45 protein-coding genes and 1 rRNA gene are annotated in these 44,453 nt (G+C 38.5%); 25 read left to right on the forward strand and 21 right to left on the reverse strand.

The features are described 5' to 3' along the window. The 8 genes from ACH63V_RS12750 to tviB form a co-directional block, all read right to left on the reverse strand. On the reverse strand, window positions 1–381 hold a 381-nt coding region (locus ACH63V_RS12750; protein ID WP_396463704.1), incomplete at its 3' end, for a glycosyltransferase family 2 protein. A gap of 77 nt (window positions 382–458) precedes the next feature. Then, the gene (locus ACH63V_RS12755; protein WP_396463705.1) at window positions 459–1,370 is read right to left on the reverse strand and encodes a glycosyltransferase family 2 protein; all 912 of its coding nucleotides are present in this window, start codon (window positions 1,368–1,370) and stop codon (window positions 459–461) included. 3 nt (window positions 1,371–1,373) lie between these two features. Continuing rightward, window positions 1,374–2,627 carry an O-antigen translocase gene (locus ACH63V_RS12760; RefSeq protein WP_396463706.1) on the reverse strand — a complete coding sequence of 418 codons (1,254 nt, stop codon included), beginning with the start codon at window positions 2,625–2,627 and terminating at the stop codon, window positions 1,374–1,376. Between the two features lies 1 nt (window position 2,628). Then, on the reverse strand, window positions 2,629–3,744 hold the full coding sequence (locus tag ACH63V_RS12765) for a DegT/DnrJ/EryC1/StrS family aminotransferase (protein WP_396463707.1): 1,116 nt from the start codon (window positions 3,742–3,744) through the stop codon (window positions 2,629–2,631). Then, window positions 3,744–4,598, reverse strand: coding sequence for a WxcM-like domain-containing protein (locus tag ACH63V_RS12770; protein WP_396463708.1), 855 nt, complete (start codon window positions 4,596–4,598; stop codon window positions 3,744–3,746). The genes ACH63V_RS12765 and ACH63V_RS12770 overlap by 1 nt, the downstream gene beginning before the upstream one ends. 1 nt (window position 4,599) lies before the next feature. Further along, window positions 4,600–5,472, reverse strand: coding sequence for a glucose-1-phosphate thymidylyltransferase RfbA (gene rfbA / locus ACH63V_RS12775; RefSeq protein WP_396463709.1), 873 nt, complete (start codon window positions 5,470–5,472; stop codon window positions 4,600–4,602). After that, a complete protein-coding gene (rfbB, locus tag ACH63V_RS12780; RefSeq protein WP_396463710.1) occupies window positions 5,472–6,530 on the reverse strand; it encodes a dTDP-glucose 4,6-dehydratase in 1,059 nt (352 codons plus the stop codon). Before rfbB ends, rfbA begins: the two co-directional genes overlap by 1 nt. A gap of 29 nt (window positions 6,531–6,559) precedes the next feature. Then, window positions 6,560–7,837, reverse strand: coding sequence for a Vi polysaccharide biosynthesis UDP-N-acetylglucosamine C-6 dehydrogenase TviB (tviB, locus tag ACH63V_RS12785; protein ID WP_396463711.1), 1,278 nt, complete (start codon window positions 7,835–7,837; stop codon window positions 6,560–6,562). A gap of 162 nt (window positions 7,838–7,999) precedes the next feature. Between tviB and ACH63V_RS12790 the strand changes: the two genes are divergently transcribed. From ACH63V_RS12790 to ACH63V_RS12810, 5 genes are all read left to right on the forward strand, one after another. Then, window positions 8,000–9,142 (forward strand): polysaccharide biosynthesis/export family protein, encoded by a 1,143-nt coding sequence (locus ACH63V_RS12790; RefSeq protein WP_396463712.1) that lies wholly within the window; start codon window positions 8,000–8,002, stop codon window positions 9,140–9,142. 1 nt (window position 9,143) lies between these two features. Continuing rightward, window positions 9,144–9,572: a low molecular weight protein-tyrosine-phosphatase gene (locus ACH63V_RS12795; RefSeq protein ID WP_396463713.1), complete on the forward strand. Its 429-nt coding sequence runs from the start codon at window positions 9,144–9,146 to the stop codon at window positions 9,570–9,572. A gap of 21 nt (window positions 9,573–9,593) precedes the next feature. Beyond that, window positions 9,594–11,789 (forward strand): polysaccharide biosynthesis tyrosine autokinase, encoded by a 2,196-nt coding sequence (locus tag ACH63V_RS12800; RefSeq protein ID WP_396463714.1) that lies wholly within the window; start codon window positions 9,594–9,596, stop codon window positions 11,787–11,789. Between the two features lie 195 nt (window positions 11,790–11,984). Then, window positions 11,985–12,707, forward strand: coding sequence for an FKBP-type peptidyl-prolyl cis-trans isomerase (locus ACH63V_RS12805; RefSeq protein ID WP_396463715.1), 723 nt, complete (start codon window positions 11,985–11,987; stop codon window positions 12,705–12,707). Between the two features lie 51 nt (window positions 12,708–12,758). Continuing rightward, complete coding sequence (locus ACH63V_RS12810; protein WP_396463716.1) at window positions 12,759–13,454, forward strand: FKBP-type peptidyl-prolyl cis-trans isomerase; 696 nt, start codon at window positions 12,759–12,761, stop codon at window positions 13,452–13,454. A gap of 48 nt (window positions 13,455–13,502) precedes the next feature. On the opposite strand, the gene murJ is transcribed toward ACH63V_RS12810, so the two are convergent. Then, window positions 13,503–15,053: a murein biosynthesis integral membrane protein MurJ gene (gene murJ, locus ACH63V_RS12815; protein WP_396463717.1), complete on the reverse strand. Its 1,551-nt coding sequence runs from the start codon at window positions 15,051–15,053 to the stop codon at window positions 13,503–13,505. A 72-nt stretch (window positions 15,054–15,125) separates the two neighbouring features. Further along, window positions 15,126–15,695 carry a 1,6-anhydro-N-acetylmuramyl-L-alanine amidase AmpD gene (gene ampD, locus ACH63V_RS12820; protein ID WP_216984338.1) on the reverse strand — a complete coding sequence of 190 codons (570 nt, stop codon included), beginning with the start codon at window positions 15,693–15,695 and terminating at the stop codon, window positions 15,126–15,128. Window positions 15,696–15,866: 171 nt separating this feature from the next. Here ampD and nadC point away from each other — a divergent pair, with 171 nt between their 5' ends. Continuing rightward, the gene (nadC, locus tag ACH63V_RS12825) at window positions 15,867–16,712 is read left to right on the forward strand and encodes a carboxylating nicotinate-nucleotide diphosphorylase (protein WP_000026927.1); all 846 of its coding nucleotides are present in this window, start codon (window positions 15,867–15,869) and stop codon (window positions 16,710–16,712) included. On the opposite strand, the gene ACH63V_RS12830 is transcribed toward nadC, so the two are convergent. The 6 genes from ACH63V_RS12830 to ACH63V_RS12855 all read right to left on the reverse strand — a co-directional run bounded on the left by ACH63V_RS12830 (window position 16,709) and on the right by ACH63V_RS12855 (window position 22,830). Then, window positions 16,709–16,876, reverse strand: coding sequence for a hypothetical protein (locus tag ACH63V_RS12830; protein WP_000938939.1), 168 nt, complete (start codon window positions 16,874–16,876; stop codon window positions 16,709–16,711). The genes nadC and ACH63V_RS12830 overlap by 4 nt on opposite strands. A gap of 423 nt (window positions 16,877–17,299) precedes the next feature. Further along, window positions 17,300–19,468 carry a phosphocholine-specific phospholipase C gene (locus ACH63V_RS12835; protein ID WP_396463718.1) on the reverse strand — a complete coding sequence of 723 codons (2,169 nt, stop codon included), beginning with the start codon at window positions 19,466–19,468 and terminating at the stop codon, window positions 17,300–17,302. Window positions 19,469–19,488: 20 nt separating this feature from the next. Further along, a complete protein-coding gene (locus ACH63V_RS12840; protein WP_264653691.1) occupies window positions 19,489–19,623 on the reverse strand; it encodes a hypothetical protein in 135 nt (44 codons plus the stop codon). A gap of 132 nt (window positions 19,624–19,755) precedes the next feature. After that, window positions 19,756–20,472, reverse strand: a complete 717-nt coding sequence (rph, locus tag ACH63V_RS12845) for a ribonuclease PH (protein WP_004706096.1) — start codon at window positions 20,470–20,472, stop codon at window positions 19,756–19,758. Window positions 20,473–20,631: 159 nt separating this feature from the next. Then, the gene (locus ACH63V_RS12850) at window positions 20,632–21,774 is read right to left on the reverse strand and encodes a fatty acid desaturase family protein (protein WP_396463731.1); all 1,143 of its coding nucleotides are present in this window, start codon (window positions 21,772–21,774) and stop codon (window positions 20,632–20,634) included. Window positions 21,775–21,804: 30 nt separating this feature from the next. After that, a complete protein-coding gene (locus ACH63V_RS12855) occupies window positions 21,805–22,830 on the reverse strand; it encodes a ferredoxin reductase (protein ID WP_396463719.1) in 1,026 nt (341 codons plus the stop codon). Window positions 22,831–23,003: 173 nt separating this feature from the next. Here ACH63V_RS12855 and ACH63V_RS12860 point away from each other — a divergent pair, with 173 nt between their 5' ends. Both ACH63V_RS12860 and ACH63V_RS12865 read left to right on the forward strand, forming a co-directional pair. Further along, the gene (locus ACH63V_RS12860; RefSeq protein WP_000027529.1) at window positions 23,004–23,642 is read left to right on the forward strand and encodes a TetR family transcriptional regulator; all 639 of its coding nucleotides are present in this window, start codon (window positions 23,004–23,006) and stop codon (window positions 23,640–23,642) included. A gap of 136 nt (window positions 23,643–23,778) precedes the next feature. Further along, on the forward strand, window positions 23,779–24,426 hold the full coding sequence (locus ACH63V_RS12865; protein WP_209834843.1) for a TetR/AcrR family transcriptional regulator: 648 nt from the start codon (window positions 23,779–23,781) through the stop codon (window positions 24,424–24,426). Window positions 24,427–24,507: 81 nt separating this feature from the next. Here ACH63V_RS12865 and ACH63V_RS12870 read toward each other — a convergent pair whose 3' ends face one another. Then, window positions 24,508–25,125: a thiol:disulfide interchange protein DsbA/DsbL gene (locus ACH63V_RS12870; RefSeq protein WP_396463720.1), complete on the reverse strand. Its 618-nt coding sequence runs from the start codon at window positions 25,123–25,125 to the stop codon at window positions 24,508–24,510. Window positions 25,126–25,304: 179 nt separating this feature from the next. Here ACH63V_RS12870 and ubiG point away from each other — a divergent pair, with 179 nt between their 5' ends. From ubiG to ACH63V_RS12930, 12 genes are all read left to right on the forward strand, one after another. Continuing rightward, a complete protein-coding gene (gene ubiG / locus ACH63V_RS12875) occupies window positions 25,305–26,018 on the forward strand; it encodes a bifunctional 2-polyprenyl-6-hydroxyphenol methylase/3-demethylubiquinol 3-O-methyltransferase UbiG (protein ID WP_263612644.1) in 714 nt (237 codons plus the stop codon). Beyond that, window positions 26,015–26,716 carry an HAD family hydrolase gene (locus ACH63V_RS12880; protein WP_396463721.1) on the forward strand — a complete coding sequence of 234 codons (702 nt, stop codon included), beginning with the start codon at window positions 26,015–26,017 and terminating at the stop codon, window positions 26,714–26,716. The genes ubiG and ACH63V_RS12880 overlap by 4 nt, the downstream gene beginning before the upstream one ends. A 65-nt stretch (window positions 26,717–26,781) precedes the next feature. Continuing rightward, window positions 26,782–27,528: a YciK family oxidoreductase gene (locus ACH63V_RS12885; RefSeq protein ID WP_396463722.1), complete on the forward strand. Its 747-nt coding sequence runs from the start codon at window positions 26,782–26,784 to the stop codon at window positions 27,526–27,528. A 216-nt stretch (window positions 27,529–27,744) separates the two neighbouring features. Further along, window positions 27,745–28,155 carry an RcnB family protein gene (locus tag ACH63V_RS12890; RefSeq protein ID WP_263612641.1) on the forward strand — a complete coding sequence of 137 codons (411 nt, stop codon included), beginning with the start codon at window positions 27,745–27,747 and terminating at the stop codon, window positions 28,153–28,155. A 223-nt stretch (window positions 28,156–28,378) separates the two neighbouring features. Next, a complete protein-coding gene (locus tag ACH63V_RS12895; protein WP_396463732.1) occupies window positions 28,379–28,708 on the forward strand; it encodes an RcnB family protein in 330 nt (109 codons plus the stop codon). Between the two features lie 120 nt (window positions 28,709–28,828). Continuing rightward, complete coding sequence (gene argA, locus ACH63V_RS12900; protein WP_396463723.1) at window positions 28,829–30,184, forward strand: amino-acid N-acetyltransferase; 1,356 nt, start codon at window positions 28,829–28,831, stop codon at window positions 30,182–30,184. A 333-nt stretch (window positions 30,185–30,517) separates the two neighbouring features. Further along, a complete protein-coding gene (locus ACH63V_RS12905) occupies window positions 30,518–31,486 on the forward strand; it encodes a sulfonate ABC transporter substrate-binding protein (protein ID WP_396463724.1) in 969 nt (322 codons plus the stop codon). Between the two features lie 71 nt (window positions 31,487–31,557). Continuing rightward, window positions 31,558–32,541: a sulfonate ABC transporter substrate-binding protein gene (locus ACH63V_RS12910; RefSeq protein WP_396463725.1), complete on the forward strand. Its 984-nt coding sequence runs from the start codon at window positions 31,558–31,560 to the stop codon at window positions 32,539–32,541. Window positions 32,542–32,567: 26 nt separating this feature from the next. Next, complete coding sequence (gene ssuD / locus ACH63V_RS12915) at window positions 32,568–33,743, forward strand: FMNH2-dependent alkanesulfonate monooxygenase (protein WP_000689549.1); 1,176 nt, start codon at window positions 32,568–32,570, stop codon at window positions 33,741–33,743. Then, entirely contained in the window at window positions 33,740–34,537 is a 798-nt protein-coding gene (ssuC, locus tag ACH63V_RS12920; RefSeq protein WP_343569893.1) for an aliphatic sulfonate ABC transporter permease SsuC, read from the forward strand. Before ssuD ends, ssuC begins: the two co-directional genes overlap by 4 nt. A 13-nt stretch (window positions 34,538–34,550) precedes the next feature. Beyond that, the gene (locus tag ACH63V_RS12925) at window positions 34,551–35,351 is read left to right on the forward strand and encodes an ABC transporter ATP-binding protein (protein WP_000183286.1); all 801 of its coding nucleotides are present in this window, start codon (window positions 34,551–34,553) and stop codon (window positions 35,349–35,351) included. A gap of 260 nt (window positions 35,352–35,611) precedes the next feature. Then, window positions 35,612–36,232 carry a TetR/AcrR family transcriptional regulator gene (locus tag ACH63V_RS12930; RefSeq protein ID WP_002050490.1) on the forward strand — a complete coding sequence of 207 codons (621 nt, stop codon included), beginning with the start codon at window positions 35,612–35,614 and terminating at the stop codon, window positions 36,230–36,232. 35 nt (window positions 36,233–36,267) lie between these two features. Here the strand turns inward: ACH63V_RS12930 and ACH63V_RS12935 are convergent, their stop codons facing one another. Continuing rightward, window positions 36,268–36,834: a 5'-nucleosidase gene (locus tag ACH63V_RS12935; protein ID WP_396463726.1), complete on the reverse strand. Its 567-nt coding sequence runs from the start codon at window positions 36,832–36,834 to the stop codon at window positions 36,268–36,270. A gap of 80 nt (window positions 36,835–36,914) precedes the next feature. After that, window positions 36,915–38,048 carry a TDT family transporter gene (locus ACH63V_RS12940; RefSeq protein WP_396463727.1) on the reverse strand — a complete coding sequence of 378 codons (1,134 nt, stop codon included), beginning with the start codon at window positions 38,046–38,048 and terminating at the stop codon, window positions 36,915–36,917. 208 nt (window positions 38,049–38,256) lie between these two features. On the opposite strand from ACH63V_RS12940, the gene ribF reads away from it, so the two are divergent. From ribF to ACH63V_RS12965, 5 genes are all read left to right on the forward strand, one after another. After that, window positions 38,257–39,258 (forward strand): bifunctional riboflavin kinase/FAD synthetase, encoded by a 1,002-nt coding sequence (gene ribF / locus ACH63V_RS12945; RefSeq protein WP_396463728.1) that lies wholly within the window; start codon window positions 38,257–38,259, stop codon window positions 39,256–39,258. Window positions 39,259–39,319: 61 nt separating this feature from the next. Continuing rightward, complete coding sequence (ileS, locus tag ACH63V_RS12950) at window positions 39,320–42,157, forward strand: isoleucine--tRNA ligase (protein ID WP_396463730.1); 2,838 nt, start codon at window positions 39,320–39,322, stop codon at window positions 42,155–42,157. Beyond that, window positions 42,150–42,680, forward strand: coding sequence for a signal peptidase II (lspA, locus tag ACH63V_RS12955; protein WP_001133879.1), 531 nt, complete (start codon window positions 42,150–42,152; stop codon window positions 42,678–42,680). Before ileS ends, lspA begins: the two co-directional genes overlap by 8 nt. Before the next feature lies 1 nt (window position 42,681). Continuing rightward, window positions 42,682–43,164, forward strand: coding sequence for a peptidylprolyl isomerase (locus ACH63V_RS12960; protein ID WP_004884037.1), 483 nt, complete (start codon window positions 42,682–42,684; stop codon window positions 43,162–43,164). Between the two features lie 132 nt (window positions 43,165–43,296). After that, window positions 43,297–43,839, forward strand: coding sequence for an NAD(P)H-dependent oxidoreductase (locus tag ACH63V_RS12965; protein ID WP_311069970.1), 543 nt, complete (start codon window positions 43,297–43,299; stop codon window positions 43,837–43,839). Window positions 43,840–43,885: 46 nt separating this feature from the next. Here the strand turns inward: ACH63V_RS12965 and ACH63V_RS12970 are convergent, their stop codons facing one another. Beyond that, window positions 43,886–44,197 (reverse strand): ankyrin repeat domain-containing protein, encoded by a 312-nt coding sequence (locus ACH63V_RS12970; protein ID WP_311086666.1) that lies wholly within the window; start codon window positions 44,195–44,197, stop codon window positions 43,886–43,888. A gap of 153 nt (window positions 44,198–44,350) precedes the next feature. Beyond that, window positions 44,351–44,453 (reverse strand): 5S ribosomal RNA (rrf, locus tag ACH63V_RS12975); the annotation flags it as partial.

The raw sequence follows: 44,453 nt of genomic DNA on the forward strand, positions 1-44,453 counted from the left end.
AATATCGCGAATGCCTAATCCTAGAAAATCAATTCCCAATTCATTATCTAGGGTTTTAAAGATTTTTTTTAAGCACCCTGGCTCCATTAAATCATCTGCATCAAAAAACCAAATATATTTCCCTGATGCTTTTCTAATACCAAAATTCCTTGTATTACTTAACCCCCCATTTTTCTTATAAAAATAACTTATATTGATTTCTTTATTTAAATCAATATAAGTTAATATTAAATTTTCTGATAAATCAGTAGATCCATCATTAATTAATATAATTTCATATTTATTTCTATCAATTAATTGATTTTTTATTGAGTCTAAAGTTTTTAAAATAAACTTCTCTGCATTATAAACAGGAATAATTATTGAAATATCACAGTTCATTAAAAACCTCTTTACTCAAAAACCCAATTTAAATGCCAGTAATTTTTATCGCACAACATGATGAAAAACGAATAATTCTATGAAGAAAACCATTTTTTCAGACCTTTAAAACAGTAATATATAAAGCGCAATATATTTCTAGAAAAAATTTCCGTTGGATAATTTCTAACAATTCTGCAAGCTCCACTAATAGCAAGTACAGTGTTAACATTTAAATCATCTGTAACTTTATGCCCTTCAATATTTTTAACTGCACGTAAATAGTCTTTATTATCTTTAAATAAATTCAGTAGTTTAAAGCTTTCATCATACATAAATTGAAGATTTTTTGAAGAATTTGTAGGATGACTTCGGTAATAGCATAAGACTTCAGGTATATAAATTAGTTTTCTACCTTTTTCTGTTAATTTTAACCACATATACCAATCTTCAATTTTTATATTAGGATCATATCCACCTACATCTTTAACTTTACAAAGCCTTAATAATGCAGTAGGTGCCGGCAATTCAAATTGATGCATAATAATTTGGGTATTATTAAATTCCCTATATTCACCAACAACTTGAGTTAATATTTTATTGGAGTTATCAATTAAATAATAACCTCCAAACACCCCATCCACATTCTCATTAGTAATTTTACTAAAATGCTCTACTTGTTTTTCAATTCGGAAGTTACACATTATATCATCTGAAGCAAATGGCGCTAAGTATTCACCTTGACACCATTCTAATGCTTCATTTAATGTTGCACTTAAGCCTTTATTTGGTCTATATCTAAATTCAAAACGAAAGAATCGTTTTTCACATTTGTCCAACATTTGCTTAATTTTTAAAACTGAATCATCTTTTGAACCATCATCAATAATAATTAATTCTATATTTTGATAGGTCTGATCTAATACACTTTGAATACAGTCTTGTACGAAATTTTCATGGTTATAACAGGGTATAACAATCGAAACTAAAGGTGGATTTACTTTATTCATCGCTTAATTTTTTTCCTTTAAAACTCTAAAAACAAAAAAACCTACTATAAGCCAATACATTCCATAATTAACTAAATGAGCTATAGATACCCCTTCAAAACCAAACATATGAGTACATGCATAAGTTAATAAAATTGAAGTAATTGCAAACAAAATTTCAGTTGTCACAAATAATCTGGTCATCGCCTTACTCAACATTAAATAGGCAAGTATCCAACTACCGATTTTTAGAGAATCACCTATCATTTGCCATAAAAACAAATCTCGCATAGGCATAAAGGTTTTAGTAAATAATAATGTAATAATCCAATCTCTAAGAAAATAGACGAAAAACCCGCCTATAGCAGCTAACGGAAATATAAATTTATATCCGAGGTAAACTTCTGCTTTTATCTCCCTAATTTCTGAAAGTTCAGAGAGTCTAGGCAAGTAATAAACTCCTAATGTTGTCGTTACCAACATTAAATATGCTGCACTTAGGCGAATCATTGCTTCCCAATATCCTGCATAAGTTACACCATATTCATGTGTTAAATAACTTCGAATAACCATTTGGGAAAGAGGAACACAAACAGCACTAACCAGCGCCATAAAGACAAAGGCTACAAATTTTTTAGCAATAACTTTATCTATTTTTCCAAATAAATAACTTAGCTTAAACCAGTCAGCTTTATAACATAAGAATAAAGTCACTAAAAAAGCTAATGATTGATAAATTGAAAGAGCAACCAAAGCACCATATAAACTATATTTTATTGCTAAGAGACTCGTTACAGCTAAAGAAAAGATACTACCTATAATATTTGCAATAACTAATCTTAAAACTTCTTTTTTCCCATTTAAAATCGCTAAAAAAAGTGCATTAAAAGTAAAAAATGTCAGAAATACAGCAAACCAAACAAAAACCGTTTGATAAAGATCTGTATGAAAAATATAAATTGAAAGTTGTTTTTGAAAAATTAGAATAATTAAGGAAAAAATTAAGCTAAAAAGCAAGACAATACTTCCCGCTGTTTTCCATATATTTCGTTGTTTGGTTTCATCTTCATAATACTCAGCCGTATATTTAATAACTGCAGTATTAATTGCACTACCGGCGAAGGTTGTTACCATTTGTATAAAATTTTGGAACTGCCCAATAGCTGCATAACCAGCTGGGCCAACATAAATAGCTAAAATCTTATTTAAAATAAACATCGTGGCCGTTTTAATTAAAACAGCCACGCCATTTAGTACACTTGTTTTTAGTAAATTCATTTTAGACTTTAAAATTATTACAAATCTGAATTACTTTCTCAGCCTCTTCCACGCTTAGTGTAGGGCCAATAGGTAAACTCATCACTTCTGCATGAATTTTTTCAGATACAGGATAACTTAAATCATTCCATTCTTTATAAGCCTGTTGCTTGTGAGGTGGGATAGGATAATGAATTAAAGTTTGTACCCCTTGTTCAGCCAAGTATTTTTGTAAAGCCTCGCGATGCTCAGTACGAATCACAAATAAATGCCAAACGTGTTGCTGATACTCTTCAGCATTTTTCTGAGCTAAGGGTAATTGGATTAAAGGATTAACTATATGCTGCAAATATAATTGCGCAATTTTACGACGATGGGCTATTTCTTGATCTAAATATTTTAATTTAATATCTAGCATGGCAGCTTGAATTTCATCAAGACGACTATTTACACCAGGTACTAAATTTTTATATTTTTCATGAGAACCATAATTACGAAGAGCACGTAACATTTGTGCAAGTTCTTCATTATTAGTGGTTACAGCACCAGCATCCCCTAATGCACCTAAATTTTTACCAGGATAAAAACTAAAACCAGAAGCATCTCCCCAGTTTCCAGCTTTTATTCCATTAATTTCAGCACTATGTGATTGAGCTGAATCTTCTAAAACAAGTAGATTATATTTATTAGCAATTGCCATGATTGCAGGCATTTCTGCTAATTGCCCATATAAATGAACAGGTAAGATTACTTTCGTTTTTGGAGTAATTGCAGCCTCAATCTTGCTTGGATCGATATTATAAGTATTAATATCCGGTTCAACTAAAACTGGAGTTAGGTTATTTGCAGTGATTGCTAAAATACTTGCAATGTATGTATTTGATGGGACGATTACTTCATCACCATCATTTAGTTTCCCCAACTCTTTCCATGCTCGAAGCGTAAGAATCAAGGCATCTAAACCATTTGCAACTCCAATTGCAAATTTTACTCCACAATATTCCGCAAAGTTTTGTTCAAATTGAGCTAGCTCATTTCCACCTATGTACCAACCAGAGTCTATGACACGAGTACAAGCCTCAATGAGTTCTGCACGATATTGACTATTTATACTTTTTAAATCTAAGAAAGGAATCATTATTTCACATAGCCTTTAATAATTGCAGGATTTCCTACTACAATTGCATTTTCCGGAACATCTTTAGTTACTACTGCACCTGCACCAACTAATGCATTTCGACCAATTCTTATGCCTGGTAAAATGGTAGCATTACCGCCAATACTTGCACCTTGTTCAACTATAGTTTTTAGAAACTCATCGGGGTATTGCTTTGAACGGGGAGTCTTATCATTTGTAAAAGTAACGCTAGGACCAACAAAAACGTTATCTTCTAATGTAATCCCATCCCATACATACACACCTGATTTAATTGTGACGTTATTACCAATTTGCACATCATTTTCAATCATAGTGTGCGCACAAATATTACAATTTTCCCCAATAACCGCTTGTGGGAAAATCACACTATATTGCCAAACTTTTGTTTTTTGACCAATATTTTTAGATTTAACATCGGATAATGGATGAATATAAGGCTGATTTACTACATGCAGAAACTCATCGTAATTTCGAATATAATCTTGCTCTGTAAAGTGTTCACTTGCTAAAACTAGTAATACACAATCTTCTGAAAAATCATGCATTTCACGCCAGATCAATCCTTCAATAACCAAACCTTGGGTCGGGTTATCTAAAACAACTTCTTCTTTAGTAGAACCATTATCCAGAATAAATCTACAGCTACCTTTCAAACATATTGCAACTTGTTTTAAATCAATATGAGCATGAAAGCCACGCGGTTTTTGTGACGTATTAAAGATGTAATACAAACGTTTCACATCAAAAGGAATTGACTGATTAGACTCAATCGCAACTAAACCACCTCGTTCATCACCAAAACTCGGCAAGTCAATTAATTTTACAAGGCTCATGTTATTCGGTTACCAAAGAAATCAAATATTGACCATAATCATTCTTACTCATGCTTTGGCCGATTTCTAATACTTGAGCTTTCGTCAACCAACCATTATGAAGTGCAATTTCTTCAAGACAAGCCACTTTATAACCTTGACGTTTTTCAATAGTTTCAACAAACTGTGCTGCTTCAAGTAAGCTTGCATGTGTTCCTGTATCTAACCAGGCAAAACCACGTCCAAGTAACTCAACATTGAGATCACCACGGTCTAGATACATCTGGTTCACTGTCGTAATTTCAAGTTCACCACGATCTGATGGTTTTACTTGTTTTGCAATTTTCACTACATCATTATCGTAAAAATAAAGACCCGTAACCGCAAAATTCGATTTTGGATGTTTTGGTTTTTCTTCTAATGAAACTGCTCGTTTTTCCTCATCAAACTCAACAACACCAAAACGTTCAGGATCTTTGACTTGATAACCAAATACGGTTGCACCCTTTTGACGGGCCACAGCTTGGCGTAGCATTGGCGTAAAACCTTGACCATAGAAAATGTTGTCGCCAAGTACTAAACAAACATTACTTTTGCCAATAAACTCTTCGCCAATAATAAATGCTTGAGCTAAACCATCCGGACTTGGTTGAACGGCATAACTTAATTCAACACCGAATTGTGAACCATCACCCAATAATCGCTTAAAGCCATCTATATCGTCTGGCGTACTGATAATAAGAACTTCACGAATACCAGCCAACATCAAAACAGACAATGGATAGTAAACCATTGGCTTATCGTAAATTGGTAACAGTTGTTTTGAAACGCCTTTTGTGATCGGATACAAACGTGTCCCAGAACCACCTGCTAAAATTATACCTTTTGTACTCATTATGCACTTACACCTAATCTTTCTCTTTGGTAACTGCCATCTTGTACCCGGCGGCACCACTCTAAATTATTTAAATACCACTCAACAGTCTTTCTAATACCTGTTTCAAATGTTTCCTCAGGCTTCCAGCCTAAATCTTTTGCAATTTTTGAGGCATCAATTGCATAACGTAAATCATGTCCTGGACGATCTTTTACGAAAGTGATTAATGTCTCATAAGGTTGATGATTATTTTGTGGTTTTAATTCATCTAAAATTTTACAAATTGTTTTCACAACTTCTATATTTTGTTTTTCATTATGACCACCGATATTATAGGTTTCTCCAACTTTACCTTCAGTCACAACTTTATATAAAGCTTTGGCATGATCTTCGACATACAACCAATCACGGATCTGATCACCTTTACCATAAATCGGTAAAGCCTTACCATCCAGCGCATTTAAGATCACTAGTGGAATGAGCTTTTCTGGAAAGTGGTATGGACCGTAATTGTTTGAACAATTCGTTACTACCGTTGGTAAACCATATGTTCTATGCCAAGAACGAACTAAATGATCAGAACTTGCTTTACTTGCTGAATACGGCGAACTTGGCGCATAAGATGTCGTTTCAGTGAATAGATCTGTTGTACCTTCTAAATCACCATAAACCTCATCTGTTGAAATATGATGAAATTTAAAAGAGGCTTTCTTTTCTTCATTTAATTGTAGCCAGTACTTACGTGCAACCTCTAATAATGTATAAGTGCCCACAATATTTGTTGTAATAAACTCAGCTGGACCATCAATAGAGCGATCAACATGTGACTCGGCTGCTAGATGCATCACAGCATCCGGTTGGAAAATTTTAAAAATTTCTGTTAAACGCTCACTATCACAAATATCAACTTGTGCAAATTGATATCGTGGATCCATATCAATTTCAGACAATGATTCTAAATTGCCTGCATATGTTAATTTATCTATATTTAATACTTCATCTTGAGTATTTTTTATAATATTTCTAATGACGGCAGAACCAATAAAACCTGCACCACCAGTGACTAAAATTTTCATAAAATTCCTATGCTAATAACTAGTAATTTTTACAGTCGAATATCACTTTGTTCTTTATCTAAAACATATTTTAAGTCATATAAAACATGTTTCTCTTTGCCTAATGCAATGAGCTCCTGACTCGACATTGCTTTAAACTGATCATGGGCAACAGCAATAACTATTGCATCATAATGATCTTGCTTTAATTCCGTAACCGGAGCTAAGCCATACTCACCCTCAACTTCGGCACTATCCACCCAAGGATCGTAAATATCAAGATCTAAATCGTATTCCTTTAGTGCTTTCACCATATCTACAATTTTGGTGTTCCGGATATCAGGGCAGTTTTCTTTAAAGCTCAAACCTAAAATTAATATACGAGCACCTACCACTTGTATGCGCTGCTTTACCATTTCTTTGATCAATTGGGTTGCAACATATTCACCCATACGATCATTTAAACGACGAGCTGCCAAAATAATTTCTGGATGTAAACCAATTGACTGTGCTTTATGCGTTAAATAATACGGGTCAACACCAATACAATGACCACCAACTAAACCAGGTCTAAAGTTTAAAAAATTCCATTTTGTACCTGCTGCCTTGAGTACATCTTCTGTATCGATACCCATTTTATTAAAAATCAGAGCTAACTCATTGATTAAAGCGATATTCACATCTCTTTGTGTATTTTCAATGACTTTAGCAGCCTCAGCGACTTTGATACTCGGGGCCTTATGTGTACCCGCCTCAATAATTAAATTATATACTTGATCAACATAGTCAGTGACCTCTGGAGTCGAACCTGAGGTAATTTTTAAAATATTAGTGACACGTCGTTGTTTATCACCAGGATTAATACGTTCTGGACTATAACCAACAAAGAAATCTTTATTAAAATTTAAACCCGAATGTTTTTCTAATTCAGGTATACAAACCTCTTCTGTCGCACCAGGATAAACCGTTGACTCATAAACAACGATATCGCCTTTTTTTAGAACTTTAGCAATGCTTTGGGATGCTTTTATAAGCGGGGTCAGGTCTGGCTGTTTAAAGTCATCGATTGGTGTAGGTACAGTAACTATAAAGAAATTTGAATTTTTTAAATCATTGATATCTGCAGTGTATGAGAGATGTTCTACTTGTTTCAGCTCGTCTGAAGCAACTTCTAAGGTATGGTCATGGCCACTTTGTAACTCTCGTATCCGTTGCGGGTTTATATCAAAGCCTATTGTAGGTTTATGTTTACCAAATTCAACAGCTAAAGGCAGCCCAACATACCCTAAGCCGATAATTGATATTTTTAATTGTTCAAGTTGAAACATATATAAAACCTAACCATTTAGATCTAAATGGACAAACATCATGGATACGACCTACTACGTTAATATAGCAGACTTTAAACAAAATTTTCTCGAAATATACAATCACTGCTCGGCAAATAAAGTATGATTTGGGTTAATTATAGACTACAATCCAATATCTTCATGCAAAGTATCATTGGATTACAAACAATAAAGGGTTTGAATGTGAAGCATCAAAGCACATTATTATTTTTAGCCATTTCACTTTCGTTTACAGGATGTGCAGTCACCTCAGGCTTACAAACTTATGACTTACCCGAACAGGGAACTTTTAAAACAGCTCAAGGCGCAGAAGTTTCGGTAGTTCAACTCACCCAAAACAATATTCCAAAAATCAGTTCTGAATATTTGCGACCGCAAGGAAATATAAGCGCTTTATTTCATACCCCTTTTTATCAATATCGCTTAAGTCCTGGAGATGTCTTATCTATTCAACTTTGGGCTTATCCTGAAATTACTCCCCCTGTTCAAGGTTCTTCTAGTGATATTAAAGCATTTGGATACCCAATTGACTCCACAGGAAATGTTCAATTACCGCTCGTAGGTCAAGTTCATATTGCCGGAAAAACACTTGCTGAGACCAATAAATATTTACGCAATCAATTTGCTAAATATTTAAAAACACCGGACGTGGTAGTTAGAGTGCTATCTTACCAAGCAAAACGTTATTTTGTTAACGGTCAGGTCATGAAGAGTGGTCAATATACTTTAGATGATCAACCTATCAGTATTTATACAGCCTTAAGTATGGCAGGCGGTGTAAATCAAGAGTCTGGTGACAATACCGATATTCAGCTTATTCGTAATGGCGAAGTTTATAACTTAAATGTAGTCGCACTTGAGAAGCAAGGCTATTCACTTCACAAATTATTGGTTCAACCCAATGATACGATCTATGTAAATACCAAACAAAACCAAAAACTTTACGTTATGGGTGAGTCTAATAAAAGCTCAGCAATTCCATTACGAGATCAAGGTATGACTTTGAGTGATGTATTGGGTGAGAGTGAAGGAGTTAACCCATACTCTGCAAGTGCAGCCCGTATTTACGTAATGCGTACTAATTTACAAACAAAAAAATCAACAATCTATCAGCTCAATTTAAGTAGTATTGGCAACCTTGCATTATCAAACCAATTCCAAATGCAAAAAAATGATATTGTGTATATTGATGCAACTGGTTTAACACGCTGGCAACGTATTATGAACCAGATTGTACCATTCTCAAGTGCACTTTATACCTTTGATCAATTGGGTAAAAACTAGAATGCAGTTACAAAATATCTTAGTGGTCTGTATAGGTAATATTTGCCGCAGTCCCATGGCAGAGTACTTTTTAAAGGCTCAACATCCTACATTAAATATCTCATCTGCTGGTATTTCGGCTCTAGTAGGGCATACTGCAGATGACAAAGCTATTCATTGTATGGATCAGCTGAGTATTGATATACGTCCCCATATTGCTCGTCAGCTCAGTGCTGAGTTAATCAAACAAAATGATTTAATTTTGGTAATGAGCAATAATCAACAAAAGCATATTGAACAAACTTGGCCATTTGCTAAGGGAAAAATTTTTAGACTTGGCCATTGGCAAGGGCAAAATGTACCTGATCCTTATCAGCATGACCAAGCTTTTTTTGATCAGACTTGCCACAATATTCAAAGCTATGTGCAAGATTGGCGCACTCAATTATAATTGTATATTAGTTGTAAACTTATGAACCAAAACTCTAAAACCAGCGAAGATAGCATCGATTTAAAAGAGTTATTCTTTTCTTTGATTGCGCAGTGGAAAATCATAGCATGCTGTGTGATTTTAAGTTTAATTTGTGCCTTATTATATTTACGCATAACACCAGATATTTATGCGGTAGACGCAATGGTGCAAGTGGAAGATAGTAAAGGTGCTGCATCAGCAGCTTTACTTGGAGATTTATCGAAAGTAACAGGTGGATTAGGACAGAAATCTCCTACAGATGCAGAAATCGAAATTTTGAAATCTCGCATGGTTTTAGGACAAGTAATTCACAATCTCAATCTTGATATTAATATCAAAGATAATTTATCTGGATTGGCGAATAAGCTAATTACTGAAAACAAAAGTAAGATTGTATATCGCCATGATTCTGTAGTGTATTCTAATAAAAATAATAGATTAACTATTAAACAGTTCAATATACCTGAATACTATTTGGATAGACCTTTAAAATTAGAGTTTAAAGATGCAAATCGATTTAATCTAATTCATAAAGATCAAGTTGTGTTTAGCGGCGCATTGAATCAAAAAAATGTATTAAGTACGAATAAAGGCTTATGGCAAATTCAAATCAATGCTCAAGGTGAGTTCAAAGAGCAAAGTTATACTGTAACTAAACTAGCCCTTTTAACAGCTGTAAATCAATTCAACTCCATTTACAACGTTGCTGAAAAAGGTAAGCTGACTGGAGTTATTGGTCTAAGCTATTTAGGTCAAGATCCTGAACATATCACCCAAGTACTTAACAATATTTTAAACGTTTATCATCAACAAAATATTGCGAGAAAGTCTCTAGAGTCTAAACAAACTTTAACTTTCCTTGAAAAGCAATTACCAGAACTTCGAAAACAGTTAGAAGATTCTGAAATTAAATTTAATCAATTCCGTGAAAAATATAAAACGGTAGACGTAAATGCCGAGTCTGAACTATTACTCAAACAAAATATTGATTTAGAAAAACTCAAGATCGAGTTACAACAGAAACAGGCTGAGCTTTCTGCTAAATATACCAATGATCATCCATTAATTATGCAAATTGATGCTCAAATTGCAGAGATTAATAAAAAAATTACTGATCTTAACAATCGTTTAACACAACTACCTGAGACACAACGTTTATATTTACAACTATATCGTGATGTAAAGGTCAATACTGAACTGTATACATCATTACTCAACTCATATCAGCAACTCAAAATCGCTAATGCGGGTGAGATTGGCAATGTTCGCATTATTGATACTGCTGTAGAACCTGTTAAACCGATTAAACCTAAGAAATTGATTGTTCTAATACTTTCTATTTTTGTTGGTGGTTTTATCGGTGTATTAATTGCATTATTACGTAATATGATGCGTAGTGGCGTCAAAGATTCTGCTCAAATTGAAAATGAACTTGACCTCCCAGTTTACGCAACTGTACCTCGTTCTCCTATTCAAGAAACTCGTATGAGTATTTTGAAGAAGAAAAAGAGTATTCCTATTTTGGCTGTTAAAAGTAGCGATGATATTGCAATCGAAAGTTTACGTAGTATTCGTACAGCAATCCATTTCGCATTAACTACAGCAAAAAATAATATTATTATGATTGCTGGACCATCTCCAGAGGTCGGTAAATCGTTTATTTCAACTAACTTGGCCACTATTTTTGCACAAGGGAATAAACGCGTATTATTGATTGATGCTGATATGCGCCGTGGTTATATGCATAAATACTTCGATGTCGATGTAAAACCAGGTCTTTCTGAATTACTAAGTGGACAGGCCGATTTGTCACAAGTATTACATAAAACACAAGTTGCAAATCTTGATGTGATTACTCGTGGCAAGAGCCCAACCAATCCTTCAGAGATGTTGAGCTCTACACAATTTAAAGAATTACTCGAGCAGCTCCAGGCTCAATATGACCATATCATTATTGATACTCCACCAGTGCTTGCAGTAACTGATGGTATTATTATTTCTCAATATACTGGCGTAAACTTAATTGTTGCCCGTTATATCAAGTCTCATATGAAAGAGCTTGAATTAACAGTTAACCGCTTTGAACAAGCTGGTGTTAAAGTGAATGGCTTTATCCTTAACGATATTCAACGCTCTAGTGGCGGTGGTTATGGCTATAACTATGCCTATGCATATAAAGCACAAAAAGAAGATTAATTAAGAGTTTTCTTAAAAAGCCGGATCAAATGATCCGGTTTTTTTATTTGATTTTTTAAGTTTCGCCAAATTAAAACTAACTAAAATATATAAAAAAACCACTCGTTTTTTTTGTTAAACATTCTATGCTTAAGTCGAAGCATGCTAAGATCAAAGCAGCCTTTTAGACTCAAATGATTATTTTTGGAACCTTTTATGAGTAAAGCCTTACCCATTGCTGTCGCTGTAGTTTTAGGCGGTGCTGCACTTGTACCTGTATATTATGCAACTCAACATCCGACCACAGAAGTCGGACGTAAAGCAGACAAAAATGCTTCTCCAATTCAAAAAATCAGTTATGTTCTTGGTTATGAAGTTGCGCAACAAACTCCTCCAGAATTGGATACTAAGGCCTTTGTTCAAGGGATCCATGATGCTCGTAGCAAGCAGCCAAGTGCTTATACTCAAGAAGATTTAAAAGCAGCTGTTGCAGCTTATGAAAAAGAGTTACAACAAAAAATGCAGCACCCAGACAAATCAGAGCAAGCAGGTACAATTTCTGAATCTGCAGATGCACAATTCCTTACTGAAAACAAAACTAAAGCTGGGGTAAAAACTACTGCATCAGGCTTGCAATATATCATTACTAAAGAAGGTACTGGTAAGCAGCCAACAGCTCAGTCAGTTGTTAAAGTACATTATGAAGGACGTTTAATTAACGGTCAGGTTTTTGATAGTTCTTATAAACGTGGTCAGCCAGTTGAGTTCCCTCTTAATCAGGTCATTCCAGGTTGGACTGAAGGTCTTCAACTCATGAAAGAAGGCGGAAAAGCGACTTTCTTTATCCCATCAAACCTTGCATACGGTCCACAAGAACTTCCAGGGATCCCTGCAAACAGTACACTGATTTTTGATGTAGAACTTATTTCAGTGAAATAATAACAATTCAGGAGAGCCGTTATACTCTCCTGTTTTTTTTTGGAAAATGGCATGAAAAAAATTAGTTTGTTTATTGCAGCATCCACAATGAGTTTATCTGTTCTTGCTGCCACACCGATAACAAATAAAAGTCCAGCAAAGGATCAGTTTAGCTATAGTTATGGCTATTTAATGGGTCGTAATAATACTGATGCATTAACAGATTTAAATCTTGATATCTTTTACCAAGGTCTTCAAGAAGGTGCACAGAAAAAAAATGCCCGCTTAACAGACGAAGAAATGGCGAAAGCAATTAATGAGTATAAGAAAACTTTAGAAGCTAAACAGCTCATCGAGTTTCAAAAATTAGGTCAACAAAATGCTCAGGCTGGCGCTGCTTTCCTTGCAGAAAATGCTAAAAAATCTGGTGTAATTACGACCAAATCTGGGTTGCAATATCAGATATTAAAAGAAGGTTCTGGTAAAACACCTAAAGCCACCTCTCGTGTAAAAGTTAACTATGAAGGTCGTTTACTTGATGGGACTGTTTTTGATAGCTCAATTGCACGTAATCATCCTGTAGATTTCCAATTAAACCAAGTTATTGCAGGCTGGACAGAAGGCTTACAGACAATGAAAGAAGGCGGTAAAACCCGTTTCTTCATTCCTGCTAAACTTGCTTATGGCGAAGTAGGTGCTGGTGATAGCATCGGTCCAAATAGCACGTTAATTTTTGATGTTGAATTACTACAAGTTTTGCCAAAATAAATTTTTTTAGTTAGAAAAAAAGCGATCATAAATGATCGCTTTTTTATTTTAATGTTTTAAATCTCTCGGTCTAAAACCAGTAATCAGTAAGCCAATTAAGTAAGCGATTACGCCTACTACGCATAGACCTGCGACCTCAGCAATGCGGATCCATTGAGAAAGTTCACCGTTATACCAACTTAACCCAAACCAAAGCGCTGCAATCATGGCAAGGTTTGCTAAACCATATTGAAGGACTAGTTTTTTCCAATGCGCGCCAAATCGGAAAATATTACGCTTATGTAGATAGAAGTAGAGCAAGCCAGCATTTACCAAAGCTGAACCAGAAGATGCCAGTGCAAGCGCCATATGCTCAGCCTGCCAATTGATCAGTTTAAAGAATCCAATGAATACAACGTTTAAAATTGCATTTGCAGCAACTGACATTAAACCCACACGGACCGGTGTTTTGGTATCTTGCTGTGCATAGAAACCAGGCGCGAATACCTTAATGAGCATAAATGAAATTACACCAGCACTCATACATTGCAATGCAAGTGCTGTCATTTGCGTATCACGTAGATCAAACTCACCACGTTGGAATAAAGCCTGAATAATCGGTGTGGAAAGCATAAACAAAGCAATACTTGCTGGTAAACCAACCAACACAATAACTTTTGCTGCCCAGTCAATCATGCCACGGAACTTTTCCTGATCTTGCTCAGCATGGCGGGCTGAAAGCGAAGGTAAAATCACTGTACCAATCGCAACCCCGATTAAACCTAACGGTAGCTCAGTCATACGCTCAGCACTGTAGAGCCAAGACACTGAACCATCCTGCATGAAAGATGCCCAAATCGTATTTAATAATAGGTTAATCTGAGTTACAGATACGCCAAATAATGCAGGAAGCATTAATTTTAAAATACGTTCTACACCCTCGTGTTTAAAATCAACTTTAGGTGGAATTAAGAGGTTTTTACGCCATAACTCAGGAATTTGTACAGCTAACTGTAAAATACCCGCTACTACAACTGACCATCCTAATGCTTTAATTGGCTCAGCCATATATGGCGTAAGCCACCATGCACCTGCAATCATTGCTACATTGAGCAATACAGGTGAAAAAGCTGGGGAAGCAAAAGAACCGTAACTGTTTAAGATACTGCTGGCAAAAGCAGTCAGTGACATAAACATTAAATATGGAATAGTCAGACGGAACATGCTGACCGCTAAATCGAACTTTTCAGGGTCATTATGAAAACCCGGCGCATACATATAGATGATTGCAGGTGCTAAGACCATAGCCACGAAAGTGAGTAAGGTCATGACTGTGAGTAAGCAACCAAATACCCGACTAATCAGGATTTGAACTTCAGCATGTGCTCGGCCTGTTTTATATTCGGTTAGTACCGGAATAAAAGCCTGTGAAAAAGCCCCTTCGGCAAACAACCTTCGAAAGAAGTTGGGAATACGAAAAGCAACGACAAAGGTATCGAAATCTTTACCCGCACCAAACACGTTGAGCAATACGACATCTCGTACTAAGCCCAATACCCGTGACAACATCGTCATCGCACTGACAATAAAAGTCGATCGCCACAATGCCATCGTACTCACCTACAGCTATATTCGAAAGTCGCTATTGTAATGAAACTAGAAAATCTTTTCGTTGTGAAATGATGAATGAACTCAAGTTTTTTTCTGTGCTAACAGTTGTCTAAAGTGTTGCCATTTAAAATAAGGCCCCGGATCGGTTTTTCGACCCGGTGCAATGTCTGAATGCCCTGCAATATGGTTTTTAATTTCAGGATAAGCCTGACGAATAGCAGTAACTACATCGGTTAGTACGCTGTACTGTACTTCGTCAAAAGGTAAATCATCACTTCCTTCAAGTTCTATCCCAATTGAATAATCATTGCATTCAACTTTAGCTAAATAACTCGAACGTCCTGCATGCCATGCACGATCATTAAAATTAACAAACTGTAGGACTTCACCTGTTCTTAAAATTAACAGATGGGTAGAAACTTGCATCCCCTCAATAGTCTGAAAATAAGGATGAACTGACCAATCTAACTTATTTTGGAAAAACTGCTCAATGTATCCCCCTCCAAATTGAGATGGCGGCAAGCTAATATTATGAACCACAATCATTTGAATTTCAGTCCCAGTCGGACGCTGGTTAAAATTTGGAGAAGGAACTTGTCTCGCCCCTTTTAATTGTCCATCTATAACTTCATACGGTGTGATTTGCTTCATTGAAATGCCAATAAATTGCTTGCCAATTGTTTTAGTTTAAAACAGTTATGTGCTTTTCAAAGTAGTCAGCACGATTGTTTATCGCGATTAAACGAATAAAACAGCTTATTTTTAAAGTCGACGGTGCTAATATATCGCAAGTTTTAGGGTCATCGACAAAATGGAAACCGTATGAGCATACCTCAGTCTTTGCTTGAACAGTCAATTCAAATCAATATTCAACAAGCATTACAAGAAGATATTGGGGACGGTGATATTACCGCCATGCTCACGCCAGAAGATGAACAGGCAACTGCAACCATCATTAGCCGTGAAGATATGGTTTTAGCTGGACAGCCGTGGGTGAATGCGCTCATCTCAGCTTATGACAACACTGTGCAGGTGACTTGGTTAAAACAAGAAGGTGACCGTGTTGCTGCAAATGAAGCCTTTTTAAAGCTTGCTGGTTCTGCACGTAGTTTACTGACAGTAGAGCGCCCGGCTTTGAACTTTATTCAAACTTTGTCTGCTGTTGCAACAAAAACTGCTGAATATGTTCAGCATCTTGAAGGTTTAAACACAAAGCTTCTCGATACACGTAAAACTTTACCGGGCTTACGTATTGCACAAAAATACGCCGTAACCGTCGGCGGCGGACAAAATCACCGCCTCGGTTTATTTGATGCATTCTTAATTAAAGAAAATCATATTATGGCAGCGGGCGGTATTGCCCAAGCGATTGCAAAAGCACATCAAATTGCGCCGGGTAAACCTGTTGAAGTCGAAGTTGAAACTTGGGATGAGCTAAACCAAGCGCTTGAAGCAGGTGCGGACATTGTCATGCTCGACAACTTTAGCCAACAACAAATGATTGATGCTGTAAAACACGTGGCGGGTCGCTGTAAACTCGAAGCTTCGGGCAATATCACTATTGAAAACTTACGCGAAGTGGCGACTACTGGTGTCGACTATATTTCTATGGGCGTGTTGACTAAAGATGTCAAAGCCGTTGATTTATCAATGCGTTTTAATGCCTAAATAAAATCAGCATCATTATTGGTATTTTTTTGCGACTTGGTCATGTCTGCCGCTTGTGTTTTTTGCCATGCTGACTGAGTCGCTTGTGCCCCACTATCCCGTGGATCGGCAGCCATTAAAACAAAAGTAACTACTGCTAATAATACAATAAAACCTTGTAGCATAAATCTTCCCCATTACTTTAAAAAATTTAGGGTTTCAAGGTAAAAGATAAATATGACCAGGCTTAGGAGATTCTGTTACAAAAGGTAAGTCTTTATTTTTATTATTCCTCTATACAAGATATTACCCTCTATTCCTTTATATTTCCCAACTTTAGATTGTGCTAGGTGTCATCTACAACCTGAGCAAGACAAAGCGATTATAGCTTTGTCGAAGCGCAAGAATCTTATTAAGCCAACTGTTGCCTTTCGATACGTAATAAAGATTAATTAATCTTTATTACGTACTTTACTTTGGGCGAAACCAAAGTAACGAATTAGCTACTTCCACTGGATGAATAAACGATAAGATTCCGTCGTGCTAGCTAATTTAAAATAAATTATTAACTCAAAACGTCAGCTTAATCATTCATCCATTACAGCAATTCAAGACTCTAAATAACCCATATATGGATCAGAAATTGAATCTTCTTGAGTTTCTATACGTCCTGCAAAACGACGATTAAACGTCGCATCGTCCGCTAATGTCACCGTAAAGTCATACCAACCACCAAATTCAGACATATCCCAAACCAATTCTTTTTCGGAACTGTTGGTTTCTATATTCCATGTTTTATTTGGTAGATAAGCATTTGCTTTGACTGTGAGCTTAACTGACTTACTGCCATCATGACGCACTTTTAAATACAAATTCGCATCACACTCTTCCACACATACTCTAATTTCCGGTAACGCTTGAGTTTGGTTAACTTGGCTCAAATTACCTTTAAACGCACGGTGGAAACCATTTGGTCCAAGCACCCATAAATCATACTGTCCATTTGTAGTATTCCACACGTCATCAAGCTGTTTACCCGCCTCAACCATATAGCGACGAGGCGCTACTATAAGATCTAATCGATTATAGACATGGAAAACGGCTGCTTGTTTGCCTGTGTTTGAGAACATCAATTTAACTGTCTTTTGAGTGGCATCGACTTTGGCACTGGTGTGTAAAATATATGGCAAAGCACGTGATGGTCTAATCCCCATTTCCTGCTGAGGAAATTGCTGCTGGCTCGGAACAGGAACTTGTGGCAACAAAGCTTGAGCAACACGAATCGCATCGGCTTCGGCTTTGGTTTTCTTCCCATCTAGTTCAGCAACAGGCAAAAGGTTCGGTGTTTTAAAATTAAATGCTGTCGTTAAATCACCACATACGGCGCGGCGATATGGACTAATATTCGGCTCTTGCACACCAAAACGTTTTTCTAAGAACTGTAAAATAGAAGTATGGTCAAAGACTTGAGAGTTTACCCAGCCACCACGGCTCCATGGCGAAATCACATACATCGGAACGCGTACACCTGGCCCATACACTCGACCATCTGGCTTAGGTTGAGATTTTGAAGTCGCTACTGCTGGATGGTTAAAGTACTCATAAGATACTTGCTGATCACTTAATGTAGTTTTTCCATATACGACACCGTTTAAATCTTTAGACGGTGCACTTGGTGAAGGGACATGGTCAAAGAAACCGTCATTTTCATCGAAGTTCACCAATAAAACCGTTTGACTCCACACTTGAGGATTTTCAGTTAAAGCATTTAATACTTCCTGAATATACCAAGCACCCTGTACAGGACTTGATGGCCCCGGATGCTCACTGTAGGTCGCTGGAGCAACTAACCAACTCACTTGCGGTAATTTACCTTGTGCAATATCAGCTTTAAAAGTTCCTAGAAAACCACCGTCTGGCATGGTATTGGCAATACCTTTATAAAGTGGCTGTGTTGCATCGATTTTTTCATCGTATGCTGGGCATGTTGGGGTGTCATTACTGACAGGTTGACCAGATTGCTCGTTAGCACGGCGATATTGCTTGAAACCAGCTAAAGGGTTATCGGTAAAGTTATCTGGCATATTTTGATAAACTTTCCATGTCACGCCAGCCTGCTGTAGTCGCTCAGGATACGTCGTCCATTCATAACCTTCTGTTGATGGGCCAATTCCATCAAATTCATTGACCACACTGGCAACACCTGCACCTGTCGGGCCATTCGTTCCAGTCCAAATAAACTTACGGTTCGGGTTAGTCCCTGCATGCATAGCGCAGTGGTAGGCATCACAAATCGTAAAAGCGTTGGCTAAGGCAAATTGATATTCGACTTCTTGTTTTTTGTAGTAGCCCATCGACTGCGGTTTTTTGTAGGCTACCCAATCACTCATACGACCATTGTCCCAAGCTGCTTGGCCATCAGACCATGAGTGAGGAGTGCCTGAAACTCGCTGAGCGTTCCCTAGACGACTGTCGAGATGGTACGGCAATACTTTCTTTTTATTCGCATCATATTGTTCCCAAACCTTTCGGCTTTCCGTCATTGGAATGGTAAAACGATCACCAAAACCACGTACACCTTTTAATGTTCCGAAATAATTATCAAAAGAACGGTTTTCCTGAGTCAAAATCACGATGTGTTTAACATCTTGAATAGTTCCACTTTCAACTTTGGCATCAATAGCTAAGGCTTTTTGAATACTCAGCGGGAAACTCGCTAAAGCAGCTGTTCCAAACATGGTTTTTGTAGAGTTTAAAAGAAATTCGCGACGATTCATTTTTTCATCCTTAATTTTTATTATGGTGCACAGTGCATTTTGCAATTGCTGGTTGGCGGTGTTGTTGGCGATGAATTATCTGAGTTGTTGTCATCGTTACAAGCACTGAGCATAAGCGCTAAAGATGTAATAAATAAAAGTGAAAGTTTTCGCATTGGTTTTTTCCAAACGGTTTAAATGCGAACTACTAATAAAGCGTAAAAGTGACAGGCAAGTGATGTTTTTATGTCGATTTGATGAAGGCATAAAAAACGCATCCGAAGATGCGTTTTTTAGATAACTTGAAATTACCAGCCTAAAGCTTCTTGCTGCTTTTTAATCAGCTCGGCAATCCCTTTTTCAGCCATTTCTAACATGGCATTGCTTTGTGCACGAGTAAACGGTTTATCTTCGGCTGTACCTTGAATTTCAATAAACTCACCCGCTTGTGTCATTACTACGTTTAAGTCAGTTTGACAGTTCGAATCTTCTTCATAGCAAAGATCAAGAAGTACTTCATCTTGATACATACCGACAGAAATTGCAGCGACTAATCCTTTAAGCGGATCATGCTTAATTTTCTTCTGTGCAAGTAAAACGTTCATGGCATCAACTAAGGCTACAGCAGCACCAGTGATTGAAGCTGTACGTGTACCACCATCAGCCTGAATGACATCACAGTCGATAGTAATCGTGTTTTCACCAAGCTTTTTCAAATCAACCATCGCACGTAAGCTACGGCCAATCAAACGTTGGATTTCTTGAGTACGACCAGTTTGTTTGCCACGAGCCGCTTCACGGTCACAACGTGAATGGGTTGAACGCGGTAACATGCCATATTCTGCCGTTACCCAGCCTTGGCCTTGGCCTTTTAAAAAGCGTGGCACTGAGTTATCAATGCTTGCAGTACAAAGGACTTTGGTGTGACCAAATTCGACCAGCACAGAACCTTCAGCATAACGGGTGTAGTTTCGTGTAATTTTCACTTCACGTAATTGGTCTAATGCACGTTGGTCAATACGCATAATCCTTCCTAACTTCTCTTAAATACAAACTTGGGCATAGTATAGCAAAGGATTTTGACAGGTTGAGTTTATTCCCTACTTTGAAATGTAAGTCTGCAAGTTTCATAACTCAAAAATAAAAATAGCCCCTAAAAAGGAGCTATTTTGGATTAACTGAGATTACGCAAATTTGAATTTTGCTTTTAACTTTTCCCATGTCTGCATTACTTTTCCTGTGGTATGGTTTGGCAGTGAACATTTTGCTAAACGTACCCATACACTCCAGAACTGGCGCATAAAGTTCGCCTCGTTGTAGTTAATACCATATTCAGCGCAAAGTGCCTTAATTTTCGGGGCTACTTCTTTATAGCGGTTGGCAGGCATATCTGGGAATAAATGGTGTTCAATTTGATGGCTTAAGTTACCACTCAGAAAATGAAGCCATTCTGTCCCACTAAAATTACTTGAACCACGAATCTGACGTAAATACCACTCTGCCTTAGTTTCAGTATCTGTATTGTCTGGTTCAAACGTTTCTGCATCTTCAGTAAAGTGGCCATTAAAGATCACAGCAGATGACCACAAGTTACGAATAATATTGGCAACTACATTTCCTGCAAAAACTGGTAAAAACATAGGACCAGAGATCACAGGGAAAAACACATAATCTTTTAAAACTTGGCGCGTTGCTTTTTTACGGACCTTAGCCGCATCTTTCCACACCTGTTTCCAGCTTTTGGTTTTATAAACTAATGCATCTTCAAGATGTAAGTTTTGTACACCTACATACCATTCAAAGAAAAACATTAACTGTAGGCCGAGTGGAATATTAAACAGGTGGCGAGGTTCCCACTTTTGTTGGTCACTTACTCGTAAAAGGCCATAACCCACATCATGGTCTTTACCTACAATATTGGTATAAGTATGGTGCACATAGTTATGTGTTTCACGCCAGTCATCACCCGAGGCAATGGTATCCCAATCGTAAGTATTACCGTTCAGGCTTGGTTCATTTAACCAATCAAACTGACCATGCATGACGTTATGACCAAGTTCCATGTTTTCTACAATTTTAGAAATACCCAGTAAACCTGTACCCAATAACCAGACAGGTGGAATCCAGCCACCAAACATCAACATGCCACGCGATGCGATTTCGGTATAGCGAACAAAATTACGCACTTTATAGATATATTTTGCGTCTTGTTCACCAAGACTTTGCATCACTTCTTGACGAATCTGTTCAACACGGCGACCAAACTCTTCAGTCTGTTCAGGTGTTAAATGAGCAGATTTAGAAACGGTAGAAAATTCTAATGCCATATTCATAGGGTTAATCCTCTGTAATTCTTTTTATAGATCAATCGTGACTGGGCTTAATGCCTGGCTCACGCATAGTTTAATTGGACGGTTCGGTTGGTCTTCAATTTCACCTGTTAACAGGTTTTGAGTAACTCCGCTCACTTTGGTACAACTGCATTTATTACAAACACCCATACGGCAGCCATGTTGCGGACGTAGTCCTGCCTGCTCTGCACTGCTCAATAAATTTGTTTCAGCTAAAAATTCGTGTTGAGCACGGCGGAAAGTAACAGGCTGTGCGGTATGGGTTCCCGTCACTTGAAGTGGTTGGAAATACTCTTGATGAAGCTGAGACTGAGTACCTTTTTGGGCATAAATTTCATTTGCCTGTTGCATCATGCCGTGATGACCACAAACATACGTTGCTGTTTGCTCAAAGTCAGGAACCAGCTTTTGCAGTAAGCTTTCCGTTAAATACTGCTTTTGCTCAGTAGTATTAAAAAAATGATATTGAAGCTGTGGGTGCTTTTCTGCCAAAGCTTTTAATTCAGCATGAAAAATTTCTGCACGATTAAAATAAATGACATGAATTTGTTCAAGCTGCTGTTTCAAAGCTTGCTGCAAGAGTGAATAAATTGCAGTAATGCCACTTCCTGAAGCAATCAAAATCGCAGGCTGCTGACCTTGATGCAAAGTGAAATCACCTTGTGGCTGTGAAATCTCAACACACTCGCCTACATGTAATAGTTGAGCTGCACGAGACACTAAGCCTTGTACTTTAATACCTAAAGCGATTTCACCTTGAGTGGTTACTTCAATAATCGAATAGCTACGCTGTTGGTAAACGCCATCGATAAGTAAAGTCAGTAAAATACTTTGACCTGCACGAACCTGATCGAAATTAAAATTACGATTCGGTTTAAGCTTGATGAGCACCATATCAGTATGAAGTGGCTGAACTACGGTAACTTCTGCAAGTACCCTTTTCCAAGCCCAAGACACGTTAATTTTTTGCAAAATAAAATCAACGAAATCTTCTCGAACCCAATGCGGTTGATAGTTAAGTGTTGCGTTCATACGTTCCTCTTTTGTTTCTGGCTATTTATTTGAGTGAACACATGTTCGTATAGTGAACATATGTACACTATATTTATAAGTGTTCACTCAGTCAACACTTGTTCACTATTTTTTTTATGAAAGTTTGCTCTTTTTTGTTAGACTTTGGCTCACGGTTTAAATAGGTTTTTTTAATGTCGATACGGGATGAACGGAAACAGCAAAGTCGTCAGGCACTTCTCGATGCAGCCTTGCATCTAAGCACGTCTGGGCGTTCGTTCAGTAGTATCAGTTTGCGTGAAGTTGCACGTGAAGTAGGTTTGGTACCAACAGCGTTCTATCGTCATTTTCAAGACATGGATGAACTCGGTAAAGAACTGGTTGATCAAGTCGCGCTGCATTTAAAAAGCGTTTTGCATCAACTTGGACAAAGTTATTTACAACATAAATCTGCTAAAACCCAAACCAGCATTGAGCTATTTGTGCAGGCAGTGAACCATAGCCCTAAACAGTGGCAATTTATGATTGCTGAACGTTGGGGCGGCTCGGAAACGGTTCGTGCAGCCATTGCCAGAGAAATTGAATTTTTAATTGAAGACTTAACGACAGATCTCACTAAGCTCGAAAATTTTAAACATATTCAAAACCCTCAAGACTTAAATGTCTTATCTACCATTTTGACCAATATGTCATTTACATGGGCAATGACGTGGCTCAACCTAGCCAAACAATATCAAGGTGAGCAACTCAAACAGCAGCAAACTGCCTTTATTGAAAATGCATCTACACAAGTTCGCTTACTGTTTAGAGGCATTGCTAACTGGGAACGGTAAAACTGGCAAATGACAAAAAACAGGTTATGTGTTAATACGTAAAGAGTGAAAGAAAAAGGCTAAAATTTCGAGAAAAGTCTTTTTCTTTTTACAGGAAGTAAACTATTCGTTAGGCCAAACTGGTGCAGGAATACCTATGAATCTTGATCGTCATACACAATTTTTGATGCGCAAAGAAAAAATTCTAAGCGTTGCTGAAAAATTGTTACTAGAAAACAATCAGGAAATTACTCTAGATGAATTAGTGGCCGAGCTAGATATTGCAAAAGGTACGCTTTATAAGCACTTTAGAAGTAAAAATGAACTTCTGCTTGAACTCATTATTCAAAATGAAAAACAAATTTTAGAAATTTCTCAAAAATATAATACTGATTTCAAAGAGTATGCACCGCGTTACATGCTTCATCATTTACTCACCCCAGGAAAAACCATTTTATTGCATCAACTTGAAGAAAATCTGACCATGACAGAATCTAAGTTGAAGCATCTTTTTGAAGAGCTGTATGAAATCCGTCAGCAACGTATTCTAGCGATTAAAGATATTACCGAAAGTTATTTAAAATCATTAAATTATGATATGTCGATTCGTGACTATTTATCTTATATCTGGTCGCTGACTTATGGCGCGTCACTACTTTTAAATTCGACTTACTATCAGCGTTCGATTGGTTCTCGCCAAAAATTGATTAATTTATATATTAATCAGGCATTGTCATTACCCACGCAAACCACCAATTTTGATGCACTAAATTTCCAGATTGAAGAAGAAAATCATCAAAATTAATTGAATTATTTCGTGATTGTGAAAGTAATTAAATATTAAAAAAGGGCTTCTGATGAAGCCCTTTTTCTAACGCAATCAAAATTATTTTGCTTTACGTTCTTTATCAATTAAGTAGTTAAGTACTTGAGTAACTTTACCATCTTCACCCTGTACAACATATTTACCATTTACCACTACAGCAGGAACGCCTGTTAATTGGTACTGTTGAGCAAGTTTATTTGACTCGGCAACTTTTGCAGTCACAGCAAATGAGTTGTAAGTACTATTAAATTTCTGTTCAGGCACACCATAGCGTGTGAAGAACTTAGCCGCAGAAGCTTGGTCAAAAATCTGCTGACCATTTACCTGAATCGCATGGAATAGTGGTAAATGCGTGCGCTTACGTACACCTAATGCCTCAGATGTATAATAAGTACGTGCCCCCTGTTCCCATACTTTGTTCATAGCGGCTGGTGTACGTACGAAACGTATATCACTCGGCGCCTGTTTTAACCACGCTTGCATATGTGGTTCAAGTTTAAAACAGTGCGGACAGCCATACCAAAAGAACTCACGTACTTCGATTTTCCCCGGTACTTCCACTTTGCCTGGATTGGCAATCACGGTGTAGTCTTTACCAGCAACGAAATCTGCTGCCATTGCACTACCCGATACGGCCATAATTGCTGCACTCAAACCACCCAAAACCAATTTTTTCATTGCTACAGCTTTTCCTCTAAGTTGTTATGCATTAGCTTATGCCCTAAATATAAAACAAATATGCTAAATTCGTTTTGCTTCTGTGAAGTTTTTTATTGGGTTTATCGCTTTTTTCCCAATAATCGCTACACTAACGGCGAACTACATCAAAAAGATAACCCAAGTTTAGAGGTGACACCATGTCGCAATTGAATGTTGATTTACAAGAAATCGCAAAATTTGAAGCACTTGCTGCCAAATGGTGGGATCAACATTCTGAATTTCGCCCACTCCATCAAATCAACCCATTACGTTTAAACTGGATTGATGAACGTGTTGGTGGTCTTGCCGGTAAAAAGGTTCTTGATGTTGGCTGTGGTGGCGGTATTTTAGCTGAAAGTATGGCTCGCCGTGGTGCAGACGTACTCGGTATTGATATGGGTGAAGCACCTTTGGCTGTTGGTCGCTTACATGCTCAACAAGACAATGTTCAAAATATTGAATATCGCCAAATTCCGGTTGAAGAGTTGGCACAAGAACAAGCTGGTCAATACGATGTGGTCACTTGTATGGAAATGATGGAACACGTTCCAGACCCAGCATCTATTGTTAAAGCATGTCAGGCTTTGGTTAAACCGGGCGGTCATGTGTTCTTCTCGACCATTAACCGTAATCCAAAATCTTATTTGTTCGCCATTATTGGTGCTGAATACGTGCTACGCATGCTGCCAAAAGGTACGCATGATTATCACAAGTTCATTCGCCCTTCAGAAATGGCACATGACATTCGTAATGCAGGCCTAACGTTAAAAGAAATGACGGGCTTACACTACAACCCAATTACGAAGCGTTATTGGTTAGCGCCAAATGTTGATGTTAACTATATGGTTCACACAGTAAAGACAGGTGCATGATGAAAGCTGTTTTATTTGATTTAGACGGCACGCTCATCGACACGGCTGCCGACTTTATCCGTATTATTCAACAAATGTGCCGTGATGAAAGACGTCCTGTGGTAGAAGCAGACCTCATCCGTACTCAGGTTTCTGAAGGTGCACGTGCGATGGTTAAATTGGTCTATCCAGAACTGGATGTGACCAACCCAATTTTCTTGGCGCATCGCCAGAACTTTTTAGATATTTATGGCAATAATATTGTCGTCGACACAGACCTGTTTGAAGGGATGTATCCGCTTTTAGAAGAGTTAGAAGCTCAGCAAATTCCGTGGGGTATTGTGACCAATAAACCACGCGGTTTAAGTGAGTCATTATTAGAGAAATTAAACCTGACTGAGCGCTGCGCGGTGTTGGTATGTCCAGAAGATGTTTCTAAAACTAAGCCTGACCCTGAACCAATGTATTTGGCTGCAAAGCAGTTAAATATTCCAGCAGATGAAATTATTTATGTGGGTGACCATCCTCGTGATATTGATGCTGGTCGCAATGCAAATATGTATACCATCTTGGCAGCATACGGTTATTTACCTATTGAACATCGTGATGATCTAGTTGCTTGGCAAGCTGATTCGATTGTAAATACGGTGACAGAATTACACGAGATGTTACGTCAAAAGCTTCCTGCTCTACAGGAAAATCAGCGTATGATAGGTTAACACAAGAGTTTTACAGGCTTTTTTAACGGTTATTTATATCAATATAAAAAGAAGGAGGTTTACCAATGAAATATTCAGAATATCAACCTCGTCCAGATCTACTCAAAGATCGCATTATTTTAATCACCGGTGCAGGTGATGGAATTGGGCGAGCTGCGGCCCTCAGTTATGCTTTACACGGTGCAACTGTGGTTTTGCATGGTAGAACCTTAAATAAACTTGAAGTAATTTATGACGAAATTGAAGGTTTAGGCGCCCCTCAGCCTGCAATTTTACCGCTCCAGCTTTCGAGTGCTTCTGATCGTGATTATGACTTTTTAGTGAGTACACTTGAAAAGCAATTTGGACGTCTAGATGGTATTTTGCATAATGCCGGTATTTTAGGTGACCGAGTAGAACTTGCCCATTATCCAGCAGAGGTATGGGATGATGTGATGTCAGTAAATCTACGTGCGCCTTTTGCCCTGACTCAAGCACTACTTCCGCTTTTGCAAAAATCAGATAACGCTTCTGTTGTATTTACCAGCTCTGGCGTAGGTCGCGAAGCACGTGCACTCTGGGGCGCATATTCAGTGTCTAAAGTCGCGATTGAAGCGGTGAGCAAGATTTTTGCAGCTGAGCATACTTATCCAAATATTCGCTTCAACTGCATTAACCCAGGTGCAACACGTACAGCAATGCGTGCAAAAGCTTATCCTGAAGAAGATCCAAAAACATTACCAACGCCAGAGTCAATCATGCCGGCTTATCTTTATTTGATGGGTGAAGATAGCCTGACGCTCAATGGTCAAAGTATTGATGCACAGGATTAAATAACTATAGATGAAAAGCTAAAATACATTACGGCCGATCATCACATCTGGCTTGGCTATACCTGAAAAGATATATACAAGCCTTTTTTATTATTGATAAAACACTGGATTTATCCGTAATTTTAATTGAAGCATTAAATGATCTTCACAGTTTCTCTGCATTTTGCGCGTACAGTATTCAACATGAGAGACATCAGATGTAAACGAGGATGCATCATGAAAAAGTTGTTCACCATCTTAGCCCTTAGCATCACTGTACTGACCACCAGTATGGCAAGCTTTGCTGATCCTCCATTTGACCGAGGACATGGCCAGAAAGGGCCTAAAGGTGGGCCTCGTGGTGAATGGAATGATCGTGGGCATAAATATGACCGTGACGATGATGAAGATCGTTTTCGCGATGAGCGCCGTATGCGTGAAGAACGCGGTTTTGAGCGTCTAAAACAACATCGCTGGCAGCCTGGTTATGTCATGCCACAACATTATCGCGGCAATGGCTATAAGGTCGACTATAGAGACAGTAACTTGCCTAAACCAGACCGTAACCAGCAATGGTATAAAATTAACAATGACTATATTTTAGTCGACACAGACTCTAACAGTATTGTTAGCATTCGTGGTTTATAAAACTGATAGCTCCTCACTATCAGTTAATAAAAAGGATAAAGCCAATCGGTTTTATCCTTTTTTTTATTTTTATATCAATAAGATATTAAAAACTTATATATTCTAAATTTCTTCTTATTTGATAGATATTTTTCACATTTATTGTTCTTCGCCTTCACGATTTATCTGTAATTTTTCACTAACCTTCAATTATCGAAATTTAATTGATCATTCGAGGTTCATGATGAAAAAACTAACAACAGCAATTGTTCTTTCAATGAGTGGTTTAATCGCAACAACAGCAATGGCTGCACCAAATGATCATGACCATCATGGTAACTACCGAGACCATGATGTCAGACCAGTGAAAGTCATTCACAAAGATGACTATGCGAATATCTGGCGAGAAGGCCAAGTTGTGCCGCATCAATATCAACACCCACGTTATGCAATTGACTATCGCTCACACCAGAAATTGACCAAACCTGGGCGTTTTCAAAAATGGTATAAAGTGAATGGAAACTATGTACTAGTAAATGAACAAAGCCATAAAATCATTAAAGTGATTCGTTAATTTAATAAAACATCAAACACCCAAATGTAATTTGGGTGTTTTTCTATCTAATACATGCGACTTTAAGCTTTTTTGTTTAGAATCATCTTTATATCTTTTTGCTGTTGATTCGAGATCGGTATGCCAACTAAGTCTTTAGAGAAATCACATAATAACACCCAACATTATGTACATTGGTTCCGACATTCAGCACCTTATATTAATGCCCATCGCGATAAAACTTTTGTTCTAATGTTTGGCGGTGAAGCAGTCCGCGATCCTAATTTCGAGCATATCATTCATGATATTGCTTTATTGCATTCACTCGGTATTCGCTTAATTTTAGTCCACGGCGCACGTCCACAAATTAATCAAAACCTTAAAGATAAAGGTATCGAAACTCCTTTTTATGACAACAGCCGTATCACCACACGTGAATCATTAAGCTGTGTCATGAGTGCTGTCGGGTCTATTCGTTTAGAAATCGAAGCACTGTTATCTATGGGATTGGCTAACTCTCCAATGTACGGCGCTCGAATAGATGTTGTATCAGGTAATTTCGTAACCGCTAAACCTTATGGTATTCGTGATGGCATGGATTTTCAGCTTACAGGTGAAGTTCGTTCTATAGATACCGACGCGATTGAGCGTCATCTTGATAACGATAATATTATTTTACTTGGCCCGACGGGTTACTCAACCACAGGTGAAGTATTTAATTTAAGAGCTGAAGAAGTAGCAACGAAAACTGCGACCTATTTAAAAGCAGACAAATTAATCTTTTTAGGTGAGCAACAAGGTTTGCTCAATGAAGAAGGACAGTTATTGCGTGAATTGAGTCCGCATCAACTTGACTACTATATTCAACAATACCAAGCCAGTAGCCCTACCTTGACCCTACATTTACAAGAAGCAAAAAAAGCTTCTCTATCGGGTGTACACCGTGTTCATTTGATTTCATATGCCTATGATGGCGCACTCATTGAAGAACTGTTCACGCGTGATGGTGTAGGTACCATGATTACCGATGCGCATTATGAAGAAGTTCGTATGGCGCATATTCAAGATGTCGGCGGCTTAATGAACCTATTACGCCCGTTAGAAGAAGAAGGCATTTTGGTTTATCGCTCACGTGAACGTTTAGAGCAAGAAATTAGCCAGTTTGCGGTTATTGAACGAGACGGTATGATTTTGGCTTGTGCTGCTCTTTATCCAATTCCAACTGAATTTAATGAAACTCGTTCAGCTGAAATTGCTTGTGTAGCAGTACACCCAAGTTATCGCAAATCCAACCGTGGTAGCCAAATTCTGCAATTCCTTGAGGAAAAGGCCAAACAACAAGGCATTCGTCAATTATTTGTTTTAACAACACGAACTGCTCACTGGTTTTTAGAACATGGCTTCCATCAAGTCACTGTGGATGAATTACCAAATGCCCGTCAGGCACTTTATAACTACCAAAGAAATTCTTTAGTCTTTAAAAAACTGCTTCCCTAGGCTTTGCATTTTTTAAGATATTCTTATTTCAGATAAGCTTAGTCCAAAAAGTACAGCCATAAACGCTATTAATGTATGGTTGTACTTTTTTTAAATCTTTAAATTTTATTCTTTTAATATTTTTCATTTTATTTACAAAAACTTAAACACTATTTTTTAAATATTATTCTGTTTAATAAATCATTTTTTTGCATAAGTTTATCGCCGAATGTTTTTAGCTTTTTTTTGCATAAATAAAGACTGAATACTTATTTTTTATGAAATAAAAATCCCTTTAGGGTATCTGCTCATCCAATTATTTTTCTTTTTCTCTTTCGGGGAGCACGAAACCACATGGCACTTTTTAATTCCACTTCATGGGCAAAATATTCAGTCATTGCTGCCAGCCTTGCGGGAGTGATGATGCTAGGTGGTTGTGCCAAAAAAGAGGAACACTCCACCACAACTCTAAATATTGGATACCAAAAATATGGCATCCTTCCTATTTTAAAAGCACGTGGTGACTTGGAAAAAGCACTCAAAGATCAAGGCGTACAAGTGAAATGGGTTGAGTTTCCTGCGGGACCTCAATTACTTGAAGGTCTAAATGTTGGAAGCGTTTCATTGGGTGAGGCAGGTGAAGCACCACCTATTTTTGCTCAAGCAGCCAATCCAAATTTAGTCTATGTTGCAAACCAACCTGCTGCACCAAAAGCAGAAGCGTTATTGGTACAAAAAGACTCTCCTATTCACTCTATTCAGGATTTAAAAGGCAAACGTGTCGCACTGAATAAAGGTTCGAATGTTCACTACCTTTTATTGAAAGTTCTAGAAGCAAATCACTTGAGCTTAAGTGATATTCAACCTGTTTATTTACCTCCATCAGACGCACGTGCTGCCTTTGAAAAAGGCGCTGTCGATGCGTGGGTGATTTGGGACCCGTTCTTTGCAGCAGCTGAACATCAAATTCAAGCTCGCGTTTTAGCAACAGGTGAAAACTTGGTAAGCAATCATCAGTTCTACTTAGCTGATCGTAAATTTGCAGAAAGTAATCCAAAAGTACTCAACACTGTTGTGCAGACACTCAACCAAACAACCCAATGGGTCAGCACGCATCAAGATGAAGCGGCCAAGCTACTCGAAAAACCTACCGCACTTGAATTTGATGTACTCAAAACTTCTATTTCGCGAATGGGTTTTGGTGTTCAGCCAATATCTGACAAGGTAGCCCAAGAACAACAATATGTAGCCGATGCCTTTTATGCGCAAAAGCTCATTCCAAACAAGCTCACCATTCAAGATGCCATTTTAAAACTGAAATAAACCCAGCTTTGGCACAGCTTAAATAACGATATAAATGCTGTGCCTTGCCTTAAGGGAACAAGGATATCTATATGCAACATCAGTCATTATTTAATAAGGGTCAGTGGACCCAATTAGTTAAGCGCTTTAGCGCAGTCGCTATCTTAGGTTTAACGATTGCTGCACCCGCTTGGGCAATTGACCCAACAGTGAAAGAACTTCGTATCGGTTTTCAAAAAAGCTCGATTAACTTTGCAATTGCCAAACAGCAAAAGCTATTTGAACAAGAATTTCCAAATGCCAAAATCACTTGGAACGAGTTCCCTGCCGGCCCACAAATTTTAGAAGCCTTGGCTGTTGGCTCACTCGATGTCGGCGTTACTGGAGACACACCGCCAGTCTATGCTCAAGCAGCGGGCAAGCCTTTATATTACATTGCTTATGAAGCAGCTAAGCCATTGGCATCAGCAATTTTAGCTCCTAAAAACTCACAGCTCACCCAGCTTAAAGACCTGAAAGGCAAACGCATTGCGTTGCAAAAAGGTTCCAGTTCACATTACTTGCTCGTACAGGCTGTGCGTAAAGCGGGCTTAAAATGGAGCGACATTACGCCAATTTGGCTCACACCTGCCGATGCTCGCGCTGCATTCCAAAAAGGTGCTGTTGATGCATGGGCAATATGGGACCCTTACTACGCTTCAGCACAACTAGAAGACCAAGCTCGTGTACTTGCTTCAGGTAAAGGTTTAAGCCCGAACTATACCTTTTACTTAGCCGCTCCAAATTTTGTTAAGCAATATCCAAAAGCTGTTCCTGAACTCATCAAACAAATCAATCAAGCCGACAAATGGGTTCAAAGCCATCAAACAGAAACGGCAAGCGCGATTGGCCAAAGTACAGGACTTAAACCTGCAACCAGCGACTTATTTATTAAACGTCGTCCACGTCCATCAGCAGCAGCTCCTCTTAACAGCAAAGTTATTGCTGAGCAGCAGCAACTTGCAGACATCTTTACTCAACAAGGCATCATTCCAAAACCAATCAGCATCAAACAAGCTGTTTGGGGTGCCAAGTAATTTCAATAGACATATAGGTAATGCACATGAAAATTTTCTGGTTTATTCCTACCCACGGTGATAGTCGCTATTTAGGTACAAGTAAAGGCGCTCGTCAGGTTGACCATGCCTATATGAAGCAAATTGCTGTGGCAGTAGATAATTTAGGTTATGAAGGTGTACTTATTCCAACTGGCCGTTCATGTGAAGACCCGTGGATTACGGCGGCGAGTCTGATTGATGCAACTCAGCACCTTAAGTTTTTAGTTGCGTTACGTCCGGGGGTAACCACACCAGCTTTAGCTGCACGTATGGCTGCAACATTTGACCGCCTATCGAATGGTCGTGTGTTACTCAACTTGGTGACAGGTGGCGATGAAGCAGAACTACGCGGTGACGGTTTATATGAAGATCACTCAACGCGTTACCAAACTGCCAATGAATACGTAAAAATCTGGCGTGAAATTTTGACACGCTCACATACGGGTGAAGCTTTTACATTCCACGGTGAACGCTTACAAGTAGATGATGCAAAACTACTTTACCCACCTGTCCAAAAGCCTTACCCACCACTTTGGTTTGGCGGCTCTTCAGACGTCGCTGTCGACCTTGCAGCTGAGCAAGTAGACACTTACCTCACTTGGGGTGAACCACCAGCAGCAGTGAAAGAAAAGATCGAGCATGTTCGTGCAAAAGCGGAGGCTAAAGGCCGTAAATTAACTTATGGCATTCGCTTGCATGTCATTGTTCGCGAAACCAACGAACAAGCATGGGCAGCAGCTAACGAGCTTATCCAATATCTCGACGATGCAACTATTGCTGCAGCACAGAAAAAATTTGCACAAATGGACTCGGTAGGCCAACAACGTATGGCCGCGCTACACGGCGGCAACCGAGACAAGCTAGAAGTCTCTCCAAACCTTTGGGCAGGTATTGGTTTAGTCCGTGGTGGTGCAGGTACGGCACTTGTAGGTGACCCAGAAACAGTTGCTGCTCGTATTCAGGAGTATGCAGACCTTGGTATTGATACCTTCATTTTCTCAGGCTATCCACACCTTGAAGAATCAATTCGTTTTGCAGAGTTAGTATTCCCGTTATTACCAATTGAGACCCGAGCTAAACTTGCTCAGCCAAACTTAACTGGTCCATTCGGTGAGATTATTGCCAACAACTATGTTCCAGACGAGAAGAAGCAAAATAGTTCCGTCAAGGAGCCTGCATGAGTAAAGATACAACTATTGTTTCACGTGGAACAAGACAAATCGGGCAGCGTTTGCTGCCTTGGATTTTCCCAATTGTTCTATTGGTTATCTGGCAAATTGCCTCAAGTTCGGGTCTTTTAGAAAACCGTATTTTGCCAGCCCCGACTGCTGTCGTTTCCGCTTTCTGGCATCTTCTCGTTAGCGGCGAATTATGGCATCACGTCAAAGTAAGTGCTGGTCGTGCACTGCTTGGGCTTCTAATAGGCGGTGGTTTAGGTTTGCTATTAGGTCTGCTCAATGGGTCTTCGCGCTTCGCCTCTACCCTGCTCGATACGACCTTGCAAATGATTCGTAATATTCCGGCTCTTGCACTTATTCCACTTGTGATTTTGTGGTTTGGTATTGATGAAACAGCAAAATTATTCTTAGTGGCTGTGGGTGTTTTCTTCCCTATTTATATCAACACCTACCATGGTATTCGGTCAGTTGACCCTCAATTGATTGAGATGGGTAAAAGCTATGGTCTTTCCCGCTGGCAGCTTTACAAAGAAATTATTCTACCCGGTGCGATGCCTTCTATTTTAGTCGGTTTACGTTTTGCGTTAGGTTTGGTTTGGGTATTACTCATTGTGGCTGAAACTATCTCAGCACAAGCTGGCATTGGTTATATGACCATGAATGCACGAGAGTTTTTGCAAACAGATGTAGTTCTGGTCGGTATTCTTCTTTATGCCCTATTAGGTAAGTTAGCCGATGTTTTAGCACAAATTTTGGAACGCTATTTACTACGTTGGCACGCTGGTTATCAAAAATAAGGGAGCTTAAAATATGACAAATCTGAATTTAAATATTAATCAGAATGACGTAGAGCTCATTCCAGAAAATCATCCAGAGTCACAAGAGCCTGTAGTAGGTGCAGAGATTCTGATTGAACAGCTTTATAAATTTTATGGTGAGGTGAAGGTTCTTGAAGATCTTAACCTGCATATTCAACCGGGCGAATTTTTAGCGATCGTAGGTCGTAGTGGCTGCGGTAAAAGTACCTTATTACGCTTAATTGCCCAACTTGAAAAAGCAAGTTTTGGTGAGATCAAGTTTAAATCTGCCCGACATTTACGTGAAGGGATTACTAACGATGACATTCGGGTTATGTTTCAAGACCCACGCCTACTTCCTTGGCGAAATATTCTTCAAAACGTTCAACTTGGACTACCAAAATCGCAACATGCTTTAGCAGAAGAATTATTAGAGAAAGTAGGTTTAAAAGAAAAAGCGGGACAATGGCCTTCACAGCTCTCTGGTGGACAACGACAACGTACAGCCTTAGCCCGTGCGTTATCGCATACTCCACGTATTTTACTGCTAGATGAACCTTTGGGTGCATTAGATGCGCTCACCCGCCTTGAGATGCAAAGCTTGATTGAGCGTTTGTGGAAAGAGCAAGGTTTTACCGCGATTTTGGTCACACATGATGTAAGTGAAGCAGTGCAACTGGCCGACCGTATTATCCTATTAGATAAGGGTCAAATTGCCCAAAGTTTCCAAGTGAATTTGCCACGTCCGCGGAAAAAGAGCATAACTTTTGCCCAGCTTGAACAACAAGTACTCGACGCAGTCTTAGCAACTTAAGGTTAAGATGAGTAATGAGAACCATTCAACGGGAAAATGCCCAATTAACGAGCAATAAAACTGATGATTTATTGCTCTTTTTTAGGGCGAAGATCAAAAAATATTTTTAAGAATAACAATAAACTAGTGAATCTCTCTATTTTTTGCACAATAGTATATCTATTGCTCAAATAACTATCCGTTTTTTCACTAAAAAAGTGAGACACCTGTGCACAAATCAAACGATTTACCTTACAATGGGAACACTATCTTTTTAATTTATGCAGCAAATGGAACAAAAGAAGAGTACTCAAAAGCGCAATCAGCTTCTTGCTGCCGCCCTTGATGTGTTTTCACTATATGGGTTTAGTGGTGCAAGTCTGGATGAAATTGCCCAACTCGCTGACATGCATAAGTCGAATATTTTCTATTACTATGAAAATAAAGAGTCTTTATATGTGGAAGTGCTGACCACAGTTTTACAAAAATGGCTTGCTCCCTTACAAACTTTAGAAGCTGAGTTAGAACCAGCCGAAGCTTTGTCTCACTACTTAATACAAAAAATCGAACTTTCTCGTAGCCAACCAAAGGCTTCGCGATTATTTGCTTTGGAAATTATCCAAGGGGCGCCGCACATTTTGCCTATACTGAAAGGGCCTTTGAAAAAGCTATTCAAGCGCAAAGCCAAAGTCATTCAGACTTGGCAAGAAGAAGGGAAAATTTCTCCAGATATCGACCCTGAATTGTTAATACTCAATATTTGGGGTCTTACGCAAAACTATGCCGATTTTGCCACTCAAATGGAGATGGTGACTGGTAAAACACTTCGTAACCGCAGTATGTTCCAGCGCTCAATTGAGCATACGGTACATATGATGCTCTACGGCGTATTACCTCGCTAAAATAAAAAAGATCGGCAAATTTGCCGATCTTTTTTTTAGAAATGATTTTGATAAAGAGCCAAGAGCTTTTGTGCACCCAATAACAAATTTTCTTCCCAATCTAAATGGGCCGTATCATCTGCACCATCGGTAATATATTTCACTGAAATTAAACGTACACCTAGCTTGTGGCAAACTTTGGCTAAAGCATACCCTTCCATATCCACCACATCACACGCGACTTTCGGCTGACCCGTTTCAAATGAGTCCCCTGTCCCGCATATCCCTTTTGGTAAATCAGCAAAATGTGTTTGAAGATGAATTTCAGCAGGTAAGTGCTCATCTAACGGCGTTACACCGACTTCAAACCCTAAGGGTGAAACATCCATATCACGTTGTACAAAAGTTTTCACCTCGACTAAATCATGTCGCTTAAATGCAGAGCTTCCAGCTGTACCCAGATTAATTAAAGTTTTACAGCCAGTTTTTTGAATAACCTCAAATGCTTTAAAGGCAGCATTAATCTTACCAATACCACTGTAATGGACTTCAATACCTGCTTGCTCAAATAAACCTTTAGATTCATTAGGAAGTGCCATAATTAAAGCAATATCTTTGTTCATTCAAAAAGGCTCAATTCAAGATTAATAAATTAGAAAATAAGTATAAATCAGGTGCAAAAGCTTTTTGCACCTTTTCATCATTACTGCATTTTTTGTTGTAAGGCGATTAAACATGGAGAGAAGAACAGTTGCCCACTATAGGCTCCGGCTAAGGTTTTCTTCATTACAACGCTCCACATCACTAATAATAAAACACTGAGTGCCACCGCAACATACTGTAAAAATACAACTTCAACCTGATGCCCTAAATTAAATAAAGCCAGAATAAACACACCTAGTGGAAAGGTTAAGCCCCACCATCCCAAGTTAAATGGAATACCTGTCTTTGCATGACGAAGCGTTGTTAATATCGCAAGACCTAGCCACCATAACCCAAAGCCTAACAGTACTAGACTACCCACAACGCCTAATGCTTGAAATACATTGGCAAACTGGTCAAATCCTACATTTGGTGCCACTCTTTTTGCCTGTTCACCTAGCAACAACAGACCTAAAGCACCTGTTCCAATTGGACCTAAAGATAACCAGCTAGAAATTGCGACTTCTTTTTCCGGTAACTGATGCAAAGCCATACGCAACATTAAAATTGTTAAAATAGCGAATGCAGGTAAAACAGAAATCCCCCAGAGTACATACCCCGCTAACAATAATTGAAAGCTATGCAAATCTGCTGGTAAATGTGCAACTAACATGCCCGCAGAGCTTGCAGCGACTTCACAGGCAACCACAGGTAAAAGCCAGATTGCAGTCATTGTATGTAGTTGATGGTTCTGACGGCTAAACATACAAAACGGCACAATCCACGCAATTGCTAGCGCTAAAAAGACATCGACGTACCATAAAACTTGAGCAATATGGATTGCCACTTCACCGTAAAGGCCGACACCGAAGCTTAAAAAGCCATTTAATATGGTTGCGAGCCCCATCGGTATAGCACCTAAAAACAAGCTCATATTTGGATGATTAAATACTTGCTTCGCTTCATGAGGGAAAAGAAACCACCGCAATAAATAAAGACCTGAAAAAACACTAAATAGAACAATATTGAATTGCCATAACAGTGTAGCCAGCATAAATAAAAATGATTTGGCAAATGGAAGCTGAATTAAAATCATACTGACCACACCAGTACCCATAGTTGCTGTAAACCAATTTGGGGTAAAATGCCGTATAACATCTTTACTTTGATTTAATTGGTAAAAGGGTCTTTTCATCTTGAGTCTCTAGTCAAAGAGTGGATGAAGCTATAGTAGGATAAATTAATAATAAGAAAAATTGATTTATTTTTATTTAATTCATCAATTTTTTAGATATAAAAGATATTCATATTGAAAAATACCTGAGTAAAAACACAACAACAAGACGAATCTGTGAGATTATGGCAATATATAGCCCTTGCAAAAATAGCCATATTTTAAGTTCATGAAACTGCTTCGTCTTAATGCGTTATCGCCCAATTTCCAGTTGCCACAAACAGCGGTAACTATTGGTAATTTTGATGGTGTCCATTTAGGTCACCAAGCGATGATTGCTCAACTCAAAAAAATTGCTGCAGCACAAGGCTTAAAAACATTGGTCATGATTTTTGAGCCACAACCACTTGAGTTCTTTAAAGGCTACGATGCCCCACCCCGTATTAACTCATTACGGGAAAAAGTTGAATATCTAGCTGAACTTGGGGTTGATTACATTGCGGTTGCCAAATTTGACCAGCATTTCCGTAGCATGAGCGCATCACAATTCGCAGATTTATTAAAAGATAAATTAAATGCGCAAGCTTTGGTTTTAGGAGATGACTTTCATTTCGGTAAAGACCGTCAAGGCAACAGCGAATTTTTAAGAAATTACGGCTTTCAAGTCATAAATTTACATACGATTGAACTCGAAGGTGAACGCGTCAGTTCAACTCGTATTCGCCAAGTGCTTCAAGTGGGTAATCTCGCTTTAGCAGCTAAATTATTAGGCCGTCCGTACAGTATTACTGGACGAGTTCAATATGGCGACCAAATTGGACGAACTTTAGATTTTCCAACAATTAATGTCCGTCTCAACCGCCATAAGCCTTGTTTAAATGGTATTTATGGCGTTGAAGTCATTTGCGAAACAACTTCGCTAACTCAAAAAGTGCTTCAGGACTCGCCTGAAAAACCGGGAATTGCCGGATATCGTGAAAACAGCCTTTATGGTGCAGGTCATGTCGGTACTCGTCCAGCCATCCAGCAAGAGCATCCAGAGTGGAGATTAGAAGTACATTTCCCTGATGTTTCTGCTAATCTGTATGGCTTATTTATGCGGGTGACTTTTCTTCACTATCTTCATGGTGAATTGAACTACCCTTCGCTTGAGGCACTTAAGGCAGGAATTGATAATGACGTGCAACAATTACGACAATATCGTAACGACACGACACAATTTCCTTTTTAATTCGAATTTTGATTGTAAAACATGTCGGCTCCCAAGCTGATTAAACTGGAAGACAACTTGCATGAGCGATAAGCAAACTACTGAAAATGCAGTGGACTACAAAGCCACGCTAAACCTGCCGGATACTGAATTTGCAATGAAAGCAAATTTGGCAGTACGTGAAGTGAAATGGTTAGAAGAGTGGTATACCGACAACATTTATCAGCAGATTCGTGCATCGCGTATTGGCAAGAAAAAATATATTTTGCATGATGGCCCTCCATATGCGAACGGTACAATTCACTTGGGCCATGCGGTTAACAAAGTACTCAAAGACGTCATCGTAAAAAGCCGTACTTTGGCAGGTTTCGATGCACCATATGTTCCGGGTTGGGACTGTCATGGCTTGCCAATCGAACTAAAAGTTGAAGAAAAAGTAGGTAAAGTGGGCGAAAAAGTTGACGCAGCGACTTTCCGTAAACTCTGCCGTGAATATGCGCTAAAACAAATTGATTTACAGCGTACTGACTTTAAACGTCTAGGTGTTTTAGGTGATTGGGATAATCCTTACCTCACCATGAACTACAAACAAGAAGCCGATATCGTTCGTGCTTTAGGTTTAATCCAAAAAAATGGTCATATCCAGCCGGGCTTAAAGCCAGTGAACTGGTGTATGGACTGTGGCTCAGCACTTGCTGAAGCTGAAGTTGAATACGAAGATAAAAAATCTGACGCAATTGACGTTGGTTTTGGCGTTGTAGATTTAAAAGATTTAAGCGCTCGTGTAAATGTAGACGTCCAAGATCCAACGGATATCGTAATCTGGACCACTACACCTTGGACATTACCAGCGAACCAAGCAGTTGCATTGCATGCCGAAATTGAATATCAATTGGTACAAGTGACTACTGAGCGTGGTAAGCAAAACTTTATTCTTGCTAAAGACTTAGTTGCTTCCGCCATTGAGCGTTACAAGCTTGAAAATCCAGTTGTTTTAGCTGACTTTACTGGTTCGGCTCTTGAAAACCTTACCCTACAACATCCTTTAATTACCGATCGCCAAGTTCCGGTTATTTTGGGTGAACACGTTATCGCAACAAGCGGTACAGGTGCTGTACACACTGCGCCTGGCCACGGTGCAGACGACTATAAAGTAGGTATTCAATACAACCTTAAAGTTGAAAACCCAGTGGGTGGTAACGGGGTTTACTTACCAACCGCACCAATCTTTGCTGGTGAGCACATCTATAAAGCCAATCCAAAGATTATTGAAGCTTTAGGTGCTGTAGGCCGCTTATGGGCTCATCAACCGATTAAACACAGCTACCCACACTGCTGGCGCCATAAAACTCCTATTATTTTCCGTGCTACACCACAATGGTTTATCAGCATGGATCAAAAAGGTTTACGTGAAGGTGCGCTTAACGCCATTGAAAACGATATCGAGTTTGTACCGAACTGGGGTAAAAACCGTATTGAATCGATGATCGAAGGTCGTCCGGACTGGTGTATTTCACGTCAACGTACTTGGGGTGTACCAATTCCATTCTTCGTTCATAAAGATACGAATGAATTACACCCTCGTACGCCTGAACTCATCGAAGAAGTTGCTAAACTTATCGAACAAGAAGGTATCGATGCATGGTTTAACCGTGATGCAAAAGACTTCATTGGTGAAGATGCTGAACAGTACAATGCGGTTCGCGATACGCTAGATGTATGGTTTGACTCTGGTACAACGCATTACGCTGTACTCGAGCAACGTGAAGAATTAGAAAGCCCTGCTGACTTATATTTAGAAGGTTCAGACCAACATCGTGGCTGGTTCCAATCTTCTTTATTAACGTCTATGGCAATTCATAACCGCGCGCCATACAAAGCCTTGTTAACACATGGTTTCACAGTGGATGAAAATGGCCGTAAATTGTCGAAATCTTTAGGCAACTACATCCCGCTTGAAGAAATCATCAAACAACTTGGTGCCGACGGTTTACGTTTATATGTAGCGTCTAGCGACTATCGCTATGAAATTGCAGCATCAAAAGAAATCTTTAGCCGTGTAAGTGATAGCTACCGTCGTATTCGTAATACGCTACGCTTCTTACTTGCAAACTTAAATGGTTTCAAACCAAGTACAGATGCTTTAGCAGTAGATGATCTTATCGCTCTTGATCAATACATCTTGCAACGTGCAAATGAAGTACAACAAACGATTATCACTGCATATGAAGAAATGAACTTCCATGTCGTGTGTAATGCGTTAACAAGCTTCTGTATTAATGACTTAGGTGGTTTCTATCTAGACATCATCAAAGACCGTCAATACACCACTAAGGCTGACTCACAAGCACGTCGTTCTGCACAAACAGCGCTTTACCATATCGTACAAGCATTTGTTCGCTGGATGAGTCCTATTCTAAGCTTCACAGCTCAAGAAGCGTGGCCACTTATTCCAGAACAAACTGAGAAGTATGTATTTACAGCTGAATGGTATGACCTACCTGTTTCATCAAAAGCAAACTTGCTTTCTGAAGCAGACTGGCAAACATTGATTAGCGTAAAATCTGCAGTAAATAAACAGATTGAAGCAGCTCGTAACGCTAAACTTGTCGGTAGTAATCTTTCAGCCAAAGTTGAACTTTGGGCAAATGAATCATTACAAACAGTTTTAAACCAACTGGCTGATGAACTCCGTTTTGTTCTTATTACTTCGCAAGTAGTAGTACATCCATTTGCTGAACAAGGTGAAGCAACTGAAATGGAAGGCTTACGTGTACAAGTATCTGCAGCTGAAGGTGAAAAATGTGCACGTTGCTGGCATGTCCTTCCTGATGTAAATACACACGCCGATCATCCTGGTTTATGTGGTCGTTGTATTGTGAACGTCACTGGTCGTGGCGAAGTGAGAAAATATGCCTAATTCACAAGCTAAAAAAGGCTTATTCCAGTTTTATCCTCACAACCTCATTTGGCTTGGACTTTCTGTCCTTGCCATTGTGTTGGATCAATGGACAAAATGGATTGCAAGTACACATCTGAACTATGCAGATCCTGTACCTGTGCTTCCATTTTTAAACTGGACACTATTACATAACTATGGTGCAGCCTTTAGCTTTTTATCTGATGCGGGGGGATGGCAACGCTATTTCTTCACATCTTTGGCAGGCTTAGTTTCAATACTTTTTGTATTTTGGTTGCTGCGTATGCCTAAAAAAATGGTGGTGCTACCTGTAGCTATCGCTTTAATTTTAGGTGGAGCACTCGGTAATCTAATTGACCGTATTACTTTAGGTTATGTGGTCGATTTCATTCATGTTTATTACCAAAATCATCACTTTCCAGCTTTTAATATTGCGGACAGTGCCATTACTCTAGGTACCATTTTGCTACTCATCGATACATTCTTCCTTGAGAAGCAAAGACCTAAAAATTCGGATGCATAATATGACCGAAATTATTCAACCTAATGAAGAAATTCGTATTACTGACGGTTCTAAAGTTGACCTACACTTTTCTGTTGCTCTTGAAAATGGCGTAGAAATTGACAATACACGTAGCCGTGAAGAACCTGTTAGCTTGACTATTGGCGACGGTAACTTGTTACCAGGTTTTGAGAAAGCCTTATTCGGCTTACGTGCAGGTGATCGACGTACTGTACATCTTCCACCAGAAGATGCTTTTGGTCCTTGGAACCCTGAAAATATACAAACTTTTGATACGGTTAAATTCGAACAACGACCTATTCCTGGTCACATGATCGAATTTGAAGATAAAGCAAAAGCAACTTTATTTGGTGTCGTGAAGTCAGTGAATGATGATATTACTGAAATTGATTTCAACCACCCTTTAGCTGGCAAAAATATTACTTTTGAAGTAGAGATATTCAAAGTAACTCCAGCTGGCCAGCAAGGCATTAAGTTAATGTAAAAAAAGCCCTCGATTGAGGGCTTTTTTATTATTTAAGTTTTATGCATGACATAAGAATCCTTACAAATTCTATATTCTCACGTCCTATGTAATGAATTAAGTTATAAAGATAAAAATCCTTAGGAAAAATATATGCTGGTCTATATCATCGTAGGAAGTGTTCGTGAAGGACGCACAGCTATTAAAATTGCCAATTGGTTAGAAACAGCAATTCCATCATTTAATCTAGAAGATTTTCAGACAGAAGTAATTGATTTAAAAGAGTGGAATTTACCATTATTTTCAGGCTCTCACCCACCTGCAACAGGTATTTATGATCAACCTAAACAACAAGAATGGGCAGATAAAATTGCCAAAGCTGATGCATTTATCTTTATTAGCCCCGAGTACAATCATGGTTACAGTCCAGCTTTAAAAAATGCACTCGACTATGTAGGTAAAGAATGGAGTGGTAAACCAGCCGCATTTATTGGCTATGGCTCAACAAATGGCTCTCGTTCTATTAGCCAAATACGCCAAGTCACTTCAAGTTTAAATATTGTTGACCCAAATGCTGTAATAGAAATACGAGATATCTTTAAACGCAATAAAGATGAAAAATTTGAAGCCAATGAATTTGAAGTAAAAGGACTTCAATCAATTGTTGAAAAGCTGCAAAAATATCATTTGTCTTAAATTGAACAAAAAGCCTCTTTTCTAAACAAAAGAGGCCTTTTTAATTTTATAAACTCTTTAAATACTCCACTATATTAGTATTACCTGCCATTTCTGCAAGCTCTAATGCTGTGTATTCACTTTTGTAAGCGACACGCGCACCTTTTTCAATTAAGAGTTGAACTATTTCTAAATGATCATTTTCAGCAGCTGCTTGTAGAGCACTATATCCCTCATCATCTATCTGATTAGGATCCTCTCCCTCTATTAATAATTCTTTTACTTGATCGATATCACCTAGAGATGCCCAATAAATCAATGCAGGCAAAGATAGCTCTTCATCATCTTCAGGTATTGGAGAGAAAGAATTGATTTTCATGGACGTACCCAAAAATAATAGAGTTCATCATTATATTCATAGAATATAGTAACAATACAAATCTAATTTTGGACCTATCTTTTATTAAAAATTAAAGTCCGCCCATAAAGCAACACCCCAACCTCTTTCGAGATTGGGGTGTTTGGAATAATGAGCTGGCGATGACTTACTCTCACATGGGTAACCCCACACTACCATCAGCGCTAAGAGGTTTCACTTCTGAGTTCGGGAAGGGATCAGGTGGTTCACTCTTGCT

Origin of the sequence: Acinetobacter sp. ABJ-A23_2, from assembly GCF_044538765.1 — a bacterium.
Classification (GTDB): domain Bacteria; phylum Pseudomonadota; class Gammaproteobacteria; order Pseudomonadales; family Moraxellaceae; genus Acinetobacter; species Acinetobacter nosocomialis_A.

Coding starts and splice junctions, on each gene's coding strand:
- ACH63V_RS12885 (WP_396463722.1), top strand. CDS start 26,782: ATGAAATATTCAGAATATCAACCTCGTCCAGATCTACTCAAAGATCGC.
- ACH63V_RS12800 (WP_396463714.1), top strand. CDS start 9,594: ATGAACCAAAACTCTAAAACCAGCGAAGATAGCATCGATTTAAAAGAG.
- ssuD (WP_000689549.1), top strand. CDS start 32,568: ATGAAAATTTTCTGGTTTATTCCTACCCACGGTGATAGTCGCTATTTA.
- ACH63V_RS12870 (WP_396463720.1), bottom strand. CDS start 25,125: ATGAAAAAATTGGTTTTGGGTGGTTTGAGTGCAGCAATTATGGCCGTA.
- nadC (WP_000026927.1), top strand. CDS start 15,867: ATGAGCATACCTCAGTCTTTGCTTGAACAGTCAATTCAAATCAATATT.
- ACH63V_RS12795 (WP_396463713.1), top strand. CDS start 9,144: ATGCAGTTACAAAATATCTTAGTGGTCTGTATAGGTAATATTTGCCGC.
- ACH63V_RS12890 (WP_263612641.1), top strand. CDS start 27,745: ATGAAAAAGTTGTTCACCATCTTAGCCCTTAGCATCACTGTACTGACC.
- ACH63V_RS12970 (WP_311086666.1), bottom strand. CDS start 44,197: ATGAAAATCAATTCTTTCTCTCCAATACCTGAAGATGATGAAGAGCTA.
- ACH63V_RS12855 (WP_396463719.1), bottom strand. CDS start 22,830: ATGAACGCAACACTTAACTATCAACCGCATTGGGTTCGAGAAGATTTC.
- ribF (WP_396463728.1), top strand. CDS start 38,257: ATGAAACTGCTTCGTCTTAATGCGTTATCGCCCAATTTCCAGTTGCCA.
- ACH63V_RS12790 (WP_396463712.1), top strand. CDS start 8,000: ATGCAAAGTATCATTGGATTACAAACAATAAAGGGTTTGAATGTGAAG.
- ACH63V_RS12770 (WP_396463708.1), bottom strand. CDS start 4,598: ATGAGCCTTGTAAAATTAATTGACTTGCCGAGTTTTGGTGATGAACGA.
- ACH63V_RS12935 (WP_396463726.1), bottom strand. CDS start 36,834: ATGAACAAAGATATTGCTTTAATTATGGCACTTCCTAATGAATCTAAA.
- tviB (WP_396463711.1), bottom strand. CDS start 7,837: ATGTTTCAACTTGAACAATTAAAAATATCAATTATCGGCTTAGGGTAT.
- ACH63V_RS12760 (WP_396463706.1), bottom strand. CDS start 2,627: ATGAATTTACTAAAAACAAGTGTACTAAATGGCGTGGCTGTTTTAATT.
- argA (WP_396463723.1), top strand. CDS start 28,829: ATGCCAACTAAGTCTTTAGAGAAATCACATAATAACACCCAACATTAT.
- ubiG (WP_263612644.1), top strand. CDS start 25,305: ATGTCGCAATTGAATGTTGATTTACAAGAAATCGCAAAATTTGAAGCA.
- ACH63V_RS12810 (WP_396463716.1), top strand. CDS start 12,759: ATGAAAAAAATTAGTTTGTTTATTGCAGCATCCACAATGAGTTTATCT.
- ACH63V_RS12880 (WP_396463721.1), top strand. CDS start 26,015: ATGATGAAAGCTGTTTTATTTGATTTAGACGGCACGCTCATCGACACG.
- ileS (WP_396463730.1), top strand. CDS start 39,320: ATGAGCGATAAGCAAACTACTGAAAATGCAGTGGACTACAAAGCCACG.
- ACH63V_RS12865 (WP_209834843.1), top strand. CDS start 23,779: ATGAATCTTGATCGTCATACACAATTTTTGATGCGCAAAGAAAAAATT.
- lspA (WP_001133879.1), top strand. CDS start 42,150: ATGCCTAATTCACAAGCTAAAAAAGGCTTATTCCAGTTTTATCCTCAC.
- ACH63V_RS12850 (WP_396463731.1), bottom strand. CDS start 21,774: ATGGCATTAGAATTTTCTACCGTTTCTAAATCTGCTCATTTAACACCT.
- rfbA (WP_396463709.1), bottom strand. CDS start 5,472: ATGAGTACAAAAGGTATAATTTTAGCAGGTGGTTCTGGGACACGTTTG.
- ACH63V_RS12965 (WP_311069970.1), top strand. CDS start 43,297: ATGCTGGTCTATATCATCGTAGGAAGTGTTCGTGAAGGACGCACAGCT.
- ACH63V_RS12830 (WP_000938939.1), bottom strand. CDS start 16,876: ATGCTACAAGGTTTTATTGTATTATTAGCAGTAGTTACTTTTGTTTTA.
- ACH63V_RS12895 (WP_396463732.1), top strand. CDS start 28,379: ATGAAAAAACTAACAACAGCAATTGTTCTTTCAATGAGTGGTTTAATC.
- ACH63V_RS12925 (WP_000183286.1), top strand. CDS start 34,551: ATGACAAATCTGAATTTAAATATTAATCAGAATGACGTAGAGCTCATT.
- ampD (WP_216984338.1), bottom strand. CDS start 15,695: ATGAAGCAAATCACACCGTATGAAGTTATAGATGGACAATTAAAAGGG.
- ACH63V_RS12765 (WP_396463707.1), bottom strand. CDS start 3,744: ATGATTCCTTTCTTAGATTTAAAAAGTATAAATAGTCAATATCGTGCA.
- ACH63V_RS12840 (WP_264653691.1), bottom strand. CDS start 19,623: ATGCGAAAACTTTCACTTTTATTTATTACATCTTTAGCGCTTATGCTC.
- ACH63V_RS12910 (WP_396463725.1), top strand. CDS start 31,558: ATGCAACATCAGTCATTATTTAATAAGGGTCAGTGGACCCAATTAGTT.
- ACH63V_RS12805 (WP_396463715.1), top strand. CDS start 11,985: ATGAGTAAAGCCTTACCCATTGCTGTCGCTGTAGTTTTAGGCGGTGCT.
- ACH63V_RS12940 (WP_396463727.1), bottom strand. CDS start 38,048: ATGAAAAGACCCTTTTACCAATTAAATCAAAGTAAAGATGTTATACGG.
- ACH63V_RS12905 (WP_396463724.1), top strand. CDS start 30,518: ATGGCACTTTTTAATTCCACTTCATGGGCAAAATATTCAGTCATTGCT.
- rph (WP_004706096.1), bottom strand. CDS start 20,472: ATGCGTATTGACCAACGTGCATTAGACCAATTACGTGAAGTGAAAATT.
- ACH63V_RS12755 (WP_396463705.1), bottom strand. CDS start 1,370: ATGAATAAAGTAAATCCACCTTTAGTTTCGATTGTTATACCCTGTTAT.
- ACH63V_RS12960 (WP_004884037.1), top strand. CDS start 42,682: ATGACCGAAATTATTCAACCTAATGAAGAAATTCGTATTACTGACGGT.
- ACH63V_RS12860 (WP_000027529.1), top strand. CDS start 23,004: ATGTCGATACGGGATGAACGGAAACAGCAAAGTCGTCAGGCACTTCTC.
- ssuC (WP_343569893.1), top strand. CDS start 33,740: ATGAGTAAAGATACAACTATTGTTTCACGTGGAACAAGACAAATCGGG.
- ACH63V_RS12930 (WP_002050490.1), top strand. CDS start 35,612: ATGCAGCAAATGGAACAAAAGAAGAGTACTCAAAAGCGCAATCAGCTT.
- rfbB (WP_396463710.1), bottom strand. CDS start 6,530: ATGAAAATTTTAGTCACTGGTGGTGCAGGTTTTATTGGTTCTGCCGTC.
- ACH63V_RS12835 (WP_396463718.1), bottom strand. CDS start 19,468: ATGAATCGTCGCGAATTTCTTTTAAACTCTACAAAAACCATGTTTGGA.